Source organism: Streptomyces sp. NPDC101152 (assembly GCF_044768275.1).
Lineage (GTDB): Bacteria > Actinomycetota > Actinomycetes > Streptomycetales > Streptomycetaceae > Streptomyces.
This window is the reverse complement of sequence record NZ_JBIWPO010000005.1, coordinates 254,148-310,443: the sequence shown is the minus strand read 5'-3', so window position 1 is coordinate 310,443 and position 56,296 is coordinate 254,148. Positions and strand designations below refer to the sequence as shown.

The 56,296-nt window shown below is 71.6% G+C and carries 52 protein-coding genes and 1 riboswitch (1 of these 53 running past the window's edge); of the genes, 9 read left to right on the top strand and 43 right to left on the bottom strand.

The window, feature by feature from the left end:
• Positions 1-306: the 5' portion of a TetR/AcrR family transcriptional regulator gene (locus tag ACIRVK_RS09515; RefSeq protein ID WP_404244864.1), read on the bottom strand. It extends 390 nt beyond the left edge of the window; 306 of the gene's 696 nt are visible here — the first part of the coding sequence; it begins with the start codon at positions 304-306; the stop codon falls past the left edge of the window.
• A gap of 70 nt (positions 307-376) precedes the next feature.
• Positions 377-1,765, bottom strand: coding sequence for a peptidase C39 family protein (locus ACIRVK_RS09510; protein ID WP_404244863.1), 1,389 nt, complete (start codon positions 1,763-1,765; stop codon positions 377-379).
• A gap of 190 nt (positions 1,766-1,955) precedes the next feature.
• Here ACIRVK_RS09510 and ACIRVK_RS09505 point away from each other — a divergent pair, with 190 nt between their 5' ends.
• On the top strand, positions 1,956-2,576 hold the full coding sequence (locus ACIRVK_RS09505) for a uridine kinase (RefSeq protein ID WP_404244947.1): 621 nt from the start codon (positions 1,956-1,958) through the stop codon (positions 2,574-2,576).
• 430 nt (positions 2,577-3,006) lie between these two features.
• On the top strand, positions 3,007-4,866 hold the full coding sequence (locus ACIRVK_RS09500; protein ID WP_404244862.1) for an AAA family ATPase: 1,860 nt from the start codon (positions 3,007-3,009) through the stop codon (positions 4,864-4,866).
• A 35-nt stretch (positions 4,867-4,901) separates the two neighbouring features.
• Here ACIRVK_RS09500 and ACIRVK_RS09495 read toward each other — a convergent pair whose 3' ends face one another.
• The 9 genes from ACIRVK_RS09495 to ACIRVK_RS09455 all read right to left on the bottom strand — a co-directional run bounded on the left by ACIRVK_RS09495 (position 4,902) and on the right by ACIRVK_RS09455 (position 12,185).
• On the bottom strand, positions 4,902-5,975 hold the full coding sequence (locus ACIRVK_RS09495; protein WP_404244861.1) for a hemolysin family protein: 1,074 nt from the start codon (positions 5,973-5,975) through the stop codon (positions 4,902-4,904).
• Positions 5,972-7,297, bottom strand: a complete 1,326-nt coding sequence (locus ACIRVK_RS09490) for a hemolysin family protein (RefSeq protein WP_404244860.1) — start codon at positions 7,295-7,297, stop codon at positions 5,972-5,974. The genes ACIRVK_RS09495 and ACIRVK_RS09490 overlap by 4 nt, the downstream gene beginning before the upstream one ends.
• 177 nt (positions 7,298-7,474) lie before the next feature.
• A complete protein-coding gene (locus ACIRVK_RS09485) occupies positions 7,475-7,918 on the bottom strand; it encodes a PH domain-containing protein (RefSeq protein ID WP_404244859.1) in 444 nt (147 codons plus the stop codon).
• Positions 7,919-7,928: 10 nt separating this feature from the next.
• On the bottom strand, positions 7,929-8,777 hold the full coding sequence (gene hisG / locus ACIRVK_RS09480; RefSeq protein ID WP_404244858.1) for an ATP phosphoribosyltransferase: 849 nt from the start codon (positions 8,775-8,777) through the stop codon (positions 7,929-7,931).
• 45 nt (positions 8,778-8,822) lie between these two features.
• Positions 8,823-9,095 carry a phosphoribosyl-ATP diphosphatase gene (locus tag ACIRVK_RS09475; protein ID WP_031486114.1) on the bottom strand — a complete coding sequence of 91 codons (273 nt, stop codon included), beginning with the start codon at positions 9,093-9,095 and terminating at the stop codon, positions 8,823-8,825.
• A gap of 34 nt (positions 9,096-9,129) precedes the next feature.
• Positions 9,130-9,615: a 6,7-dimethyl-8-ribityllumazine synthase gene (gene ribH, locus ACIRVK_RS09470; protein ID WP_404244857.1), complete on the bottom strand. Its 486-nt coding sequence runs from the start codon at positions 9,613-9,615 to the stop codon at positions 9,130-9,132.
• 40 nt (positions 9,616-9,655) lie between these two features.
• Entirely contained in the window at positions 9,656-10,945 is a 1,290-nt protein-coding gene (locus tag ACIRVK_RS09465; protein ID WP_404244855.1) for a bifunctional 3,4-dihydroxy-2-butanone-4-phosphate synthase/GTP cyclohydrolase II, read from the bottom strand.
• Positions 10,942-11,583 carry a nicotinamide riboside transporter PnuC gene (gene pnuC / locus ACIRVK_RS09460; protein WP_404244853.1) on the bottom strand — a complete coding sequence of 214 codons (642 nt, stop codon included), beginning with the start codon at positions 11,581-11,583 and terminating at the stop codon, positions 10,942-10,944. Before pnuC ends, ACIRVK_RS09465 begins: the two co-directional genes overlap by 4 nt.
• Positions 11,580-12,185, bottom strand: coding sequence for a riboflavin synthase (locus ACIRVK_RS09455; RefSeq protein ID WP_404244852.1), 606 nt, complete (start codon positions 12,183-12,185; stop codon positions 11,580-11,582). The genes pnuC and ACIRVK_RS09455 overlap by 4 nt, the downstream gene beginning before the upstream one ends.
• Positions 12,186-12,328: 143 nt before the next feature.
• A riboswitch (FMN riboswitch) is annotated at positions 12,329-12,459 on the bottom strand.
• Positions 12,460-12,580: 121 nt separating this feature from the next.
• Between ACIRVK_RS09455 and ACIRVK_RS09450 the strand changes: the two genes are divergently transcribed.
• Positions 12,581-13,321 (top strand): SDR family oxidoreductase, encoded by a 741-nt coding sequence (locus ACIRVK_RS09450; RefSeq protein WP_404244851.1) that lies wholly within the window; start codon positions 12,581-12,583, stop codon positions 13,319-13,321.
• Positions 13,322-13,345: 24 nt separating this feature from the next.
• Here the strand turns inward: ACIRVK_RS09450 and ACIRVK_RS09445 are convergent, their stop codons facing one another.
• A complete protein-coding gene (locus tag ACIRVK_RS09445) occupies positions 13,346-14,578 on the bottom strand; it encodes an ROK family transcriptional regulator (RefSeq protein WP_404244850.1) in 1,233 nt (410 codons plus the stop codon).
• Between the two features lie 142 nt (positions 14,579-14,720).
• Between ACIRVK_RS09445 and ACIRVK_RS09440 the strand changes: the two genes are divergently transcribed.
• Positions 14,721-15,932 carry an MFS transporter gene (locus tag ACIRVK_RS09440; RefSeq protein ID WP_404244849.1) on the top strand — a complete coding sequence of 404 codons (1,212 nt, stop codon included), beginning with the start codon at positions 14,721-14,723 and terminating at the stop codon, positions 15,930-15,932.
• Between the two features lie 158 nt (positions 15,933-16,090).
• Here the strand turns inward: ACIRVK_RS09440 and ACIRVK_RS09435 are convergent, their stop codons facing one another.
• The gene (locus ACIRVK_RS09435; RefSeq protein ID WP_404244848.1) at positions 16,091-17,350 is read right to left on the bottom strand and encodes an alginate lyase family protein; all 1,260 of its coding nucleotides are present in this window, start codon (positions 17,348-17,350) and stop codon (positions 16,091-16,093) included.
• A 158-nt stretch (positions 17,351-17,508) separates the two neighbouring features.
• Entirely contained in the window at positions 17,509-18,615 is a 1,107-nt protein-coding gene (locus tag ACIRVK_RS09430) for a glycoside hydrolase family 6 protein (protein WP_404244945.1), read from the bottom strand.
• 168 nt (positions 18,616-18,783) lie between these two features.
• Between ACIRVK_RS09430 and ACIRVK_RS09425 the strand changes: the two genes are divergently transcribed.
• A complete protein-coding gene (locus tag ACIRVK_RS09425; RefSeq protein ID WP_404244847.1) occupies positions 18,784-19,470 on the top strand; it encodes a DUF5995 family protein in 687 nt (228 codons plus the stop codon).
• 31 nt (positions 19,471-19,501) lie between these two features.
• Here the strand turns inward: ACIRVK_RS09425 and ACIRVK_RS09420 are convergent, their stop codons facing one another.
• The 9 genes from ACIRVK_RS09420 to ACIRVK_RS09380 form a co-directional block, all read right to left on the bottom strand.
• Positions 19,502-21,205: a flavin monoamine oxidase family protein gene (locus ACIRVK_RS09420; RefSeq protein WP_404244846.1), complete on the bottom strand. Its 1,704-nt coding sequence runs from the start codon at positions 21,203-21,205 to the stop codon at positions 19,502-19,504.
• Positions 21,206-21,246: 41 nt separating this feature from the next.
• Positions 21,247-22,035, bottom strand: a complete 789-nt coding sequence (locus ACIRVK_RS09415) for a carbon-nitrogen hydrolase family protein (protein ID WP_404244845.1) — start codon at positions 22,033-22,035, stop codon at positions 21,247-21,249.
• A gap of 161 nt (positions 22,036-22,196) precedes the next feature.
• Positions 22,197-23,342, bottom strand: a complete 1,146-nt coding sequence (locus ACIRVK_RS09410) for an MFS transporter (RefSeq protein ID WP_404244943.1) — start codon at positions 23,340-23,342, stop codon at positions 22,197-22,199.
• Between the two features lie 84 nt (positions 23,343-23,426).
• A complete protein-coding gene (locus tag ACIRVK_RS09405) occupies positions 23,427-23,879 on the bottom strand; it encodes an Lrp/AsnC family transcriptional regulator (RefSeq protein WP_404244844.1) in 453 nt (150 codons plus the stop codon).
• Positions 23,880-23,889: 10 nt separating this feature from the next.
• On the bottom strand, positions 23,890-25,359 hold the full coding sequence (locus ACIRVK_RS09400; protein ID WP_404244843.1) for an amino acid permease: 1,470 nt from the start codon (positions 25,357-25,359) through the stop codon (positions 23,890-23,892).
• A 223-nt stretch (positions 25,360-25,582) separates the two neighbouring features.
• Positions 25,583-27,049, bottom strand: a complete 1,467-nt coding sequence (locus tag ACIRVK_RS09395; RefSeq protein WP_404244842.1) for a GuaB1 family IMP dehydrogenase-related protein — start codon at positions 27,047-27,049, stop codon at positions 25,583-25,585.
• 187 nt (positions 27,050-27,236) lie between these two features.
• Positions 27,237-27,884, bottom strand: a complete 648-nt coding sequence (locus tag ACIRVK_RS09390; protein ID WP_404244841.1) for a 3-oxoacid CoA-transferase subunit B — start codon at positions 27,882-27,884, stop codon at positions 27,237-27,239.
• On the bottom strand, positions 27,881-28,576 hold the full coding sequence (locus ACIRVK_RS09385) for a 3-oxoacid CoA-transferase subunit A (RefSeq protein ID WP_404244840.1): 696 nt from the start codon (positions 28,574-28,576) through the stop codon (positions 27,881-27,883). The genes ACIRVK_RS09390 and ACIRVK_RS09385 overlap by 4 nt, the downstream gene beginning before the upstream one ends.
• On the bottom strand, positions 28,573-29,778 hold the full coding sequence (locus tag ACIRVK_RS09380) for a thiolase family protein (protein ID WP_404244839.1): 1,206 nt from the start codon (positions 29,776-29,778) through the stop codon (positions 28,573-28,575). The genes ACIRVK_RS09385 and ACIRVK_RS09380 overlap by 4 nt, the downstream gene beginning before the upstream one ends.
• A 71-nt stretch (positions 29,779-29,849) precedes the next feature.
• Here ACIRVK_RS09380 and ACIRVK_RS09375 point away from each other — a divergent pair, with 71 nt between their 5' ends.
• Complete coding sequence (locus tag ACIRVK_RS09375) at positions 29,850-30,731, top strand: LysR substrate-binding domain-containing protein (protein WP_404244838.1); 882 nt, start codon at positions 29,850-29,852, stop codon at positions 30,729-30,731.
• Positions 30,732-30,794: 63 nt separating this feature from the next.
• Here the strand turns inward: ACIRVK_RS09375 and ACIRVK_RS09370 are convergent, their stop codons facing one another.
• The 4 genes from ACIRVK_RS09370 to rpe all read right to left on the bottom strand — a co-directional run bounded on the left by ACIRVK_RS09370 (position 30,795) and on the right by rpe (position 33,343).
• A complete protein-coding gene (locus tag ACIRVK_RS09370) occupies positions 30,795-31,103 on the bottom strand; it encodes a barstar family protein (protein ID WP_404244837.1) in 309 nt (102 codons plus the stop codon).
• Positions 31,100-31,483, bottom strand: a complete 384-nt coding sequence (locus ACIRVK_RS09365) for a ribonuclease domain-containing protein (protein WP_404244836.1) — start codon at positions 31,481-31,483, stop codon at positions 31,100-31,102. Before ACIRVK_RS09365 ends, ACIRVK_RS09370 begins: the two co-directional genes overlap by 4 nt.
• A 41-nt stretch (positions 31,484-31,524) precedes the next feature.
• Positions 31,525-32,568 (bottom strand): sugar-binding transcriptional regulator, encoded by a 1,044-nt coding sequence (locus ACIRVK_RS09360; RefSeq protein WP_404244835.1) that lies wholly within the window; start codon positions 32,566-32,568, stop codon positions 31,525-31,527.
• An 88-nt stretch (positions 32,569-32,656) separates the two neighbouring features.
• Positions 32,657-33,343, bottom strand: coding sequence for a ribulose-phosphate 3-epimerase (gene rpe / locus ACIRVK_RS09355; RefSeq protein ID WP_404244834.1), 687 nt, complete (start codon positions 33,341-33,343; stop codon positions 32,657-32,659).
• Between the two features lie 113 nt (positions 33,344-33,456).
• Between rpe and ACIRVK_RS09350 the strand changes: the two genes are divergently transcribed.
• On the top strand, positions 33,457-35,616 hold the full coding sequence (locus tag ACIRVK_RS09350) for an MMPL family transporter (protein WP_404244833.1): 2,160 nt from the start codon (positions 33,457-33,459) through the stop codon (positions 35,614-35,616).
• Here ACIRVK_RS09350 and ACIRVK_RS09345 read toward each other — a convergent pair.
• Entirely contained in the window at positions 35,597-37,006 is a 1,410-nt protein-coding gene (locus ACIRVK_RS09345; protein WP_404244832.1) for an RsmB/NOP family class I SAM-dependent RNA methyltransferase, read from the bottom strand. The two genes, ACIRVK_RS09350 and ACIRVK_RS09345, sit on opposite strands and share 20 nt — an antisense overlap.
• A gap of 55 nt (positions 37,007-37,061) precedes the next feature.
• Positions 37,062-37,994: a methionyl-tRNA formyltransferase gene (fmt, locus tag ACIRVK_RS09340; protein ID WP_404244831.1), complete on the bottom strand. Its 933-nt coding sequence runs from the start codon at positions 37,992-37,994 to the stop codon at positions 37,062-37,064.
• Positions 37,995-38,250: 256 nt separating this feature from the next.
• Here fmt and ACIRVK_RS09335 point away from each other — a divergent pair, with 256 nt between their 5' ends.
• Positions 38,251-38,793 (top strand): hypothetical protein, encoded by a 543-nt coding sequence (locus tag ACIRVK_RS09335; protein ID WP_404244830.1) that lies wholly within the window; start codon positions 38,251-38,253, stop codon positions 38,791-38,793.
• 82 nt (positions 38,794-38,875) lie between these two features.
• Here the strand turns inward: ACIRVK_RS09335 and ACIRVK_RS09330 are convergent, their stop codons facing one another.
• From ACIRVK_RS09330 to pyrR, 14 genes are all read right to left on the bottom strand, one after another.
• Entirely contained in the window at positions 38,876-41,026 is a 2,151-nt protein-coding gene (locus ACIRVK_RS09330) for a primosomal protein N' (protein ID WP_404244829.1), read from the bottom strand.
• A gap of 90 nt (positions 41,027-41,116) precedes the next feature.
• Complete coding sequence (gene metK / locus ACIRVK_RS09325) at positions 41,117-42,325, bottom strand: methionine adenosyltransferase (RefSeq protein WP_404244828.1); 1,209 nt, start codon at positions 42,323-42,325, stop codon at positions 41,117-41,119.
• 240 nt (positions 42,326-42,565) lie between these two features.
• A complete protein-coding gene (gene coaBC, locus ACIRVK_RS09320; RefSeq protein WP_404244827.1) occupies positions 42,566-43,768 on the bottom strand; it encodes a bifunctional phosphopantothenoylcysteine decarboxylase/phosphopantothenate--cysteine ligase CoaBC in 1,203 nt (400 codons plus the stop codon).
• 102 nt (positions 43,769-43,870) lie between these two features.
• Positions 43,871-44,143, bottom strand: coding sequence for a DNA-directed RNA polymerase subunit omega (gene rpoZ / locus ACIRVK_RS09315; protein ID WP_003988945.1), 273 nt, complete (start codon positions 44,141-44,143; stop codon positions 43,871-43,873).
• 65 nt (positions 44,144-44,208) lie between these two features.
• On the bottom strand, positions 44,209-44,802 hold the full coding sequence (gene gmk / locus ACIRVK_RS09310; RefSeq protein WP_404244826.1) for a guanylate kinase: 594 nt from the start codon (positions 44,800-44,802) through the stop codon (positions 44,209-44,211).
• Positions 44,803-44,861: 59 nt separating this feature from the next.
• Positions 44,862-45,185, bottom strand: coding sequence for an integration host factor (locus ACIRVK_RS09305; protein ID WP_003977346.1), 324 nt, complete (start codon positions 45,183-45,185; stop codon positions 44,862-44,864).
• 288 nt (positions 45,186-45,473) lie between these two features.
• The gene (gene pyrF, locus ACIRVK_RS09300) at positions 45,474-46,319 is read right to left on the bottom strand and encodes an orotidine-5'-phosphate decarboxylase (RefSeq protein WP_404244825.1); all 846 of its coding nucleotides are present in this window, start codon (positions 46,317-46,319) and stop codon (positions 45,474-45,476) included.
• Entirely contained in the window at positions 46,316-47,422 is a 1,107-nt protein-coding gene (locus ACIRVK_RS09295) for a quinone-dependent dihydroorotate dehydrogenase (RefSeq protein WP_404244824.1), read from the bottom strand. Before ACIRVK_RS09295 ends, pyrF begins: the two co-directional genes overlap by 4 nt.
• Before the next feature lie 52 nt (positions 47,423-47,474).
• Positions 47,475-50,783 carry a carbamoyl-phosphate synthase large subunit gene (gene carB, locus ACIRVK_RS09290; protein WP_404244823.1) on the bottom strand — a complete coding sequence of 1,103 codons (3,309 nt, stop codon included), beginning with the start codon at positions 50,781-50,783 and terminating at the stop codon, positions 47,475-47,477.
• Positions 50,776-51,918, bottom strand: coding sequence for a glutamine-hydrolyzing carbamoyl-phosphate synthase small subunit (carA, locus tag ACIRVK_RS09285; RefSeq protein ID WP_404244822.1), 1,143 nt, complete (start codon positions 51,916-51,918; stop codon positions 50,776-50,778). The genes carB and carA overlap by 8 nt, the downstream gene beginning before the upstream one ends.
• Positions 51,915-52,487: a hypothetical protein gene (locus tag ACIRVK_RS09280; RefSeq protein WP_404244821.1), complete on the bottom strand. Its 573-nt coding sequence runs from the start codon at positions 52,485-52,487 to the stop codon at positions 51,915-51,917. Before ACIRVK_RS09280 ends, carA begins: the two co-directional genes overlap by 4 nt.
• Positions 52,484-53,770: a dihydroorotase gene (locus ACIRVK_RS09275; RefSeq protein WP_404244820.1), complete on the bottom strand. Its 1,287-nt coding sequence runs from the start codon at positions 53,768-53,770 to the stop codon at positions 52,484-52,486. The genes ACIRVK_RS09280 and ACIRVK_RS09275 overlap by 4 nt, the downstream gene beginning before the upstream one ends.
• A gap of 5 nt (positions 53,771-53,775) precedes the next feature.
• The gene (locus ACIRVK_RS09270; protein WP_404244819.1) at positions 53,776-54,753 is read right to left on the bottom strand and encodes an aspartate carbamoyltransferase catalytic subunit; all 978 of its coding nucleotides are present in this window, start codon (positions 54,751-54,753) and stop codon (positions 53,776-53,778) included.
• A gap of 83 nt (positions 54,754-54,836) precedes the next feature.
• Positions 54,837-55,412, bottom strand: coding sequence for a bifunctional pyr operon transcriptional regulator/uracil phosphoribosyltransferase PyrR (gene pyrR / locus ACIRVK_RS09265; protein WP_404244818.1), 576 nt, complete (start codon positions 55,410-55,412; stop codon positions 54,837-54,839).
• 254 nt (positions 55,413-55,666) lie between these two features.
• On the opposite strand from pyrR, the gene bldD reads away from it, so the two are divergent.
• Entirely contained in the window at positions 55,667-56,170 is a 504-nt protein-coding gene (gene bldD, locus ACIRVK_RS09260) for a transcriptional regulator BldD (RefSeq protein WP_018570201.1), read from the top strand.
• Positions 56,171-56,296: the final 126 nt, after the last annotated feature.

Sequence of the window (56,296 nt, the reverse complement as noted above, 5' to 3'; positions counted from 1 at the left end):
CTCGAGGCCGCTCGCCGCGAAGTTGATCAGGTCGGCGACGGAGTCGTGGATGATCGCCAGGTAGTAGCCCCGCTTGGACTGGAAGTAGTAGTAGATCAGACCCTTGGCGACGTGCGCCTGCTTGGCGATGTCGTCCATCGACAGTGCGTCGTAGGACGTGTCGGCGAACAACTTCCGCCCGATGGCGATGAGTTCGGCGCGGCGCGCCACTGAGCGCTCGGTGCCGCGCGCCCGGGGACGGGCGGCATCGCTCGGTTCGCTGATCTTCAATTTCGACCCTGGTCTCGGGCGGGGGGGGCGGGACATCCGCAGTATGTCAGAACAACAACGGCCATTCGTTCGACTCTGATCGACGAGCGGGTGGTCGGCCGGCCGGTCAGCGCACGCCGACCGCCGCGAGCGCCGCGCGTCGGCGGGCACCGGGCCGCGCCGGGAAGTAGAGGTAGCAGACACCGCCGGTGCCGGAGACGACCTTGCCGGATGCGTTGTACCGCTTGGTGCGCAGCCAGATGTTCTCGAACTCGCGCCGCTGGTAGATCCGTCGCACCGCCTCGTCGTTCGGGGAGGCCGGGTCGTTGGCGATCACGTCACCGTCCGCCGTGAAGCCGATGACGGTCATCAGGTGCCCGGAGGTGCCGTAGCCCGCCCCCGTCAGTTCCTCCTTGAGGAAGGACTGGGACGTGATGGCCGGGATGCCGGCCGCGATCAGGGTCTCGAGGTCGGTGAGCGAACCGAGCCGGGTGACCACGCTCTGCAGGCCGTCGAAGGTGGCCGCGTAGGCGGCGTTGAAGGGCCAGTTGCCGCAGCCCTGGTACTGGTAGTCGTAGGTGAAGCGGGCCGCGTGGTCGACCTGCGGGTCGGCGTAGCTCGGGTCCACCCAGGCCAGTTGCTCAGGGGTGAGCCGGCCGCCCCAGTACTCGATGATCATCTGCGAGGAGGTGGGGCTGCACCAGGCCTCGCCGCCGTTGTCGTACTCGGGGTACTGGCCCTTGTGGATCTCCTGCGAGTAGCGCGGGACGATCAGCTCCCGGGCGAGGCCCGGGGTGGAGGCGGGGACGGTGAAGCGGTCCGGGATGTCGGAGCCCATGGCACCGAGCCGCCACACGGTGGGGGTCAGCTGCGTGCCGGGCCTGCGGTAGAGGGTGAGGCGCAGGCGGTACGACACCAGGCGCAGGCCGGTCGTCGCGTCGTCGATGGCGAAGGTGTCGGTCCAGACGGTGCTCTTGTGGTCCGTCTGGCCGTCGACCGAGGTCCGCTTGATGTCCTGGTCGCCGGCCGCCCAGCGGCCCATCACGTACCAGGGTGTCTCGGTGCCGTCGGAGTACGTGCCGTGGAGTTCGACCTGGAGCCAGGTGCCGGCCGGGGTGTGCGCGTTCCAGGAGGCGACCACCTCGGTGGCGGGGACGCGGAGCCGGTGGAGCGGCGAGGTCCAGGTCGCGTACTCCCAGGTCGCGGTGGTACCGGTGTGCGGGTCCTGGTAGTCGGTCGTGCCGGCGGGGGCGCCGATCACCACGCCGGGGCGCCGGCCGCCGACGGCACGGGTGCCCTGCTCTGCGCCGGCGCACCAGTCGGGGTACGAGGTCCAGGCGTGGTAGTCGACCATGGGGGTCCCCCCGCTCGAGCGAAGCCGAGAGTGGGGGAGGGCCGGCGCCTTCGCCGAGTCCGCGGCACGGGCCACGCCCATGGAGACCGAGGGGCCCACCACCGCCGCGGCGACCGCGACGGACAGGACCGTTCTGCGGGACGGCTGTTCGGCTCTGCTCATGGGTGGAGCTACCCCCAGGTGTCCGATTCCGAGTGGGTCCGGTTCACGCCAACTATGTCCGCAGGAGGGGCCCGCTGCCAGCACTTCGGGCCTGCCACGCCCAGGATTATTGGTCTGAACCACTGGCATGACCCGCTGAACCGTCAGTAGACTTCCACCGCCGCGCACCGCCGCCCCCGAGGAACAGGCCATTCACGAACTCGCCTCCCGGCTCCGCCGCCTCCCCCCGTCCTGCGGTCCGGTCCGCCTGGTCGGGGTCGACGGACACGCGGGCTCCGGCAAGTCCACGTTCGCCGCCCGGCTCGCGCACGCGCTCGGCGACGCGCCGGTGCTGCACCTCGACGACATCGCCAGCCACGACGAGCTGTTCGACTGGACCGGACGCCTGCTCACCCAGGTGATCGAGCCGTTCCGCCGGGGCGGCACCGCGCACTACAAGCCCTATGACTGGCGCACCCGCCGCTTCGGCTCGCCCCGGCCGCTGCCCCCCGCCCCCGTGGTGCTGGTCGAGGGGGTCGGCGCCGGCCGGCGCGCACTGCGCCCGCATCTGGCGTCCCTGCTGTGGATGGAGCTGCCGCGCGAGGACGCCTGGACGCGGGGACGGCGGCGGGACGGTGCGGAACAACGGGAGTTCTGGGCCGGATGGGTCCGCGCGGAACAGGCGCACTTCGCCGAGGACCCTTCACGTCCCTTCGCCGATGCCCTGGTACGGCAGTGTGCGACGGGGTACGAGGTGCTTCCGGGACCTGGGAAGACACTTGGACCGGACCAGTCCATCACGGAGGGTGACGGGCCATCGGCAGTGTGCTGATCTGGTGAAGACGCCCGTCGGAGAACTTCCCGGAGTGCCTCAACTCCGCTTGACCGGGGGGCCGTACAGGTCTTACGTTCTCAATGTGCGGCCGACGGAGGCCGTCCCGATGTCGCGAAGCCCCCGGTTGTTCCCCCGTGATCGGGGGCTTCGTTCTGCCCTCATCCCCCTCTTCCGGACGCCGTGTGCCGCCTTTCGCTCACCCACGGTCACCGTCCGATCCGGGTCCCATCTGCTCCCACCTCGTCAAACGTCCTGTGCGGCACCCTTCGGCGGGCGACACCGGCGCGGGTACCATGCCCTCGGTGCGACCTATGAGCGGCTGTGCGCGCACCGCAACTCCGGTCCGCGGCACGGCGGTTCGATCAAGGAGGCCACCGGGTGACCGCCCGGCGGCCAACCGACGGGGGCACGGTTTGTGGGGGACGTGATGGACTTCGGCACGCAGGGCCCCGAGGCCCCGGCCGACCTCGCCTGGCTGCGAGGCGTGGACGCCTACACCATGGGCGCCTATCCACAGGCGGAGGAGGAGTTCCGGGCCGCGGTGCGGATGGATCCCGGGATGGCCGACGGCTGGCTCGGGCTGCACGCGCTGCGCGTCGACACGACGACGGCGCTGCTGCGGATGTTCCGGCACCGGGACCGCTTCGGGGAGCAGCGCGCGCGGCACCGCCGCTCACTCAACTCCTGGTACTGGCTGGGCTGGTGGGTGCAGCCGGTGCTGGAGAGCCCACGTGACCTGCTGCTCGCGCACGCCTCGCACTGGCTGGACGGCCGGCATGTTCCCGAGCTGGACCGGGCGCTCGCGGGTCTGCCGCCCGTCGACGCCGACCACCAGGTCCGCTTCCTGCACGCCTGCCGCGCCTACCTGGTCAAGGACTGGGACCAGCTCGTCCGGCACACCGACCCGCTGATCGACGACCCGCTGCTGGGCATCGAGGCGGGCCTGTTCGGCGGGATGGCGCGGGTCCGCCTGGAGATGTACGGGCAGGCCGAACCCCTGCTCTCGGCGGCACTGATGCGCTGTCGCAGCGAGCAGCCGCAGCGCAAGGAGCTGCGGTACTGGCTGGCGCGGGCCCACGAGGGCACGGGCCGTTCGGCCGCCGCGCTGCCCCTGTACCGGTCGGTGCACCGCGTCGACCCCGCCTTCATGGACACCTCGGCCCGGCTCGCCGCGATAGCCGAGGGCGACGGCTACGACGACCCCGCCGACCTCGCGGCGATCACCCTGTCCGGGGTCCAGGACGGCCTGGACGGCCCGGACGCCCTCGATCCGCTCTTCGGCACGGAAGGGCGCGACCTCAGGCTTCCCGAGGCCGACCTCCCGCCGGTCGGTCCGCTGCCGTCGACGATCGACCCCCTGGTGCGCGAGAAGACCGCCGGCGGCTCACCGCTGCCCGCCGGGCCCACCGACCCGGCCCTGCTCGAGCAAGCGCTGGCCGAGCTCGAACGCATGGTGGGTCTGGAGCCGGTGAAGCGCCAGGTGAAGGCGTTGTCGGCCCAGTTGAACATGGCGCGGCTGCGCGCCGGGCAGGGTCTGCCGGTCCAGCCGCCCAAACGGCACTTCGTCTTCTCCGGCCCCTCCGGCACCGGCAAGACCACGGTCGCCCGCATCCTCGGTCGCGTGTTCTACGCCCTCGGGCTGCTCGGCGGCGACCATCTCGTGGAGGCGCAGCGGGCCGACCTGGTCGGCGAGTACCTGGGCCAGACGGCCGTGAAGGCCAACGAGCTGATCGACTCCGCGATCGGCGGCGTGCTGTTCGTCGACGAGGCCTACTCGCTCTCCAACTCCGGTTACGGCAAGGGGGACGCGTACGGCGACGAGGCCCTGCAGGTGCTGTTGAAGCGGGCCGAGGACAACCGGGACCACCTGGTCGTGATCCTGGCCGGCTATCCGGAGGGCATGGACCGTCTGCTGGCGGCCAACCCCGGCCTGTCGTCCCGCTTCACCACCCGCGTCGACTTCCCCTCCTACCGTCCCCTCGAACTCACCTCGATCGGCGAGGTGTTGGCCGCCGAGAACGGGGACGTGTGGGACGAGGAGGCCCTGGACGAGCTGCGGTCCATCGCCGGGCACGTGGTGGACCAGGGCTGGATCGACGAGCTGGGCAACGGACGGTTCCTGCGGACGCTGTACGAGAAGAGCTGCGCCTACCGGGACCTGCGGTTGTCGACGTACCCGGGGATGCTGTCGCGGGACGACTTGTCGACGTTGCGGTTGCCGGATCTGATGCAGGCCTACGGGGAGGTGCTGTCGGGGCGGGGGCCGCAGGACCCTTCGGGGATGTGAGCCCCGCGCCCCTTTCGGGGCGCGGGTGCTGTGCGTCAGCCGGGCAGTGCCGCTTCCTTCGGCTCCGCCAGCCGCGGCGCGGGCGGCACCTCGCGGTGCGCCGGGTCCGTGACCTCGCCCACCAGCAGTTCCAGTACGTCCTCCAGCGCGACCAGGCCCAGCACCTTGCCGGACCCGTCGGCCACCTGGGCCAGGTGCGTCGCGGCCCGGCGCATGACCGTGAGGGCGTCGTCCAGCGGGAGGTCGGCCCGGAGCGTCGTCATCGGGCGCCACAGCTGCTGCGGGACCGCCCGCTCGGAGTCCTCCAGGTCGAGTACGTCCTTGACGTGCAGGTAGCCCATGAAGGCGCCGTTGTCGGCGGCGACCGGGAAGCGGGAGTACCCGGTGCGGGCGGTGAGCTCGACGATGCGGCCCGGGGTGACCGACGGCGGGACCGTCACCAGCGACTCGCGCCCGAGCAGGACGTCGGTCACCGGTCGGGAGCCGAGCTCCAGGGCGTCCTCGAGGCGTTCCTGTTCCTCGGGGTCGAGCAGGCCCGCCTGGCCGGAGTCCTCCACCAGCCGGTTGAGCTGCTCGCTGGTGAAGACGGCCTCGACCTCGTCCTTCGGCTCGACCCGGAACAGCCGCAGGATGCCCTGCGCGCAGGCGCCGAGGGCGACCGTGATCGGCTTGCACACCCGGGCGAAGGCGACCAGGCCGGGGCTGAGCCAGAGGGCGGCCTTCTCCGGGGCGGCCATCGCCAGGTTCTTCGGGACCATCTCGCCGATGACGAGGTGGAAGAAGACCACGGCGGCGAGGGCGATGACGTACCCCAGCGGGTGGATCATGCCGTCGGGCAGGTGGATCCACGCGAAGACCGGTTCCAGCAGGTGCGCGACCGTCGGTTCGGCGACCGCGCCCAGGGTCAGCGAGCAGACCGTGATGCCGAACTGGGCCGCCGCCATCATCTGGGGCAGCCGCTCCAGGCCGTAGAGGACCTGGCGGGCGCGTGCCGTGCCGAGGGGTTCGATCTGGCTGCGACGGACGGAGACCAGGGCGAACTCGGCGCCGACGAAGAAGCCGTTGGTGAGCACGAGCAGGGCGGCGAACAGCAGTTGGAGCACGCTCATCGGGCGACCTCCACGACCGGCCCGGTCCGCACCAGGCGGACGCGCTCGGCGCGGTAGTGGCCGACCCGGCGTACCGTCAGCCGCCAGCCGGGCAGTTCGGCCTTGTCACCGGCGGCCGGGATGCGGCCGAGCAGGTCGGCGACGAGGCCCGCGACGGTCTCGTACGGTCCCTCGGGCACGTCGAGGCCTATGCGCTGCAGGATGTCGACGCGGCAGCTGCCGTCGGCGTCCCAGGCGGGCCTGCCGTCCTCCGGCGGGGCGGCCGCCAGTTCGGGCAGGTCCTGTCCGTCGTGCTCGTCGCGGACCTCGCCGACGATCTCCTCGACGATGTCCTCCAGGGTGACCACGCCGGCCGTGCCGCCGTACTCGTCGACGACGACCGCGATGGGCTGTTCGCTGCGCAGCTGGGCCAGCAGGGGCTGGACCGGCAGGGTCTCGGGGACGAGCAGCGCCGGTCGGGCGATGCGGACGACGGGGGTGCGCAGCCGGTCGTGGACGGGGACGGCCAGGGCGTCCTTGAGGTGGACCATGCCGACGACTTCGTCGATCTTCTCCCGGTAGACGGGGAAGCGGGACAGGCCGGTGGCGCGGGTCAGGTTGACCACGTCCTCGGCGGTCGCCGTCGACTGCAGCGCGCTGACCTTCACGCGCGGGGTCATCACGTGCTGCGCGGTCAGCTCGGCGAGCGACAGGGTCCGGACGAACAGGTCCGCGGTGTCCTGTTCGAGCGCGCCGGCCTGCGCGGAGTGCCGGGCCAGGGAGACCAGTTCGCCGGGGGTGCGGGCGGAGGCCAGCTCCTCGGCGGGCTCCACGCCCAGGGCGCGGACGAGGCGGTTGGCGACGGTGTTCAGCGCGGCGATGACCGGGCGGAACAGGCGCGCGAAGACGTGCTGCGGGCCGGCCACGAAACGGGCGACCTGCATGGGCTTGGAGACCGCCCAGTTCTTGGGCACGAGCTCGCCGATCACCATCTGCACGGCGGAGGCCAGCAGCATGCCGACGACGACCGCGACGCCGGAGACCGCGCCCTCGGGGATGCCGACGGCCGTGAAGGGGCCACGCAGCAGTACGGCGAGGGCCGGTTCGGCGAGCATGCCGACGACCAGGGAGGTGATGGTGATCCCGAGCTGGGTGCCGGAGAGCTGGAAGGACAGTTCCTTCAGCGACTCGGCGACCCTGCGGGCGCGTTTGTCGCCCTCGGCGGCGGCCTTCTCCGCGTCCGTGGCCTCGACCGTGACCAGCCCGAACTCGGCGGCCACGAAGAAGCCGTTGGCCAGGATCAGCAGGAGGGCGGCTGCGAGGAGCAGCAGGGGGGTGGTCATGATGCCGCCGCCTCGAAAGCTCGGGAGGGGGCGGCGCAGGTACTACAGGACGATCCGTCCATCGCTGGAGGGAGTCACTCCTCGGGTAGCAGGGGGCCTCTGAGGACCGTGGGGCACATCAGCGGCGAAGGCGCGACGAAAACGCCTCCGCCAACAGATTAATCAAGACATGGGTCTCTACGGCAGATCCCTCGTCGCGTGGGCCTCGGCGAGGGCCCGCAGGGTCCGCGCGTCGGCGATGGCGCGCTCCTTGGCGATACCGGGCTGGATGCCGAGCACGGGCAGGCTGGTGCCGTCGCTGAGGTCGAGGAACACCCAGGGGTCGCCGGGACGCAGGTTCACATGGAGGATCTCGGCCCACTCCAGGTGTCGCCGGCTGACGATGTTGACGACGGTGACGCCGGTCTCGTCGGCGACGACCTTCACCCGGGCGAGCGTCGCGAGGACTCCGAAGAGGACCGCCCCGGTGAAGACGAAACTGAGTCGCTCACCGGGGCTGAGCTGCTCCAGCAGCAGCGCGACGGTCGTGATCACCACGAAGATCGCGACACCGCCGGTGAGCAGCACGGCCCGGGTGCGGCCGGGCCGGAAGGTGACGGGGAGAGCGGACTGGTCGGACATCTCGGGGCTCTCAGAGACGGCAGGCGTGGATGGCCGTGGTCAGGATGGCCCGCGCGCCGATCGCGTACAGGTCGTCCATGATGCGCTGGGCGTCCTTGGTGGGGACCATGGCGCGTACGGCGACCCAGCCCTCGTTGTGCAGCGGGGAGATGGTCGGCGACTCCAGGCCCGGGGTGAGCGCGACGGCCTTCTCCAACTGCTCGACCCGGCAGTCGTAGTCCATCATCACGTACGTCCGGGCCACCAGGACGCCCTGCAGCCGGCGCAGGAACTGCTGCACCTTGGGCTCCTCGCCGTCCGCGCCGGTACGGCGGATGACGACGGCCTCGGACTTCATGATCGGCTCGCCGAAGACCTCCAGGCCCGCGTTGCGCAGGCTGGTGCCGGTCTCGACGACGTCGGCGATGACCTCCGCGACACCCAGTTCGATGGCGGTCTCGACGGCGCCGTCGAGGTGGACGACGGAGGCGTCGACGCCGTGCTCGGCGAGGTGACCCTCGACGATGCCCTCGTAGGAGGTGGCGACGGTGCGGCCCTTGAGGTCCTCGACGCCGTTCGCGGTGCCCGGCTTGGCGGCGAAGCGGAAGGTGGAGCGGGCGAAGCCGAGGGGCAGGATCTCCTCGGCCTCGGCGCCGGAGTCGACCAGCAGGTCGCGGCCGGTGATGCCGATGTCGAGCCGGCCGGAGGAGACGTAGATCGCGATGTCGCGGGGCCGGAGGTAGAAGAACTCGACGTCGTTCGTCGGATCGACGGTGCGCAGTTCCTTGGACTCGCGGCGCTGCCGGTAGCCGGCCTCATGCAGCATCTCCGCCGCAGGGCCTGAGAGGGAACCCTTGTTGGGGACGGCGATGCGCAGCATGAGGTCGGCTTCCTTCGCGTGGGTGTCGTACGGGAACGGTGCGGCTTACAGGTGGGCGTAGACGTCATCCAGGGAGATCCCGCGGGCGACCATCATCACCTGGACGTGGTACAGCAGCTGCGAGATCTCCTCGGCGGCCGCCTCCTTGCCCTCGTACTCGGCGGCCATCCAGACCTCTGCGGCCTCCTCGACGACCTTCTTGCCGATGGCATGGACGCCCTTGCCGACCAGTTCGGCGGTGCGGGAGGTGGCGGGATCGCCGTTGGCGGCCTTGTGCTGGAGCTCGGTGAAGAGCTCCTCGAACGTCTTCTTGGACATGGTGAGCGTCAGACTACGCCACAGGCGGGTTGGCTCAGTGCCACGGTTCAGATACTGAGCGGAGGGTGGCCGCGGTCGCCACTGCCGCCGTCACCGCCTCGTGTCCCTTGTCCTCGTTGGAGCCCTCGAGGCCCGCCCGGTCCAGGGCCTGTTCCTCGTTGTCGCACGTCAGCAGGCCGAAGCCGACGGGCACGCCGGTCTCGACGGAGACCTGGGTCAGGCCCTGGGTGACGCCCTGGCACACGTATTCGAAGTGGGGGGTGCCGCCGCGGATGACGACACCGAGGGCGACGATCGCGTCGTAGCCACGGCCCGCGAGGACCTTGGCGACGACGGGGAGTTCCCAGCTGCCGGGGACCCTGAGCAGGGTCGGCTCGTCGATGCCGAGGTCGCGCAGGGCGCGCAGGGCGCCGTCCACCAGTCCGTCCATCACCTTCTCGTGCCACTGCGCCGCGATGACGGCGACCCGCAGGTCACCCACATTGCGTACGGACAGCTCCGGTGCGCCCTTGCCGCTCACGTTCTCTCGTCTCCTGGATGTGCTGGGGTGCGGTTGCTGGTTACTGGTTGCTGCAGGTGGACACGGGGGCCGCGTCCAGCCAGGGCAGGTCGTGCCCCATCCGGTCCCGCTTGGTGCGCAGGTAGCTCAGGTTGTGCTCGCCCGCCTGTACGGGCATCGGCTCCCGGCCGGTGACCTTGAGCCCGTGGCGCACGAGCGCGTCGGTCTTGTCGGGGTTGTTGGTCATCAGGCGGACGCTCGTGACGCCGAGGTCCTCCAGGATCTGCGCCCCCGCGCCGTAGTCCCGCGCGTCGGCGGGCAGGCCGAGCTCCAGGTTGGCGTCGAGCGTGTCGCGGCCGCGCTCCTGGAGCTCGTACGCGCGCAGCTTGGACAGCAGGCCGATGCCGCGCCCCTCGTGGCCGCGCAGGTAGACGACCACTCCCCTGCCCTCGGCCTGGATGCGCTGCAGGGAGGCCTCCAGCTGGGGGCCGCAGTCGCAGCGCAGGGAGGAGAAGATGTCGCCGGTGAGGCATTCGGAGTGGACGCGGACCAGGACGTCCTCGCCGTCGCCGATCTCGCCGTGGACGAGGGCGACGTGCTCGACGCCGTCGACGGTGGAGCGGTAGCCGTAGGCCTTGAACTCGCCGTGCACGGTGGGCAGGTGGGTCTCGGCCTCGCGGCGGACGGTGGGTTCGGAGCCGCGGCGGTAGGCGATGAGGTCCTCGATGGAGATGATCGTCAGGCCGTGCTTGCGGGCGAAGGGGATCAGCTCGGGCAGGCGCAGCATGCGGCCGTCCTCGCCTGCGATCTCGACGATCGCGCCGGCCGGGCGCAGTCCGGCGAGGCGGGCGAGGTCGACGGCGGCCTCGGTGTGGCCGTTGCGGGTCAGGACGCCGCCGGACCTGGCGCGCAGCGGGAAGATGTGGCCGGGGCGCACGAAGTCGCCCGGCTGGGCGTCGCCGCTCGCCAGCAGTTGGAGGGTGGTCGCGCGGTCGGCGGCCGAGATGCCGGTGGTCACACCGTGAGCGCCGGAGGCGTCCACGGAGACGGTGAACGCGGTTTTCATCGACTCCGTGTTGTCGTCGACCATCTGCGGGAGGTGCAGCCGGTCCAGTTCCTCGCCCTCCATGGGGGCGCAGATCAGGCCGCGGCACTCGCTCATCATGAAGGCGACGATCTCGGGGGTGACCTTCTCGGCGGCGACGACGAGGTCGCCCTCGTTCTCGCGGTCCTCGTCATCGACGACCACGATCGGGCGGCCGGCGGCGATGTCGGCGATGGCCTGCTCGATCGGGTCGAGGGACCAGTCCTCGATGCCGTCCGTGCTGTAGAGAATCGGTGCCGCTGTCATGCCGGCGCTCCTTCCAGAACGGGCTGCGGGGCGTTGCGGGAGCGCAGCCACCAGTCGCGCATGCCCCACAGGACGAGTGCGCCGTAGATGACGTAGACGAAGCCGGAGAAGGCGTAGCCGTTGGCGAAGTTGAGGGGGACGCCGACCACGTCGACGAGGAGCCAGGCGATCCAGAACTCGACCATGCCGCGCGCCTGGGCGTACATGGCGACGACGGTGCCGACGAAGATGTACGCGTCCGGCCAGGGGTCCCAGGACAGGGACGGGTAGGCCTTGAAGAGCAGGGCCACGGCGACCGTGCCGACGGCCGCGGCGCCGAGCATCGCGCCGCGCTCGCGCCAGGTGGCGAACCGCGGGGTGATGTGGCCGTCGGTGGAGCGGTCCTTGGTGCGGTTCCACTGCCACCAGCCGTACAGGGCGACGGTCATGACGACGACCTGCTTGCCGGCGCTGCCGGCGAGATGGCCGTAGAAGGCGATGAACAGGACCAGGCCGGAGAGGAACTGCATCGGCCAGGTCGCCAGCGAGCGCCGCCAGCCCAGGGCGAGGGTGATCAGGCCGAGGATGTTGCCGATCATGTCCGACCAGATGATGTGCTGGCCGAGGAGGGTGAACGCCTCGGAGTTCAGCCAGTTCACTTGTCCGCCCCCTGGGTGCTCGCGAGCAGGCGCTCGACGTACTTGGCGACGACGTCCACCTCGAGGTTGACCGGGTCGCCGGGCTGCTTGATGCCGAGCGTGGTCAGCGCGAGCGTGGTCGGGATGAGGCTGATCGTGAAGTAGTCGGGCCCGGCGTCGACGACGGTGAGGCTGATGCCGTCGACGGTGATGGAGCCCTTCTCGACGACGTAGCGCGAAAGGTCCGCCGGCAGCGAGATCTTGATGATCTCCCAGTTCTCGGACGGCTTGCGCTCAAGGACCTGACCGGTGCCGTCGACGTGCCCCTGCACGATGTGCCCGCCGAGACGGGAGCCGACCGCGGTGGGGCGTTCCAGGTTGACGCGGGATCCCACGGTGAGGGCGCCGAGGCTGGAGCGGTCGAGGGTCTCCGCCATGACGTCGGCGGTGAACTCGTCGCCCTCGTGCTCGACGACGGTGAGGCAGACGCCGTTCACGGCGATGGAGTCCCCGTGCTTCGCGCCCTCGGTGACGACAGGGCCGCGCACGCGGAAGCGACAGGAGTCGCCGAGGTTCTCGACGGCGGTGATCCGACCCAGCTCTTCGACGATTCCGGTGAACACTTCCCGGGTCCTCCTGCCTCATTCGGGCACGGACTCCGGGGCTGTCGAAGACGACAGAAGCGAACGAGGACACCGGGAGCGTCGCCGGACAGACCCGTCCACACGGACGAGCGCTTACGGCGGCGCGCACGAATGCCCGCCCGCCGCGCACTGCCTCCCATCCGGACTTTAACCGTCGGTCCAGGAATTTCACCTGGTCAACCGGCCGCTGGAAGCGGACGGGTCGCGGACTGTAACCGCCGGTTCGGAATTTCACCGACCCCGGAGTGCGCTGCTTCTGGTACAGAGCCAGTGTGCCACGCCTGATCGACGCCCATACGGACGAACGGTGTGGGGTGGCTCACAGAGAGTGTCCCTGTACTTCTCAACGTCCGGCGTCGGAAGGGCTGAACAGCATGGCCACGATCCTGGTGACCGGTGGCACCGGAACCCTGGGCCGGCTCGTCACCGAGCGGCTGCGGGCGGACGGGCACGAGGTACGGGTGCTCAGCCGGCGCACCCCGCCCCACGCCGTAGACCTGCGGCAAGGCGGAGTTGGGCTGGACGCGGCGGTCGAGGGCGTGGACACGGTCGTGCACTGTGCGACCACCCAGACCGGCGGAGACGAGAAGGCGGCCGCGCACCTGATCGCGGCTGCCCGGCGGGCCGGGGTGCGGCATCTGGTCTACATCTCCATCGTCGGGGTCGACCGGGTGCCGTTCCCGTACTACCGGACCAAGCTGGCCGTCGAGAGGATGGTCGCGGAGTCGGGGCTCGGCTGGACGGTGCTGCGGGCGACCCAGTTCCACGATCTGCCGGTGATGGTGTTCCGGGCGCTGGCGAGGCTGCCCGTGGTCCTGCTTCCGGCGGGGGTACGGGACCAGCCGGTCGAGGTGGCCGAAGTCGCCGACCGACTGGCCGAGTTGGCGCGGGGGGCGCCTGCCGGGCGGGCCGCGGACATGGGCGGCCCCGAGATCCGCACCCTCGAGTCGCTGGCCCGCGCGTACCTGCGGGCGTCGGGGCGCAGGCGTGCGGTGCTGAACGTCCCGCTGTGGGGCAGGACGTACCGGGCCTTCCGCGGCGGCGGTCACCTGGCGCCGGAACGGGCCGTCGGAAAGGGGACGTTCGAGGAGTACCTGGAGAGGCAGCGGGGCTGACGGCCCACGTGTGCGGCCGGGTGCTCACCTCTGGGGGGGTGCGAACAGTTCGTCCTGGGCGCGGTCCCGTGCCGTGAGCAGCGCGCCGCGCAGTACGGCTCCGCCGCCCAGGAGGCTCGGCCGCACCTCGGTGGCCAACGGCGACATCCGCCGGACCCGCGCCTCCACCCGCCTGGCCAGTTCCCCGCCGCCGGCCTGCCCGACCTCGCCGCCGAGCACGACACACCCCGGGTCCAGAATCGCCACGACGGAGGCCGCGCCCACGGCCAGCCGGTCGGCGAGCGCGCCGAGGAACCGGTCGGGGGCGGATTCGGGCGCCTCGCCGTCGAGCACCGCAGCCACCGCTCCCCGCACCAGCGCCGCGACCGTCGGCCCGTCCGCGCCGGGCGCCGCGTCGGCCGGGGTTCTCCCCCCGACGCCCGACAGCCCGTGCTCCCGCGCCAGCCCGGCGATCGCCGCCGCCCCCGCCAGCGAGTGGAAGCCTCCCTCGCAGTCCGTCGCCGACGGCAGTGACGGCGTCCCCGGGACCGGCAGGAAGCCGATCTCGCCGGTGCCGCCGGAGGCCCCTCGGCGCAGTTCCCCGTCCAGGACCACCGCGGCGCCCGTGCCGTGCCCGAGCCAGAGCAGGACGAAGGTGTCGCGGTCCCGGGCGGCGCCGTCGCGCTGTTCGGCGAGAGCCGCGAGGTTGGTCTCGTTGTCGATGCTGACCCGGGCCTCCGGGAGCCGTTCCTGGAGCGCCGCGACCAGGCGGCGGTGCCACTCCGGCAGGCCGGTGGAGTCGCGCAGTTCGCCCGTTGCGGGGTCGATCAGTCCGGGCGCGCCGATCCCGACGGTGTGCAGCCGGTCCGCGCCGGCCTCCTTCGCCACCCGTTCCACCAGCGCGACCGCCTGCTCCACGGCCGGCCCCGTCCGGGTGTCGTCCCCGATCGGCACCGACGCCTCCGCGAGCACCCGACCCACCAGGTCGGACACGACCGCCCGGACGCCTTCGGTCCGCACGTCCAGGGCGGCGAGATGCGCGCGATCGGCGACGATGCCGTACAGCTTCGCGTTCGGCCCGCGCCGCAGTTCGCCCGCCTCGCCGACCACGGTGACGAGCCCGGACGCGGTGAGGCGCTCGACGAGGTCGGCGACCGTCGGCCGGGACAGGCCGGTCAGCTGCTTCAACTGCCCTGCCGTCAGCGCGCCCTCCCGCTGGAGCAGACGCAGGGCGAGCCGGTCGTTGATGGCCCGGGCGGTGCTCGGGGATGCGGGCATGCCGGGATCCTTCCAGATCGGCGGGGACGGGCGGCGTGAGGCCCCGGTACCCGTACGGCCAGTAATCCTCTATTTATCAGGCAGGGTTCCTGATAGTTTAGCGGCCGCGAGCGGGAGCGGAGCGGCAACGGGAGGGCCGAGAATGAGTGACGTGGCCGAGGACCGGCACGTGGTGAGGCGGGCCCGGTACGCCGTGGCCGCCGTGTTCACGGTGCACGGAGCCGTCACCGGTTCGTTCGCCACCCGGGTGCCCTGGGTCCGGGAGCACGCCCACCTCAGCACGGGTGAGTTGGGCTTCGCGCTGGCCTTCACGGCCTTCGGCGCCTCGTGCGCCATGCCGCTGGCCGGCCGGATCAGCCACCGCTTCGGCAGTCGTACGGCCCTGCGCGGGCTCCTCGCGATGTGGACACTGTCCCTGGTCCTGCCGTCACTGGCGCCCAACATGCCCACCCTGTGCCTGGCCATGTTCGTCTACGGCGCGAGCGCCGGCATGGCCGACGTCGCCATGAACGCGCTGGGAGTGGAGATCGAGCAGCGCCTCGACAAGTCGATCATGTCGGGGCTGCACGGCATGTGGAGCGCGGGCGCCCTGATCGGCTCGGCCGGCGGCACGCTCGCGGCGCACCTCGGCGCGGACGCCCGCGTCCACTTCGCGCTGGCGGCGCTGACCCTCACGACGCTCGGCCTGCTGGCCTGCACCTGGGTCCTCGACGTGCACCCGGCGCAGGACGAGGAGCCGCCGCCACGGTTCGCGCTGCCACCGAAGTCCGCCCTGTTGATCGGCGCGGTCGGCTTCTGCGCGGTGTTCGCGGAGGGCGCGAGCCTCGACTGGTCGGCGGTGTATCTGCGCGACCAACTGGACACCTCGGCGGGCCTCGCGGCCGCCTGCACCACCGGCTTCATGCTCACCATGGCGGTGGCCCGGCTGGTCGGGGACGCGGTGGTCAACCGCTTCGGCGCGGTCCGTACGGTCCGGGCGGGCGGCGTCTGCGCGGTCCTCGGCGGGCTGCTGATCGTCGTCGCCGGGGCTCCTGCCGTGGCGATGGGCGGGTTCGCACTGCTGGGTCTCGGCATCGCCGTGGTCGTGCCGCTGTGCTTCGCGGCGGCCGGGCACAGCGGCCCGAACCCGAGCCAGGCCATCGCGGGGGTGGCGACCATCACGTACACCTCGGGCCTGATCGCGCCGAGCCTGATCGGCGGGGTGGCACAGGCGTCGAGCCTGGTGGTGTCCTTCATGCTGGTGACCGTGCTGGCCTGCGGTCTCGGGGCCTTCGCGGGGGTCCTGCGGACCGGCGAGCGCAGCCGGCCGAAGATCAGTCCGCCGAGCGCAGCAGTTCCCGACCCGCGGCCCTGAAGGCGTCGCCGGCCGCGGTCCGGTCGCCCGGGGGACAGTGCGGGCGCGACCGGGGCTTCGGCGGTCACGGGTGGGGCTCCTGGGCGTCAGGGTGAAGCGGTGGGGGCGCTCCATCCTCAGCGGACGCCCAGGAGCCCCGGTCGGGAAGGCCGCCCTGGTCAGCCCGCTATGGAGTCCAGTTGCTCGGCCGCCGGGCGCAGCGCCCAGAGGTCACCGCCGGGGGGTGCCTCCAGCTTCGGGAGGGCCCGCTGGGCGGCCCGGTCGCCCGCGTCGGCCGCCGCGTGCACCACGTCGCTCGCCGCGTACCGGTGGAACTCGAGCTCCGGATACGACCACGCGGCGGCCCCGGTCGCGGCCGGCAGCAGGAAGTCCACGGCCCTGGACACCTCCTGCCCGGCCGGACCCTGGTAGGCCCACAGGTTCACGCCGACGTGCCGGCCGATCGCCGCGAGCCGGGTGTACGCGACCAGGTCGAAGGTCGAGTAGTGCCAGCTGCGGGTCCTGGCCAGTTCCTGCGGCTGGCCGCCGTCGGCGGCGATCTGCGCCGCGACGCGCTTGGCGCGCGCGTCGAGGACCGTTCTACGGGCCAGCGCCCGGTCGCCGGTCGCGTAGGCGAGGGCGGCGAGCTGCATGTCGTAGAAGGTGCCGTGGTTGTTGGCGGCGGCGCCCTCCTCCTTGCCGAAGTCGCTGTTCTCCAGCCAGCCGAGGAAGTCGGCGTTCCACTTGCCCATCGCCGTGCGGTCCTTGGCGCTCCAGCCCGGGGCGCCGGTGGCGAGGAGGGCCTGGGCGTCGAGGACGCTGGTGTACGACTGGGAGAAGTCGATGATGCCGATGGAGCGGCCGTCGTACTTGCACGGGATGAACTGGGCGTGGTTCAGGTTGGGGTTCATCCGGGTCGCCGGGTCCAGGAACCAGGTGCGCAGGACCTGCGCGGCCTTCTCGGCGTACACCCGCCTGCCGGTGTAGTACCAGGCCAGTGCGAGGTCGTACGTCGAGCTGAAGACCTTCCCGGCGTCCAGGCGGTCGGTGCCGCTGTCGACCTCGGGATTGCGCTGTCCGTCCCGCTGAACGTAGGGGCAGCCCCAGGGGTTGTCGGCGGTCGGTGTGGTGGTGGGCCACCAGTAGGGGGCCTGGCTGAGGTAGTCGTGGACGTCGCCGCCGGGGGCGGGCCTGGGTTTGTCGACGACCGTCCACGGCCCCTGGTTCAGCCAGGCGTCGGCGCGGGTCGTCAATATCCGCAGCTTTTGGCGGAGTCGGGGATCACCCCGGTGGAGGCGGACTTTCGTCTGCTGCAGTCGGGCGCCGTCGAGGACGGCGGTGTCGGGGACCTTGGGGCTCGCGTGCGCGGAGGGGACGAGGGCGGCTCCGATGGTCACCACCGCGGCGAGCCGCACGGCCGCGCGGGATCTTCCACTCATCTGGCACTCCGATCCATCGAACGGACGGTCAGAAATGTGAACGTGGTTCATGAGTAGGGTCGTGTGAGCCTAGAACCCCGAGGTATCCGTGACAATGGTCCGGACAGGACTTCATGTACAGAGAACACAGCTGTGCTGCTGGACGAGGGGACGTGCTCCTACGACGAGGCCAAGTCGTAGGCGTACGACGGGCTGAACGTCCCCGCCGCCCCCTTGCACCCGTCCGACTCCCCCGGCAGCTTCACCCACAGGTAGGCGTCGATGCGCGCCTCACCGGTGCCGAGCGTCGGGGTCCGGCCGATTCCGCGGCCGGCCGGGTCGCACCACTGCCCGTCGGCCGGAGCGCCGTTGCCGTTGCGGCTGGTGTCGATGACCGCGCCGAGGCCCGGGGGACCGCCGAGGTCGGTGAGGACCGCGCGGTCGTAGGCCGTCTCGTCGGACGTCGTCTGGAAGTTGGAGACGTTGCTGAAGATCCCGTCGGAGGAGTCGGCCGAGGCGGCACCCGCCTGCTTCAGCAGGGCCGCCTGCTCACCGGCCGGGTGCCAGCCGGAGTGCCCGGCGTCGTAGTACACCCGGGCCTTCGGGTCGGCGGACTTCAGGACGCGGCCGGCGCGGGCCAACGCGGCGAAACGGGCGGCCCTTTGGGCGTCGGACAGGCAGTCGGACAGGGCGATCGAGTCCGGCTCGAGGATGACGACGACCTCGCCGGAGCCGAGCCCCGCCGTGAAAGCGTCGATCCAGCCGTCGTACGCGGCGAGGTCCGGCGCCCCGCCCTGGGAGGCGCCCCCGCAGTCCCGGCCGGGGATCGCGTACGCCACCAGCACCGGCACCCGGCCCTGCGCCGCCGCCGGCGAGGTGACGGCGCGGACCTGGGAGGCGATGGTCGCGGTCGTGGGGTCGGAGAACCACACGGCGGCCGGCTCGTCGGCGATCCGGGACTCGATGAGCGAGGTGCGGGGGTCGCCGGGGTGAGCGTGGACCCAGTCGAGCACCTGGGAGCCGGGGAACCGGTAGAGACCGCCGGCGGGCGCGGTCGTGGTCTCCCGCTTCTTCTCCGTCCTGGTGGGCGAGGGAACAACGGTCCGCGGCGAACTCGGGGTGGGCGAAGCCGACTTGACGGCCGTCGGGGCCACGGCCGACCGCTCCAGCCGCGGAGCAGGGCTCACCCCCGGTTTCGCCGCCTCGGCGCCGCGTCCGTCGGCCAGGGCGGACATCATGCCGGTCGCGGCGCCGACGGCGACCACGACGGACGCGACGGCGACCATGACCCCTCGGCGGGCGGCCCGCCTGCGCTCGGCCCTGCGAGCGGCCAGCCGCCGGGCGCGCAAGCCTGACACCGTCCTGGTCCCCTCCCCCACGGCGCGTTCCCCCGTTCTGGGGAAGCGTCGGGCCCGCCGGCACTCCCGCCGGCCCGGGACTGGGACGCTTCCCCCATGGCGCAACTGGAACACTTCACCACATCCGTAGACACGGTCGTCTCCCGGATGCGCGCACTGGACGCGGAACTTCCCGAGCGGGACGGCGTCGCCGTCTTCAACCGCGTCTACCTCGCCGTCACGGAGTCGGTGGACCGGCAGATCGACGCCGGGCGGTTCGCGGACCGGCGGGCCGCGATCACGCTGGACGTTCGGTTCGCGGAGCGCTATCTCGCGGCCGTGGACGCGGTCACCGAGGACCGCCGTCCGCCGGCGTGCTGGCGTCCGCTGTTCCAGTTCCGCCGCCATCCCGAGGTACGCCCGATGCAGTTCGCGCTGGCGGGCATCAACGCGCACATCGGCCACGACCTGGCGCTCGCCGTGGTGGACAGCTGTCGTAGCCTGGGCTGCGAACCGGCCGACCTGGAGGACGAGTTCGAGCGGGTGGGCGACATCCTCGTCTCGCTGGAGGAGCGCGTCCGCGAGGACCTGATGCCGGGTCCCGACCTCCTGCAGATCGCCGACCCGCTCACCCATCTGCTCGGTTCCTGGAGTCTGGAGCGCGCCCGGGACGCCAGCTGGTCGGCGGCCCGGGCCCTGTGGGCACTGCGCGGACTCCCGGACCTGGCCGAGGAGTTCACCGATCGGCTGGACACCGCGGTCGGCTTCGCGAGCCGCATGCTGCTGACCCCGCTGCCGGACTGAGCTGCTCGTCGGCCGGTACAGGCAACTTGCCCTAGTCCTCGGGCAGTTCGACGGGTGCGATCTCGTCGTAGACGTCGCCGGGGCCCGGGTTGGCCGGGTCGGTCTCGCCGCCCAGGTGGTGCATGACGCCCCACACTGCGTTCAGCGCGGTCTGGATCGCGCCCTCGGCCCAGCCGGCCGTCCAGGAGATGTCGTCGCCGGCGAGGAAGATGCCCCGCTTGTCCTCGGGCAGCCGGTCCTGCACGAAGTGTGTGAACAGGCGCCGCTGGTAGCGGTAGTGGCCGGGCAGGTTGGCCTTGAACGCGCCCATGAAATAGGGCTCGTTCTCCCAGGAGACGGTCACCGGGTTGCCGATGATGTGCTTCCTGATGTCGACCTTCGGGTAGATCTCACGGAGCGACTTGAGCATGACCTCCATGCGCTCCTCGGCGGACAGCGGCAGCCACTTCAGACTGTCGTCGCACCAGGTGTACGACAGGCAGATCACCGCCGGCCGGTCAGGCCCGTCGTCCAGCAGATAGGTCCCGCGCGTCATGCGGTCGGTGAGGGTCATCGACATGACGTCCCGGCCGGTCTCCTCGTCCTTGTCCAGCCAGAACGGCCGGTCCACGGGCACGAAGAGCTTGCTGGACTCCATGTAGTGGGTGCGCTCGATGGCGGTCCAGTGGTCGATCGGGAACAGCGAGTCGTCGCAGGCGATCTTCGACAGCAGCATCCAGGACTGCGCGGTGAAGACCGCCGCCTTGTAGGTGCGGATGTCGCCGTTCGCGTCGGTCACGGTGATCCGGTTGCCCGCGGTGCGGTGCAGCCGGGTCACCGCCGGGCGGGGCTCGCCGTTCACGTGCAGGCTCGCCAGCGAGGTGCCGTACGGCCAGTGGACGAGCTTCTCGGGCCGGCGCTCCCACAGACGCAGCGGCAGTTGCTGGGAGCCGCCGACGATGCCGCGGTGGTGGTCGTCGGCCTCGGTGTAGACGACGCGCAGGATCTCCAGGATGGAGTTGGGGAAGTCGGTGTCCCAGCCGCCGGTGCCGAAGCCGACCTGGCCGAAGATCTCGCGGTGCCGGAAGGACTTGAAGGCCTCGGAGTCGCAGAGGAAGCCGTAGAAGGTCTGGTTGTCGAGCTTCTCGACGAGCCGGGACCAGATCTCCCGGATGCGCGGCACGTCCCGCTCGCGCAGGGCGCGGTTCATGTCGGTGAAGTCGGCGCCCTCCTCGAGGCACCGGTTCCAGGCCTCGGCCACGTCGCGGTAGACCTGCGGGAGGTCGTCGATCGTCTCCGCGTAGTGCGACTCGCCCTTGAGGTCGACGACGGTCGACGGGGTCGCCTCGGCGAGGGGGTTGGGGAAGGGCCGGGTCTCCAGTCCCACCAGGTCGATGTAGTGCTGCAGGGCCGTGGAGGACGGCGGGAAGCGCATCGCGCCCATCTCGGCGGTAAGACCCTCGGTGTCGGGGCCGTCGAAACCGACGGTCCGCAGCCGTCCGCCGATCCGGTCGGCCTCGTACACGACCGGCTTCAGGCCCATCTTCATCAGCTCGTAGGCGGCCACGATGCCGGACAGTCCGCCGCCGACGACCGCGACCTCGGTGCCGTGCTCGGTCGCCGGTATCTGGCCGAGGCCCGCGGGGTGGGCGAGGAAGTCGTCGTACGCGTAGGGGAAGTCCGGGCCGAACATGGTGATCGGCGGCAGCTGCTGCTCGTCCGCATGCTCGACGGCGTTGGGCACGGTGGACGTCATGGGGTACGGACTCCTTGCACAGACAGGGCGTTGGGGGTGTTTCAGACCAGGGACCCGTACAGACCGGGGCGGCGGTCCCTCAGGTACGGGTTAGCCTCGCGGGAGGCGGCGAGGAAGGCGGGGTCGACGTCGGCGACCACCAGTTCCTCGGCGCGGCCGGCGCGGGTGCGGGCGATGCCGTCGGGGCCGGCGAGGGCCGAGAGCCCGAAGAACTCGAACTCGCCCTCGTGGCCGACCCGGTTGACGTAGGCGACGTACATCTGGTTCTCCCAGGCGCGCACCGGCACCATGGCCTCGGCGACGAACTGGAAGGGGTGCATGTTCGCCGTCGGTACGAGAAGCAGGTCGGTGCCGGCCAGGGCGTGGGCGCGGGCGTTCTCGGGGAACTCGACGTCGTAGCAGATCATGAGGCCCACGGTCAGGCCGCCCAGCCGGGCCTGGACCAGCGACTGCTCACCCGGGGTGAAGTGCTCGCGCTCGGCGGGGCCGAAGAGGTGGGTCTTGCGGTAGTTGGCGAGACGTGTGCTGTCGGCGGAGATCAGCTGCGCGGAGTTGTGGACCCTCTCGCCGTCCCGCTCCGGGTAGCCGTAGACGAGTGCCAGGCCGTGCCGGGTGGCGATGTCGGCGACCGCGTCGGCGGACGCGCCGTCGGCCGGCTCGGCGAGGCGCGCGATGTCGTCTCCGATCGCGTACCCGGTCAGGAACATCTCCGGTGCGGCCAGCAGCGCGGCCCCGGCGGCGGCGGCTCGGCCCGCGGCCGCGTCGAGGACCTTGAGGTTCTCGGCGACGGATCCGGGGCGGCCGGAGCTCTGGAGCAGGGCGGTGCGCATGCGGGGTCCTCACCGGTACGGAAGCCTTCGGGGGTCACTAAGACGGTACGGTCGCTGGGCTGCGACCAGCAAGAAGAAGCCGTTGCGCGCCGATGGGCGGTTCGTTGCGTGCGACGGCCGTCCGACGGCGATTCGTTGCGCCACCGGTGCTGGTGGCCACGTCACCGGCGGTCGCGTGCGCGGAGGGTCAACAGCAGGGCCGTCAGCAGATACGGCAGCGCGGACAGGGTGAACGCGGTGGCGTGGTCGGTTCTCGTCACGATCGCCGCGTATCCGGCGTACACGGCGACCGTCAGCAGGTCGGTGCCGAGGCCGGCGACGGAGGTGAGGGTGGCCCGGCCGGTGTCCTCGATGCGCTGCTGGAGGCGGACGTCGGCGAGGACGGTCGCCAGCTGGAAGCCGCCGAAGGCGAGGGCCACCAGGCCGAGGGCGACCGGCGTGCCGGCCGCGGCGCCCGCGGCGAGGGCGGCGGCCGCTCCCCCGAGCAGCAGGGCGAGGCCCTTCGCGCCGAGCCGTTCGCAGCGTCCCGCGAACAGACTGCCGGCCGTCGCGGCCGCCCAGACCAGCAGGAGCAGGAAGGGGACGCGCGCCTCGGACACCCCGGTCTCGCGCACCAACAGGGGCGTGTACTCGTCCAGCGCTCCCCATACGGCGGTCACGGCCGGCACGAGCAGGACGGCTCCGCGCAGTGAGCGCTCACGCCGGATCTCCCCGAGCCCGGCCCTGAGGGCCACGACCCAGCCCTCGTCCTCGTCCTCGGCCGTCGCCCGGTGCTCCGGGAACCGGGTCGCCAGGACGGCGCTCGCCAGGCACGCGAGCACACTCGCCGCGCCCACGGCCACGAAGCCGCCCCAGGCGAGGACCGGCCCGGCGGGTCCCGTCGCCGACATGACCGCGACCAGCCCCGCCGCACGGGACCGGCCCATGGTCCGGGCGTAGCGCTCACTCTCGCCGAGCCGCTCCAACTCCTCGAAGACCAGCGCCTCCAGCGCGCCGGAGACCAGCGCTCCCCGCGCGCCCCACAGCACGAAACCGAGGGCGAAGGACCAGTACGACGGCACGAGCACCCACAGCGCGAAGCCGACGGCGGTGAGCAGGGGGCCGAGCACGAGCAGCAGGCGCCGGGAGACGGCGTCGGCCCAGGCGCCGGAGGGCACCTCGAGGACGACTCCGGTCACCGACCAGATGACGAAGAGCGAGGAGATCTGCCAGACGGACAGGCCGGTGTCGCTGAACAGCAGCGCGTACACCGGGTACAGCAGGACGAAGTCGTCCAGGAACGCGTAGCCGTACAGCGTGGCCGTGATCCGGCGGGCGCCGGTGGTGGAGGATCAATGTCGCCAGGTCATGTCACCGATGGTAGGCGGACTCCGGCGGGCCCGTCTCCCGGTTTACGTGGGTGAGCCGGAGGAGAAGCGGCGCAGCAGCGGGGACAGCACGAGCACGGACTTGGTGCGCTCGACGAAGGGCTCCCCGGCGATCCGCTCCAGCACGCGCTCGAAGTGGCGCATGTCGGAGGCGAAGACCTGCACCACGGCGTCCGCGTCACCGGTGACGGTGGAGGCGGCGACGACCTCCTGGTACCGCTCGAGGCCGCGCCGGATGGTCTCCGGCGAGGTGTTGTGCCGGCAGTAGATCTCGACGAACCCCTCGGTCTCCCAGCCGAGGGCCGACGGGTCCACCCGGACGGTGAAGCCGGTGATGGCGCCGGTGGCGCGCAGCCGGTCCACGCGCCGCTTCACGGCGGGCGCGGACAGGCCGACCAGGTGCCCGATGTCCGCGTAGGAGCGGCGGGCGTCCTCGGCGAGGGCGTGCACGATGCGTTCGTCGAGATCGTTCAGCACTGCGGGTCGTTCACTTCACTTCTGGCGCGGCGAGTCGGGAACGGCGGTGGCCGTACCCGAAGTAGACCACGAGCCCGACGGCCATCCAGGCACCGAAGACGACCCAGGTGACGGCGGACAGGCTGCCCATCATCCACACGCAGAACCCGAAGCCGAGCGCGGGCAGCACCGGCGAGAGCGGGACGCGGAAAGTGCGGTGCATCCGCGGGCGGGTCCGGCGCAGTACGACGACGGCTATGTTGACCAGCGCGAAGGCGAAGAGCGTGCCGATGCTGGTGGCGTCGGCGAGCTGGCCGAGGGGGATCGCGGCGGCGAGGACACCGCAGAACAGGGACACGATGACGGTGTTGGCGCGGGGTGTGCCGGTCCTCGGGTGCACCTTGGAGAACACCTTGGGCACCAGGCCGTCGCGGGACATCGCGAACAGGATGCGGGTCTGGCCGTACAGGACGGTCAGCACGACGCTCGCGATGGCGATGACCGCGCAGGCGGCGAGCAGGGTGCCCCAGAACGTCTGCCCGGTGACCTCCCGCATGATCTGGGCGAGTGCCGCCTCGGAGTCGTTGAACCGCCGCCACGGCTTGGCGCCGACGGCCACGGCGGCGACGAGGACGTACAGCGCGGTGACGATGACGAGCGAGAGCATGATGGCGCGGGGCAGGTCGCGCTGGGCGTTCTTCGCCTCCTCTCCGGCCGTGGAGGCGGCGTCGAAGCCGATGTAGGAGAAGAACAGCGTGGCGCCGGCGGCGCTCACCCCGGCCATGCCCAGCGGCATGAAGTGCGCGTAGTTCCCGGACCGGAAGCCCTGGACGCCGATGGCGCAGAACAGCACCAGCGCGGCGATCTTCACGCACACCATGACGGTGTTGGCGCGGGCGGACTCCCGGGCGCCGCCCAGCAGGAAGGCCATGGCGAGCAGGACGACGATCAGCGCGGGCAGGTTGAAGATGCCGCCCTGGCCGGGCGGGGCGGACAGCGCGTCGGGGATGGTGACCCCGATCGTCCCGTGGAGCAGTTCGTTGAGGTACTCGCCCCAGCCGACGGCGACGGCGGCGACGGACACGCCGTACTCCAGCACCAGGCACCAGCCGCAGATCCAGGCGATCAGTTCGCCCATCGTTGCGTATGCGTACGAGTACGAAGAGCCCGAGACCGGGATGGTGCCGGCCAGCTCGGCGTAGGAGAGGGCGGAGAAGAGGGCGGTCAGGCCCGCGATCACGAAGGACAGGGTCACGGCCGGACCGGCCTTGGGGACGGCCTCCCCCAGCACCACGAAGATGCCGGTGCCGAGGGTGGCACCGATGCTGATCATCGTCAGCTGCCACAGTCCCAGGGAGCGCCGCAGGCTCCCTCCCTCACCCTGGCCGCCCTCCGCGACCAGGCGTTCCACCGGTTTGCGCCGCATGAGACGCGCACCGAGGCCCGGGGACGGCGGGGCCGACGGGGTGCGCTTGAACGGGGGTGCGCCTTGGTCCAGCACGCGCTGACTCCTTCGTCGCTGCGGTTCGGCCGGCGGGCACCGGCGGCGTCCCCGTGCGAACGGGGACCCACCGAGCGGGGTCCCCGCCACGCCATGTACAGCGCATGACCCTACGGGCCGGGCCTTCGCGGGCGAAATGCAGCAACCTTGCGCACCCATGCACGTTCGTTGCGTTCATCGGGGGCGGATGACCGTTCGTTGCGCACCGCCCCGCTGCTGCAGGTCAGTTCCAACTGGCGTGCAGGGGCTTGCCCTCCGCGTAGCCGGCCGCGCTCTGGATGCCGACGACCGCCTTCTCGGCGAACTCCTCCAGGGAGCCGGCTCCGGCGTAGGTGCAGGAGGAGCGGACGCCCGCGATGATCGAGTCGACCAGGTCCTCGACGCCGGGGCGGGCCGGGTCGAGGAACATGCGGGAGGTGGAGATGCCCTCCTCGAACAGCGCCTTGCGGGCCCGGTCGTACGCCGACTCGTCCGAGGTGCGGTTGCGGACGGCACGGGCCGAGGCCATGCCGAACGACTCCTTGTAGAGGCGGCCGCCCGCGTCCTGCTGCAGGTCGCCCGGCGACTCGTAGGTGCCGGCGAACCAGGAGCCGATCATCACGTTGGACGCGCCGGCGGCCAGCGCCATCGCCACGTCACGCGGGTGCCGGACACCGCCGTCGGCCCAGACGTGCTTGCCGTACTTGCGCGCCTCGGCGGCGCACTCCAGGACGGCCGAGAACTGGGGGCGGCCCACACCGGTCATCATGCGGGTGGTGCACATGGCGCCCGGGCCCACACCGACCTTGATGATGTCGGCGCCCGCCTCGATCAGGTCCCGCACGCCTTCCGCGGCGACGATGTTGCCGGCCACGATCGGGACGCGCGGGTCGAGGGCCCGTACCACCTTGATCGCGCCGATCATCGACTCCTGGTGACCGTGCGCCGTGTCGATGACGAGGGTGTCCACGCCCGCGTCGAGCAGTTGCTTCGCCTTGCCCGCGACATCGCCGTTGATGCCGACCGCGGCGGCGATGCGCAGACGGCCGTCGGCGTCGACGGCGGGGGTGTACAGGGTGGCGCGCAGGGCGCCCTTGCGGGTGAGGATGCCGGCGAGCCTGCCGTCCTCGTCGACGGCGGGGGCGTAGCGCCGGTTGGCCGCGTCGAGGCGGTTGAAGGCCTCACGCGGGTCGATGGCGGCGTCGAGCAGCAGCAGGTCCTTGGACATGACGACCTCGAGCTGCGTGAAGCGGTCCACGCCTGTGAGGTCCTGGTCGGTGACCACGCCGACCGGCCGGTGCCCCTCGTCGACGACGACCCCGGCGTTGTGCGCCCGCTTCGGCAGCAGGGCCAGCGCGTCGGCGACGGTCTGGTGGGGGCTGAGCACGATCGGGGTGTCGAGGACGAGGTGCCGGCTCTTGACCCAGGAGACGACGTCGGTGACGACCTCGATCGGGATGTCCTGCGGAATGACCACCAGGCCGCCGCGCCGGGCCATGGTCTCGGCCATCCGCCGCCCCGCGACGGCGGTCATGTTGGCGACGACCAGCGGGATCGTGGTACCCGTGCCGTCGGGGGAGGTGAGGTCCACACCCTGCCGCGAGCCGACCGCGCTGCGGCTCGGGACCATGAAGACGTCGTCGTACGTCAGGTCGTAGGGAACCGGGGATGACGCTACATACCGACCTGTGCTGGCCTCAAGGAAACGCATGGACCCACATTTTCACGCGAAAAGGCGCAGGTCACTGCCACGAAGACACAGCAGAGCGCCCTCGCGATCGGGTGATCCTCCAAAGGGGGAGGAGCTGCGAGGGCTGCCGTGCCGGGCAGGAGCCTGCCTTACGACAAAACGTTACCGGAGGACAGGGGTGACGGGCACGGCCGCCACCCGACGGCGTTCAGTCCGACGTGATCCCCAGCCGCTGCGCCAGTTCCTCCGCGCTCACGCCGTACGTCTCGCGGATCCGTATGCCCTCGGGGCCGACGTCGAAGACGCCGTGATCCGTGTAGACGCGGCTGACGCAGCCGAGGCCGGTGAGCGGGTAGGTGCACCGCGGCACGAGCTTGGGCTCACCGGAGCGGGTGAAGAGGGTCATCATCACGTAGACGTCCTTGGCGCCGATGGCGAGGTCCATGGCGCCGCCGACGGCGGGGATGTCGTCGTCCTTGCCGGTGTGCCAGTTGGCGAGGTCGCCGTTGAAGGCGACCTGGTAGGCGCCGAGGACGCAGACGTCGAGGTGCCCGCCGCGCATCATGGCGAAGGAGTCGGCGTGGTGGAAGTACGCCGCGCCCGGCAGCTCGGTCACCGGGACCTTGCCCGCGTTGGTGAGGTCGGGGTCGATCGCGTCGCCCTCGGCCTTCGGGCCCATGTTGAGCATGCCGTTCTCGGTGTGCAGCACCACCCCGGAGCCGTCCGGCAGATGGTCGGCGATCTTGGTGGGCTGCCCGATGCCGAGGTTGACGAAGGCACCGGCCGGGATGTCCCGGGCGATGACGGCGGCCAACTGGTCCATGGACAGACGCTGATCGGTGGGCGTGGTGGTCATCGTGCCCCCTGGACGGTGTACTGACGGGCCTCGACCTGGACGACCCGGTCGACGTAGATGGACGGGGTGACGACGGCCTCGGGGTCCAGTTGCCCGGGCTCGACGACCTGGCCGACCTGGACGATGGTCGTGGTCGCGGCCGTGGCCATGACCGGTCCGAAGTTGCGGGCCGTCTTGCGGTAGACCAGGTTTCCCAGGGTGTCCGCGGTGTGCGCGGCGATCAGCGCGTAGTCGCCCTTGATGGGGTACTCCAGCAGGTACGTGCGGCCGTCGATCTCCCGGACCTCCTTGCCCTCGGCCAGCGGGGTGCCGACGGCGGTCGGGCAGTAGAAGGCGCCGATGCCCGCGCCGGCCGCGCGCATCCGCTCGGCGAGGTTGCCCTGCGGGACCACCTCGAGTTCGATCTTCCCGGCGCGGTAGAGGCCGTCGAAGACCCAGGAGTCGGACTGGCGCGGGAAGGAGCACAGCACCTTGCGCACCCGGCCCGCGGCCAGCAGCGCGGCCAGCCCGACATCGCCGTTGCCGGCGTTGTTGGACACGATCGTCAGGTCCTTCGCACCCTGCCGGATGAGCGCGTCGATCAGGTCGAACGGCATTCCGGCCAGGCCGAACCCGCCGACGAGGACGGTGGAGCCGTCCTCGATCCCGGCGACCGCCGCGTCGGCGCTCTCCACGATCTCCGCCCGGCTCATCGGGCCGTCTCCGTGGCATCGCAGTTCTCGAGGACGACGGCCAGGCCCTGGCCGACCCCGATGCAGATCGCGGCGACGCCGTAGCGCTGCCGCGTCTCGCGCAGCACCTTGGCCAGCGTGGCGAGGATGCGGCCGCCCGAGGCGCCCAGCGGGTGGCCGATCGCGATGGCGCCGCCCTTCTGGTTGACGATGGCGGGGTCGATCTTCCACGCGTCGACGCAGGCGAGCGACTGCACGGCGAAGGCCTCGTTGAGCTCCACCGCGCCCACCTGGTCCCAGCCGATCCCGGCCCGGGCCAGCGCGCGGTTGGCGGCCTCGACCGGGGCGTAGCCGAAGGCCTGCGGCTCCAGCGCCATGACACCGCGCCCGGCGATGCGGGCGATCGGCTCCGTCCCGATGGTGGACGCGGCCCGCTCGCTGCCCAGCAGGACCGCGGAGGCGCCGTCGTTGAGCGGGCTGGCGTTGCCCGCGGTGATCGTGCCGCCCTGCTCGGGTGTGCGGAAGACCGGCTTGAGCCCCGCCAGCACCTCCGGGGTGGATCCGGCCCGGATGCCCTCGTCGCGGGTCAGGTCCACACCCTCGACCGGTACCACCAGGTCGTCGTAGAAGCCGGACTCCCAGGCGGCGTGGGCGAGCTGGTGGGAGCGGGCGGCGAACTCGTCCTGGCGCTCGCGGGAGATCCCGAAGCGTTCCCGGAGCTGCTCGTTGGACTCGCCGAGGCTGACCGTCCACTCCTTCGGCATGCGTGAGTTGACCAGCCGCCAGCCGAGCGTGGTCGAGACGGCGGTGACGTCACCGGCCGGGAAGGGCTTCGCCGACTTGGGCAGCACCCACGGCGCGCGCGTCATCGACTCCACGCCGCCGGTCAGCACCACCTCCGCGTCGCCGGACTCGATGGTCCGGCTGGCCGTCATCGCCGCGTCGAGGCTCGATCCGCACAGCCGGTTGACCGTGGTGCCGGGCACGCTCACCGGAAGCCTGGCGAGCAGCGCGGCCATGCGGCCGACGTTGCGGTTGTCCTCGCCGGCGCCGTTGGCGTTGCCCCACACCACGTCGCCGATCGCGGCGGGGTCGAGGCCCGGCACCCGGGCCAGCGTCGAGGTGATCGCGGTGGCGGCGAGGTCGTCGGGGCGTACTCCGGCCAGCGCGCCGTTGAAGCGGCCGAACGGCGTCCGGGTCGCGGCATAGATGAAAGCGCTCATGGCTGCGAGGCTAGTCACGGGCGGCGATATTCTGAAGTACGCATATCAGAGCCGATTGATAGGCAAGACATATGGATCTGCGTCATCTCCGGTACTTCGTCGCGGTGGCCGAGGAGCGGCACTTCGGCCGCGCCGCCGAGCGGCTCCACATGGCGCAGCCGCCGCTCTCCCAGCAGATCCGCCAGCTGGAGGCCGAGCTCGGCGTCGAGCTGCTGCACCGCACCACGCGGCGCGTCGACCTGACCGAGGCCGGCCGGGCCTACCTGGAGCGGGCGCGCGGGATCCTCGCCGACGTCGACGGGGCCGCCCAGCACGCGCGGCTCGTCGCGGCCGGCTCGGTGGGCCACCTCGCGCTCGGATGCGTGGGCTCGGCGACGTACAGCCTCCTGCCCGCGCTCTCGCGCCGGCTCACGGAGGAGCTGCCCGGCGTGGACTTCTCCTTCCGCGGGGAGATGCTCGCGCCCGACCAGGTCGAGGCGCTGCGCACCGGCGCGATCGACGTCGCGCTGCTGCGTCCGCCGGCGGCCGACCTCTCCCTCACCGTGCACACGCTGCGCCTGGACCGGCTCGTCGTGGCCGTACCGGTCGAGCACCCCCTCGCCCGACGGAAACGGCTGCGCGTCGCGGACCTCGCCGGCGCCGACCTGATCGTGCACTCGGCGGACCGCCGGTCGGTGATGTACGACGTCGTGCTGGGCCTGCTGCGCGACGCCGGCGTGGAGCCGCACATCCGGCACGAGGTCGGCGAGACGTCGACGCTGGTCACGCTGGTGGCGGGCGGTCTTGGCGTGGCCGTCGTACCGGAACCGGTGACCGCGCTGACGCTCGACGGTGTCACCTACCGCCCCCTGGTCGGGGCCGACGCACGCGTGGAATTGGCCGTCGCCCACCGCGCCGACCGAGCGGAACCGCACCTGATGCGCACGGTAGGGATCATCAGGGCGACGTTCTGAGGCAGCGATGGGGTGGCCGTCCACCGACGGGCATGTTCATTGGACGAACAGGTGAGCCCGGCGTCAGCTCCCGAGGGCGAGTGCCACCGTGAGCGCCGGTGTCCGGTCGGCGGCCTCGGCGAAGATCTCCTGGGCGGTCTCCCACTCCTCCGGGCGGGCCTCGGCGTACGGCCGCCATCCCCGTACGACGATCAGCAGCCCCCGCTCGACCGCTTCCTCGGGCCAGACGGTGTGGTCGGAGAGGCTGTCGGCGAGGGCGTCCCAGTTGCGCCCGAACCAGTCGGGCAGCTTCAGGGCGGCGGCGCAGCGGTCCATCAGGCCCGCCTTGTCCGTGACCCCGTCCAGGTCCAGCGTGACCGTCAGCTGTGTCATCTCCGTACCGCCCTGAACGACTTGTAGTGATCGTCGGTGTAGTAGATCTCGCCGCCCTGCCCGGTGATGATGCGCCGGGCCCCGCGGTCGCGCGAGCCCGGCGTCGGCACCGTGTACTCGTGGTAGTAGCCGCGCTGGTGCTTGGGCAGCAGCCCCTCGAAGTTGCCGAAGACGACACCGTCACGGGCGTACGGGAACGGGCCGCCCTTGTCGATGAGGGCGAGCGTCTGCCGTGCCTCGGCGGGGAGTTGGGACACGCGGACGGTGGCCGGGCCGTCCGTCGAGGACGGGTGCGCGGCGCTCGTGCCGGTCGAGGAGCAGGCCGTCAGCAGCGCGACGAGCAGGCAGACCAGCACACGGGGGCCGAACCGGAGCAACATGCGTCCGATGCTGCCACGGTTCACCCTCCGCCGACCGTCCGTCAGGGCCCGTCCGGGTCGGCCCGGTTGAGCGCCGGGCGCGGTGTCGGGCCGGCCGTCATCAGGACGTCCGCCGCCGAGGTGTCCGTCACCAGGCTGGTGACCAGCCCGGAGCGCAGCACCGCGTCGATGGCGGCCGCCTTGCGCGCCCCACCCGCGATCGCGACGACCTCGGGGATACGGCGCAGCTGGTCCGTCTTGACCGTGATGCACCGCTCCCCCAGGTCCCGTCCGACCCGGCGCCCCTCGGCGTCGAAGAGGTGTGCGGACATCTCGGCGGCCACGCCCAGGGAGGCGTAGTGCGCGCGCTCCTCGTCGCTGAGCATGTCGTGCACCGTGGAGATGCCCGGCTCCCAGGAGCCGATGGAGACGCAGGCGACGGTGACCTTGTCGAAGTACTCGAAGGCCCGGGCGATCCCGGTCTGGTTGCGCAGCGCGGCCGCGGTGGCCGCGTCGGGAAGCAGCATCGGAGCGTAGATCGGGTGGGCGTCCCCGCCGGAGACCTGGGCGGCCCGGCGCACGGCCTCCACGGAGCCGCGCTCGGCGGTCCCGGCGTCGTACACGCCCGTCAGCTGCACCACGGTGCACGGCGGCAGCCGGTCGAGGGCCGCAGCCATGTGGATGGTGGAGCGGCCCCAGGCGAGACCCAGCACGTCGCCCTCGTTGACGAGCTCGCCGAGCAGGTCGGCGGCCACCTCGCCGAGGTTCTCCGGGTCGGGTGACTCCTCGGCCTCGGCCGGGGACTCGACCACGACGGCGTGCCTGAGGCCGTAGCGGGCGCGCAGCGCGTCGGAGCGCTCGGCGTCCAGCTCGGCCGGGACGCGGATCTCGATGCGCACGAGATCCCGTTCGAGGGCCGTCTCCAGCACCCGGGCCACCTTGAAGCGGCTGACGCCGAACTCCTCCGCGATCTGGATCTTGGACTTGCCCTCGAGGTAGAAGCGACGGGCCATGGCCGCCGCCTGCACCAGCTCAGCGGGTCCCATCCGCACTGCTGACCGGCCCGCCGACATACCCGACACGGCGATCTCCTCACTGCTGTTCACACTCTGGACTCGCCGTTCATCCTTGCAGATTCGGCGTACTTGATCCGCCCCGATGGGCGCCGTTCACGTCTGTTCACCGACCTGTGGCTCAGTGGTCGCATGCCCAGGACGCCTTGGCGGCCGCTCCGCCCGCCTGGTCGCGCAGGGCACGGACCGCCGCGGCCGGGTCCTCGGCGCCGTACACCGCCGAGCCGGCGACGAAGACGTCCGCGCCGGCCTCCGCGCAGCGCTCGATGGTGTCGGCGGAGACCCCGCCGTCGACCTGGAGCCACAGGTCGAGGCCGTGCTTGCTGATCAACTCGCGCGTACGGCGGATCTTCGGGAGCATGATGTCCAGGAACGCCTGCCCGCCGAAGCCCGGCTCCACCGTCATGATCAGCAGCATGTCGAGCTCGGGGAGCAGGTCCTCGTACGGCTCGATGGGCGTCGCGGGCCGCAGCGCCATGGAGGCACGGGCGCCCTTGGCCCGGATCTCGCGGGCCAGCCGCACCGGAGCGGCGGCCGCCTCGACGTGGAAGGTGACGGAGGAGGCCCCCGCCTCCACGTACTGGGGCGCCCACCGATCGGGGGCCTCGATCATCAGATGGCAGTCCAGCGGGGTGTCCGTCGCACGGGCCAGGGACTCTACGACCGGCACACCGAGCGTGAGGTTCGGGACGAAATGGTTGTCCATGACGTCTACGTGGAGCCAGTCGGCTCCCTCGACCGCCTTCGCCTCGTCCGCGAGGCGGGCGAAGTCGGCGGACAGGATGCTGGGGTTGATCTGCACGGCCATGACCCAAGCCTGCCATGTCCGGGCACGTTTGTTCGCGCCGGTCCAGGTCTGAGCAGTTCATCGTATGGTGTGCGCGAGCGCACCGAGCCCCGCCCACGCGCCCGGGAGTCGTCATGAGGCAGCCGGAGATCTGGAAACGGAGCGCCATCCGATTCGTGTGCGGGCGGCGCTCGAAGTGGCTGATCGTGGTCCTGTGGCTGGTGGTCCTGGTGGTCGCCGCGCCGTTCGGCTCGAAGCTGAGCAGCGCCCAGGACAACGACGCCCAGTCCTGGCTGCCGGGCTCCGCCGAGTCCACCCAGGTCCTGGCCGCCTCCAAGCACTTCCGGCCGGAGCAGATCCCCGCCGTCGTCGTCTACGCCCGCGCGAGCGGGCTGACGGTCCAGGACCGGCGGCAGATCGCCCAGGACGCCGTGCAGCTCAGGACGCTGCACGCGCACGGCGTCCGGGGCGCGGAGACCCGAGGCCCGGTCTTCGACCGTGCGGTGGCGCCGAGCGCCGCCCAGATCTACGTGCCGATCACCATGGACGCGCGGGGCTGGCAGCGCATCGCGCCCGCCGTGGACTCGATCCGGGAACAGGTGGGCAGGGGCGGCGGCGGGCTCGCCGTGCACATCACCGGGCCGGGCGGCACGTCGGCGGACTTCTCGAAGGCCTTCGCGGGCATCGACTCGACGCTGTTGTTCTCGGCGATGGCCATCGTGGTCGTGATCCTGCTGTTCACCTACCGCAGTCCGACCCTGCTGTTCGTGCCGCTGCTAGGGGTGGTGGTCGCCCTGTTCACGGCGCAGGCCCTGATCTACCTGCTCGCCACGCACGCGGGCCTGACGGTCAACGGCCAGAGCGCCGGCATCCTGACGGTCCTCGTCTTCGGCGCGGGCACGGACTACGCACTGCTGCTGGTGGCCCGCTACCGGGAGGAGCTACGGCGCCACACGGACCGCCACGAGGCGATGGAGCGGGCCATGCACCGCGCCGGCCCGGCGGTCCTCGCGTCCGGCGCGACCGTGGTCCTGAGCATGCTGGTGCTGCTGGTCGCGGAGATGAACTCGACCCGGGGCCTCGGCCCGGTGGCGGGCATCGGCGTCCTGGTCGCGCTGCTGGCCATGCTCACCCTCTTCCCCGCGCTGCTGCTGGTCTTCGGCCGCTGGATCTTCTGGCCCGCGATCCCGCACCACGGCTCCGCCGATCCGACCGAGCACGGCGTCTGGGCCCGGACGGGCCGCCGTATCGCCCACCGTCCCCGCATGGTCTGGGGCATCACCGCCGCGGTGCTGGTCGCCCTGTCCATGGGCCTGTTCCAGCTGCGCGCGGCGGGCATCGCGAACGCGGACGCCTTCACCAGCACACCGGACTCGATCGTCGGCCAGCAGGTGTCGGCCCGGTACTTCCCGGCGGGCACCGGCGATCCGCTGGTGATCGTCACCGACAGGGCGCAGGCCGTCCAGGTGGGCCGTGCCGTCGCAGCGGACCGCGGGGTCGCGCCGCAGAGCATCGGCGTACCGCCCGGCACCGCGCCCGAGCACAACGGGCAGGTGCTGTTCGAGGCGACCATGCGCGCCCCCTCCGACAGCGACGCGGCCAAGGCGACCGTGCAGCGGGTACGGGACGCGGTGCACGCCGTGCCCGGCGCGCACGCCCGGGTCGGCGGCGGTACGGCCGCCCTGCTGGACATGGAGACCGCCCAGACCCACGACAACTACCTGGTCATCCCGCTGGTCCTGACGGTCGTCCTGCTGGTGCTCGGCGTCCTGCTGCGGGCGCTGGTGGCTCCGCTCCTGCTGATCGGGACCGTGTGCCTGTCGCTGGCGACCGCCCTGGGCATCAGCGCCCTCGCCTTCCGTCACGTCTTCGACTACGCCGGCGAGGACGTGTCCTTCCCCCTGTTCGTCTTCGTGTTCCTGGTGGCCCTCGGCATCGACTACAACATCTTCCTGACCACCCGCATCCGCGAGGAGGCCCTGCGCCAGGGCACCCGTCCCGGCGTGGTGACGGGCCTGGCGGCGACCGGCGCGGTGATCACCTCGGCGGGCCTGGTCCTCGCGGGCACCTTCGCCGCGCTGGGCACCCTGCCGATGGTGGGCTTCGCGGAGATCGGCTTCGCGGTGGCCCTGGGCGTCCTGCTGGACACGTTCGTGGTCCGGTCCGTGCTGGTCACCGCGCTCTTCCTGGACATCGGAAAGAAGGTGTGGTGGCCGCACCGCCTGGCCCACGAGGACGGGGAGGCGCTCGCGCGCGAGGCGGCCGGCGCGAGGGTCAGCCAGTCCTCCGAATGACCGCCAGGTACATGGCGTCGGTCCCGTGCAGATGCGGCCACAGCTGGACGTCGGGACCCTCGCCGAGGTCCGGCACACCCGGCAACAGGGGCCGGGCGTCGAGGAGTTCGGTCTGCGGGAACTGCTTGAGCAGGTCGTCCACCACGGCCCGGGTCTCGGCGAGGTGCGGAGAGCAGGTGGCGTAGCCGACGACTCCTCCGACCCGGACGCCCTCCAGGGCGCTCTTCAACAGGCCCCGCTGGAGCGGCGCGAACCCGTCCAGGTCCTCGGGGCGGCGCCGCCAGCGCGCCTCGGGCCGCCGGCGCAGCGCGCCGAGCCCGGTGCAGGGCACGTCCACCAGGACCCGGTCGAAGGAGCCGGGCCGCCACGGCGGGCGGGTGCCGTCGGCGGCGATGACCTGGTAGGGACCGGGGTTGCCATGCAGCGCCTTGGCCACCAGACCGGCCCGGTGCGGCTGCTTCTCGGAGGCGAGCAGGACGGCACCGCGTTCGGCGGCGAGCGCGCCGAGCAGCGCGGCCTTGCCGCCGGGTCCGGCGCACCCGTCGAGCCACTTCTCGTCCGGCCCGTCGAGGTGCGCGTTGGCCAGGGCGATGGCGACGAGCTGGCTGCCCTCGTCCTGCACGCCGGCCCGCCCCTCCCGCACGGCCTCGATGGCCCCGGGCTCGCCGCCCTCGGCCAGCCGCACGGCGTACGGCGACCAGCGCCCCGCGACGGCCGCCTCCTCGCCGAGCAGTTCCTCGGTGGTGGCGCGACCGGGACGCGCCACGAGCGTCACCTCGGGCCGTTCGTTGTCGGCGGCCAGCAACGCCTCGATGCCGGCCCGCCCGCCGCCGAGCGAGTCCCACAGCGCGGAGACGACCCAGCGCGGGTGCGAGTGCACGACGGCGAGATGGTCCTCGGGATCGTCGTCGTAAGGCGGCGCGACCTTTGCCAGCCACCCGTCGAGATCGTCCTGTGCGACCTTGCGGAGCACGGCGTTGACGAACTTGGCCCGCCCGTCACCGAGGACGACCCGGGCGAGCTCCACGGAGGCGGACACCGCCGCGTGACTGGGGATGCGCGTCCCGAGCAACTGGTGCACACCGAGGCTCAGCACGTCGAGCACCGGCGGGTCGACCTCGCGCAACGGCCGGTCGACACAGGCGGCGACGATCGCGTCGTACGTCCCCTGCCGACGCAGCGTCCCGTACACCAGCTCGGTCGCCAGCGCCGCGTCCCGCCCGTCGAAGTCGCCCTTCTCCCGCGCCTTCCTGAGCAGCGGCGGCAGGACTAGGTTGGCGTAGGCGTCCCGTTCGTCCACGGCCCTCAGCGCCTCGAAGGCGAGGATGCGGACGGGGTCCTTCTTGGGCCGGCGGTAGGGCTTGCCGGGTCGACGTTGCTGGTCGCTCACGAAAAAGGTGCTCCGGATGTGGGATCAGGGGATACGCCCCAAGCGTACGTTCTCCCTACTGACCGAGACTCTCCCCGTCGGAGATCCGCACCCCGCGCGCCCAGTCGGCCGCCCGCATCGGCTTCTTGCCCTGGGCCTGCACCCACAGCAGCTCCACGGCGTACGAACCGGTGCCGACGTGGACGCTGTTCTTGCCGACGGCGAGCTGCCCCGGAGTGAGGTCGGTGCGGTCGGGGACGGGCGTGGCCTGGATGAGCTTCAAGCGTTCACCGCGGAAGGTGGTCCAGGCGCCGGGGGCGGGGGTGCAGCCGCGCACGACCCGGTCGACCCTCAGCGCCGGTGCGGCCCAGTCGATCCGCGCGTCCTCGACGGTGATCTTCGGCGCGAGGCTGATGCCCTCGGCGGGCTGCGGTAGCGCCTTCAGGGTGCCGTCCTCGATGCCGTCCATGGTCGCGGCGAGCAGCCCGGCGCCTGCGAAGGCGAGGCGGGTGAGCAGGTCGCCGCTGGTGTCGGTGGACCGGATCTCCTCGGTGACGGTGCCGTAGACGGGCCCGGAGTCGAGCCCTTCCTCGATGAGGAAGGTCGACGCCCCGGTGATCTCGTCCCCCGCCATGATCGAGTGCTGCACCGGAGCTGCCCCGCGCCAGGCCGGCAGCAGCGAGAAGTGCAGGTTGACCCAGCCATGGACCGGGACGTCGAGGGCGACGCGCGGCAGCAGCGCCCCGTAGGCGACGACCGGGCAGCAGTCGGGCGCGATCTCCCGCAGGCGCTCCAGGAACTCCGGGTCCCGCGGCTTGACCGGCTTCAGCACCTCGATGCCGGCCTCCTCCGCCCGCTGCGCCACGGGGGACGCGACCAGTCGGCGCCCGCGCCCCGCCGGCGCGTCCGGCCGCGTGACGACGGCGGCCACCTCGTGCCGCCCGGAGGCGATCAGAGCGTCCAGAGCGGGTACGGCGACCTCGGGGGTCCCGGCGAAGACGAGCTTCATGGGTGGGTGCGGGCCTCTCGGGCGGGGACGGTTGCGGGCGACGCACAAGTCTATGACCACCATGGGAAAGCCGCCGCCGGGGTCGCGCCGTCCGGCGTCAGCGCCGCACACCCTCCTTCACGGGGCGCACGCTTATGCCCACACGCCCCCCGTGCGTGACCAGCGGACCGAATACGCGTTGGTCAAGAAAGAGTTGACCCCAAGGGCCGCATTCGTGCTGCCCGATCCTTTTCACGCCGGTTCGAGAGGCTTGTTCATGGCCGACCACGCAACCCACGACGCCCAGGCTCGGGCCAGCCTGCACTTGCTGGTGCGGGACATCGAGCGGGTCCGCCGGCAGGTGGACGCACTGCGCACGCTCACCGCCCAGTTGGGCAACGTCTACCGCCCGCGCCGCTCCGGCCCGTCCACGGGCTTCGTCGTCTACGGACGCGCCCCCGCCCCGACGGTCCGTCTCGCGCAGGAACTCCGGGACAGTGTCGAGACCCTGGTCACGGCCGCGGTCGACTTCGACCGTTCCCTCGGCTTCTCCTGGGACGCGGTGGGTTCCGCGCTGGGCGTCACCAAGCAGGCGGTCCACCGCCGTTACGGCGCCCGCCGCAACGCGGCCCAGGCGGCGGCCGAGGCCGAGCGCACGAGCGAGCCGTCGGGCACCCGGACGGTCAACGTCACCACCGGGCTCCCCACGGTGCCGACGGTCCCCGCGGCCCGCTCGATGCCGACCCAGCCGACGGCGGGCAGCCCCGTCCTGCGCGACGAGGTCAGGCCGACGGCCTTCCCCGGCCCGCGCAACGGCTGAGCCACCCTTCTCCCCTGCCCTCCCGGCACGTACCCGGGAGGGCAGACGCATGTCGAACAACCGCCGGTCCGTGGGCCGGAGATCACCCGATGTCCGGCGGATCGATCCGCACCCGGACGACCGCCTCCCCCGCCCCCCGGGCCATCCGTGCCGCCTGCGCTGCCTTCAACGCCGAGGCCAAGGCTGCGCCGCTCCCCGGCGGCACCCGTACCAGTGCCCGCTCCCAGTGCTCCCCGGGCGGCGGCGCCCCCGTCCGCCGGGGTCGCCCGGCCTGCGTCGCCGGCACCGGAACCGGCCCCAGCACCTCGGCGTCCCGCGGCAGAGCGACCGTGCGCAGGAACTCGGCGACCGCCTGCGGCTCCCCGGACACCGCGGCCATCCGGGACACCGGCGGAAAGCCCAGCTCGGCGCGCTCGGCCAGCTCCCGTACCGCGTGCCCCACCGGGTCCCACCGCACCAGCGCCTGCACGGGCCGCAGGGTCGGCTCGGCGACGGCGACGACCGTGCCCCCGGCGCCCTGCGGCCGGACCAGCGCGGCGGCCGCGATCCAGCGCCGCAGCGCGTCCTCGCCGGCCCGCAGATCGGGCCGCCCGAGCATGGCCCAGCCGTCCAGGAGCAGCGCCGCCGCGTACCCGCCCTCGGCGACGGGTTCGGCCCCCGGGGTGCTCACGACGAGCGCGGGCGCACCCGGCACCGTGTCCAGCACATGCTCACGTCCCGAGGTCCGCACCGGTACGGCCGGAAACGCGCGCCCCAGCTCCTCGGCGGTACGCCGGGCCCCCACGACCTGGGCCCGGAGCCGGAAGCCACCGCACTCCGGGCAGTGCCAGCCGCTCTCCTCGCGCCCGCACCAGCCGCACCGCAACGCTCCGCCGTCCTGCCCCTCCAGTGGCCCCGAGCAGTGCCGGCAGCGCGCGGGCGCCCGGCAGTTGGCGCAGGCCATCCGCGGCACGTACCCGCGCCGGGGCACCTGCACGAGCACCGGTCCGTGGCGCAGTCCGTCCCTGACGACCTGCCAGGCGAGGGTCGGCAGCCGGGCGGCCCGGGCGGCCTCGTCGCGTGCGAGATCGCCGTCCCCCACCGTCCGCACGAGCGGCGCGAGGGCCCGCACCTGCTCCCGCGGCGCGACCAGCGGCCGGGCCCAGCCGCTCCCGACGAGCTGCGCGGCCTCCACGGTGCAGCTCCAACCGCCCAGGAGGAAAGCGCACTTGTCCTGTGCCGCCCGCAGCAGCAGTACCTCCCGGGCATGCGGCTGCGGCGCGTGCTGCTCACTGTGGCTGTCGTCCCCGTCGTCCCAGATGACGACGAGCCCCAGGTCCGAAACGGGCGCGAACATGGCGGCTCGGGTCCCGACGACGGCCCGTACGGCCCCGCGCCGCACGGCCAGCCACTCCCGGTACCGCTTCTCGGGCCCCGCGTCGGCGGTGAGCACGGCGTGCCGCCCCTCCCCCAGCAGGGACGTCAGCGCCGCGTCGACCCGGGCGACCGCCCGCCCGTCCGGCACGACGACCAGCGCGCCCCGCCCGGAGGCCAGCGTGGCGGCCACCGCGCGCGCGATCTCCTCGCCCCACCCGGGCCCGGGCAGAGCGTTCCACACGGCACGCGGCCCACCCCCCGACGCCAGCGCCTCGAGAAACGCGGCCCCCTGCTCGTACCGCGCCCAGGAACCCGCCTCCGGACGCTGCGGCGGCGGCAGCGGCTTCGGCGAAGGCCGCTGCTCGGCCCGCGCGCTGCGCGGCGGAACGGCGAGCTGCAGCACATCGGCGAGGCTCCCGGCGTACCGGTCGGCGACGGACCGGGCCAGCCCCAGCAGTTCCTCGCTCAGCACCCGCTCCGGCGACACGACCTGGGCGAGTGCGGCCAGCGGCCCGGAGTAGTCGGACTCGGCCAGTCGCTCGACGAGGAACCCGTCGATCAGCCCGCCTCCCTCGCGCCGCCCCTCCCGCACCCGGTGCCGCCCGGCCCCGAACCGCACCCGCACCCGCACCCCCGGCTGCGCGTCCGCGTCCAGTTCCTGGGGCACGGCGTAGTCGAAGTACCGGTCGAGGTGCAGCACCCCCTTGTCGACGAGTACCCGGGCGACCGGCAGCTCCTTGGCCAGCGCGGCCCCCCGCCAGGTGCGCGGCTTGGCCCGGGGCACGTCCGCCTTGCGCACGCTCTCCCGAATGAGCGCAAGCTGCTCGGCCGAAGCGCCTTCCGCCCCGCCGCCCGACCGCCCGTTCTCGCTGCTCACCCTTGCATTCTTACCAAACGGCACTGACACCGGGACATGGCGAGGCCCGGCCCCCCGAAGGGAACCGGGCCTCGCCGGGTGCCGTAGGTCCTACAGGCCCGCGGCCTTGCGCAGGGCGTCGACGCGGTCCGTCTTCTCCCAGGTGAAGTCGGGGAGTTCACGGCCGAAGTGGCCGTAGGCGGCGGTCTGGGCGTAGATCGGGCGCAGCAGGTCGAGGTCGCGGATGATGGCGGCCGGGCGGAGGTCGAAGACCTCGTCGATCGCCTTCTCGATCTTCTCGTGGTCGATCTTCGCGGTGCCGAAGGTCTCGACGAACAGGCCGACCGGCTCGGCCTTGCCGATCGCGTACGCGACCTGCACCTCGCAGCGGGAGGCGAGGCCCGCGGCGACGACGTTCTTCGCCACCCAGCGCATCGCGTACGCGGCGGAGCGGTCCACCTTGGACGGGTCCTTGCCGGAGAAGGCGCCGCCGCCGTGGCGGGCGAAACCGCCGTAGGTGTCGATGATGATCTTGCGGCCGGTCAGGCCGGCGTCGCCCATCGGGCCGCCGATCTCGAAACGACCGGTCGGGTTGACCAGGAGACGGTAGTTCTCCGTGTCGAGCTTGATGCCCTCGTCCAGGAGCGCCTTGAGCTCCGGTTCCACGACGAACTCGCGGACGTCGGGGGCGAGCAGGGAGTCCAGGTCGATGTCGCTCGCGTGCTGCGAGGAGACGACGACCGTGTCGAGGCGGACGGCCTTGTCGCCGTCGTACTCGATGGTGACCTGCGTCTTGCCGTCCGGGCGCAGGTAGGGGATGGTGCCGTTCTTGCGGACCTCGGACAGGCGCTTGGCCAGCCGGTGCGCCAGGAAGATCGGCAGCGGCATCAGGGTGGGCGTCTCGTCGGACGCGTAGCCGAACATCAGGCCCTGGTCGCCGGCGCCCTGGCGGTCCAGCTCGTCCTCGTCGCCCTCGACCCGGGACTCGTAGGCCGTGTCGACGCCCTGCGCGATGTCCGGGGACTGCGCGCCGATCGACACCGAGACGCCGCAGGAGGCGCCGTCGAAGCCCTTCTTGGAGGAGTCGTAGCCGATCTCGAGGATCTTGCCGCGGACGAGGGTCGCGATGTCCGCGTAGGTCTTGGTGGTGACCTCTCCGGCCACGTGCACCAGGCCGGTGGTGATCAGCGTCTCGACGGCGACCCGGGACGTCGGGTCCTCCTTGAGCAGCGCGTCGAGAATGGTGTCGCTGATCTGGTCAGCGATCTTGTCGGGGTGACCCTCGGTCACGGACTCCGAGGTGAACAGGCGACGGGACACAACGCTCCCTGGGGTTGCAGCGGCTGCTGGCTGATCATGGGCGGACGGGCTCGGGGGCTGCGCCCGGCACCGTCCGAGAACAGTTTATCGGTCGCGTTCGGTCGACCGCCCCCCTGTCTCGTCACTCGGGAGGGCTGTGACCTGCGGCACGCGCATTCTGCCCAATGACCTGCCGCCTTGGCCAGGGCCGCCACACCTCTGTGGCAGAGGTTTGAGGGGACTGAGAAACGAATGAAACATTCAGCCCAGCCGTTCCACCACCAGATCCCACACCCTTTCGGCCAGATGGTCCTTCGGGCCGTGCGGTACGGGGGTCTCGCTGCCGTCGGCGCCCAGCACCACCGCCTCGTTCTCCTCGGAGCCGAAGGTCCTGCGCTCCCCGACCTCGTTCACCACCAGCAGGTCGCAGCCCTTGCGCCGCAGTTTGGCGCGGCCGTTGGCGAGGACGTCGTCGGTCTCGGCGGCGAAGCCGACGATCAGCTGTCCGGAGCGGGCGCGATCGGTGGAGATCTCCGCGAGGATGTCCGGATTCCGCACCAGCACGATGGGGTCGGGGTTCTGGTCGTCCTTCTTCTTGATCTTCCCGGCCGCGTAGCTCGCCGGCCGGAAGTCGGCGACGGCGGCCGCCATGACGACGGCGTCGGCCTCCGACGCCGCCTTGAGCACCGCCTCGCGGAGCTGCACGGCCGTGCCCACCTGGACGACGTCGACGCCCGCCGGGTCGGGCAGACCGGTGTTGGCGGCGATCAGGGTGACGCGGGCGCCCCGCGCGGCGGCGGTGCGGGCGAGGGCGTAGCCCTGCTTGCCGGAGGAGCGGTTGCCGAGGAAGCGGACCGGGTCGAGGGGCTCGCGGGTGCCGCCGGCGCTGACGACGACGTGCCGGCCGACGAGGTCGGGCCGCGTCACGCCCCGGGCGAGGACGCGACGGCAGACCTCGAAGATCTCGGCGGGGTCGGGCAGCCGGCCCTTGCCGGTGTCGACGCCGGTGAGACGGCCGACCGCGGGCTCGACGACGACGGCGCCGCGGGCGCGCAGCGTCGCCACGTTCTCCTGGGTGGCCGGGTGCTCCCACATCTCGGTGTGCATCGCGGGCGCGAAGACGACCGGACAGCGGGCCGTGAGGAGCGTGTTGGTCAGCAGGTCGTCGGCGAGGCCGTGAGCGGCCTTGGCCAGCAGGTCCGCGGTCGCCGGGGCGACGACGACCAGGTCGGCGTGCTGCCCGATCCGGACGTGCGGCACCTCGTGGACGTCGTCCCAGACCTCGGTGGAGACGGGGTTGCCGGAGAGCGCGGACCAGGTGGCGGCGCCGACGAAGTGCAGCGCGGAGGCCGTCGGCACCACGCGGACGTCGTGGCCCGACTCGGTCAGTCTGCGCAGCAGCTCGCAGGCCTTGTACGCGGCGATGCCGCCGCTGACCCCCAGCACGACCTTCGGCTTGTCCACCGTCTCTCCCCGGCTCGGCAACGTAGACGCGTCCATCACACACCACAGGCCCGACAGTCGCGCTGTCGGGCCTGTGGATAAGTCAACCGCGGTACGAAAGTACTACTGCGCGGGGCCCTCGACGGCCTCGGACGTCAGCAGACCCGCGTTGATCTCGCGCAGGGCGATCGAGAGCGGCTTCTCGTGCACGTGGGTGTCGACGAGCGGACCGACGTACTCGAGGAGGCCCTCGCCGAGCTGCGAGTAGTACGCGTTGATCTGGCGGGCACGCTTGGCCGCGTAGATCACGAGGCTGTACTTCGAGTCGGTGGCCTCGAGGAGCTCGTCGATCGGCGGGTTGATGATGCCCTCGGGCGCGGAGATGGAAGAGGACACGCTCTACCTTCCGATGGATGGGAAAGATGCAGTGCGGACGATCGGACCTGAACGATCAGGTGCGATCACAGCACATCCATCAAGGCTAGCAGCTCGCGCGCCACGTCCTCGACGGAGGTGTTGACCAAGGTCATGTCGAACTCCGGCTCGGCGGCCAGTTCGACCTTCGCCGCGTCGAGGCGACGCTCGATCACCTCGGGCGGCTCGGTGCCACGTCCCGTGAGCCTGCGCACGAGCTCCTCCCAGGAGGGGGGAGCCAGGAACACCAGCTGGGCGTCCGCCATGGACTCGCGGACCTGCCGGGCGCCCTGGAGGTCGATCTCCAGCAGGACGGGCACACCCGACTCCAGGTGCTCCAGCACGGCCGTGCGCGGCGTGCCGTAGCGGTTGCCGGCGAACTCGGCCCATTCCAGCAGCTCACCGTTGGCGATCAGCTTGTCCATCTCCTCGTCGGTGACGAAGAAGTAGTGGACCCCGTGCTTCTCGCCGGGGCGAGGCCTGCGGGTCGTCGCCGACACCGAGAGCCAGACCTCGGGGTGTTCCTTGCGCATATGGGCGACGACCGTGCTCTTGCCGACCCCGGAGGGGCCGGAGAGCACGGTCAGCCGCGGACGTACGTCCGGGGGCTCGGGGGTCGTCCCCCGGAATGTTGCAGCCATGCAGCGATTATTCCAGCAATCCCGGAGTTCCCGGGACTCCTGGTCCGGAGGTCCCGGACTCAGGAACCGGTGCTGCCGAACTCACGCTCCAGGGAAGCGATCTGGTTGGAACCGAGGCCGCGAACCCGGCGGCTCTCGGAGATGCCGAGTCGCTCCATGATCTGCTTGGCGCGGACCTTGCCCACGCCCGGCAGCGACTCGAGCAGCGCGGAGACCTTCATCTTGCCGATGACGTCGTTCTCCTGGCCCTGCTTGATGACCTCGTGCAGGGAGGCGCCGGAGTGCTTGAGTCGATTCTTGACCTCGGCCCGCTCCCGGCGAGCCGCGGCGGCCTTTTCGAGCGCGGCTGCGCGCTGTTCAGGGGTAAGGGGCGGAAGAGCCACGCCTACGTCACCTCGGATGTCGAACTGTCGGATACGGACCGGTGAGGAACCTAGTCGCCCCACACCTGGGGAGCCGCGAGCAACACGCTTGCCCGTGGACTCTCGTCGGAGACTAGCGGCCAACTCCGCCAGAGTCAGCGAGAACAGCGGAAAAGTCCTGGTCAGCCTCCGTCAGGCCGGACATTTAGGACATAATGCCCCGGATTTGAGGATGTATTCAGACTCAAGCGGGCCTGGAACCGCTCGTCGGAGGACTCGGCCGAGCGGTTCGAGCACCCCTGACGGTGGTCAGGAGGCCGTCACAGCGGCACGGATCTCGTCCGCGAATCGGTCCGAGGCGGCCCGCAACGCGCCGATGTCCGGTCCGTGCCGCAGCACACCCCGGCTGACGTTCGGCACCACGTTGCGGATCGCGGCCCCGAAGACCTCCGGGAGATCGGCCGGTGTGGCCCCCTGGGCGCCGACTCCTGGCGCCAGGAGGGGACCGTTGATCTCCAGGTCGTACGAGGACAGGTCGCCCAGCGTGGCGCCGACCACCGCGCCGAAGGACCCCAGAGGCTCCTCCCCCGTGTTCTCGGCGGCGAGGTGGCCCAGCATGGTCGCTCCCACGTTCCGGCCGTCCGCGCGGACCGCGTGCTGCACCTCGCCCCCCTCGGGGTTGGAGGTGAGGGCGAGCACGAACAGCCCCGAGCCGCTCTCGCGGGCCAGCGCGATCGCCGGCGAGAGCGAGCCGTAGCCCAGGTACGGCGACACCGTGAGCGCGTCCGAGAACAGCGGGGAGTCCTTGTGCAGGAAGGTCTCGGCGTACGCGGCCATGGTGGAGCCGATGTCGCCGCGCTTGGCGTCCATGAGGACGAGCGCGCCGGCCGCCCTGGCCTCCTCCAGCGTCCTCTCCAGGACCGCGACGCCCCGCGAGCCGAACCGCTCGAAGAACGCGCTCTGCGGCTTGAAGAGGGCGATCCGGTCGGACAGCGCCTCGACCACCGTGCGGCTGAACCGCTCCAGGCCCGCCACGTCGTCGTTGAGGCCCCACTCGGTGAGCAGGGAGGCGTGCGGGTCGATGCCGACGCACAGCGGCCCGCGCTCGTCCATGGAGCGGCGCAGCCGGGCACCGAAGGGCTCGTGGGAGGTCATACCGTCTTCCTCACGTCGGCGCCGACCGCGTCGGCGAGGGTGGCGTACGGGCTGGTGCGCAGACGGGCGGCAAGCCCCTTGTGGACGGCGCGGCCCCAGAAGGGCCCCTCGTAGACGAACGCGCTGTAGCCCTGCACGAGGGTGGCGCCGGCGAGGATGCGCAGCCAGGCGTCCTCGGCGTTCTCGACGCCGCCGACGCCCACGAGCGTGATGCGGTCGCCCACGCGCGCGTAGAGGCGCCGCAGGACCTCCAGGGAGCGGGCCTTCAGAGGGGCGCCGGACAGGCCGCCGGTCTCCTTCACGAGGGAGGGTTCGGATGTCAGCCCGAGGCCCTCGCGCGCGATGGTGGTGTTCGTGGCGATGATCCCGTCCAGGCCGAGTTCGACGGCGAGGTCGGCGACGGCGTCGACGTCCTCGTCCGCCAGGTCCGGGGCGATCTTCACCAGGAGCGGCACACTGCGGCTCGGCACCACCCGGTCGGCGGCCTCGCGGACGGCGCTCAGCAGGGGGCGCAGTGCCTCGGTGGCCTGCAGGTCGCGCAGGCCGGGCGTGTTCGGCGACGACACGTTCACGACCAGGTAGTCGGCGTACGGCGCCAGCCGCTCGGCCGACTTCACGTAGTCGCCGACCGCCTCCGTCTCCGGGACGACCTTGGTCTTGCCGATGTTGACGCCCACGACGGTCCTGAAGACCGGCTCACGGGCCGCCAGCCGGGCCGCCACGGCCAGCGAGCCCTCGTTGTTGAAGCCCATGCGGTTGATGAGCGCCCGGTCCTTCACGAGCCGGAACAGCCGCTTCCTGGGGTTGCCGGGCTGGGCCTCCCCCGTGACCGTGCCGATCTCGACGTGGTCGAAACCGAGCATCGACATGCCGTCGATCGCGACGGCGTTCTTGTCGAAGCCAGCGGCCAGCCCGAAGGGGCCGTGCATGCGCAGCCCGAAGGCCTCCGTGCGCAGCTCCTTGTAGCGGGGCGCGAGGGCGGCGGCCAGGAAGGTGCGCAGGACGGGCACGCGGACGGCGAGGCGGATCCAGCGGAAGGCCAGGTGGTGCGCCTGCTCCGGGTCCATGCGCTTGAATACCAGGTTGAAGAAGATCTTGTACATGGTGTCCTCATGACGAGGGGGACACCGTTTCCGGTGTCCCCCTCGTCGGCTGCTAGTCGCGGGCCGCGGTCAGGTGTTCCGCGTGTTCCTGGAGCGAACGGACGCCCACGTCACCGTGGTTGAGGGCGTCGATGCCCTGGACGGCGGCGGCGAGTGCCTGGACCGTCGTCAGGCAGGGGACGGACCGCGCCACGGCCGCCGTACGGATCTCGTAGCCGTCGAGGCGGCCGCCGGTGCCGTAGGGGGTGTTGACGATGAGGTCGACCTCGCCGTCGTGGATGAGCTGGACGATGGTCTTCTCGCCGTTGGGGCCGGTGCCCTCGAACTGCTTGCGCACCACCGTGGCCTTGATGCCGTTGCGCTTGAGGACCTCGGCCGTGCCGGAGGTGGCCAGCAGCTCGAAGCCGTGCGCCACCAGCTCACGCGCCGGGAAGATCATCGAGCGCTTGTCGCGGTTGGCGACCGAGATGAACGCGCGGCCCTTGGTGGGCAGCGGTCCGTAGGCGCCGGCCTGCGACTTGGCGTAGGCCGTGCCGAAGACGGAGTCGATGCCCATGACCTCGCCGGTGGAGCGCATCTCCGGGCCGAGGACCGTGTCGACGCCGCGGCCCTGGATGTCCCGGAAGCGGGACCAGGGCATAACGGCCTCCTTGACGGAGATCGGCGCGTCCAGCGGGAGTTCGCCGCCGTCCCCGTTGGCGGGCAGCAGGCCCTCCGCGCGCAGTTCGGCGACGGTCGCGCCCAGGGAGATGCGGGCGGCGGCCTTCGCGAGCGGCACCGCGGTCGCCTTCGAGGTGAAGGGGACGGTGCGGGACGCGCGCGGGTTGGCCTCCAGGACGTAGAGGATGTCGCCGGCCAGCGCGAACTGGATGTTGATCAGTCCGCGCACGCCCACCCCGCGGGCGATGGCCTCGGTGGAGGCGCGCAGCCGCTTGATGTCGAAGCCGCCCAGGGTGATCGGGGGCAGTGCGCACGCCGAGTCGCCGGAGTGGATGCCGGCCTCCTCGATGTGCTCCATGACGCCACCGAGGTAGAGCTCGGTGCCGTCGTAGAGGGCGTCGACGTCGATCTCGATCGCGTCGTCGAGGAAGCGGTCGACCAGGACCGGCCGGGAGGGGCTGATCTCGGTCGACTCGGCGATGTAGGACGCGAGGCGGGTCTCGTCGTAGACGATCTCCATGCCGCGCCCGCCCAGGACGTAGGACGGCCGCACGAGCACGGGGTAGCCGATCTCGTCGGCGATGGCCTTGGCCTCGGCGAAGGTGGTGGCGGTGCCGTGCTTGGGGGCCGGCAGCCCCGCCTCGGCGAGCACGCGCCCGAAGGCGCCTCGGTCCTCGGCGGCGTGGATCGCCTCCGGGGAGGTGCCGACGATCGGCACGCCGTTGTCCTTGAGGGCCTGCGCCAGGCCCAGCGGGGTCTGGCCGCCCAGCTGGACGACGACACCGGCCACCGGACCGGCCTGCTGCTCGGCGTGGACGATCTCCAGCACGTCCTCGAGCGTCAGCGGCTCGAAGTAGAGGCGGTCGGAGGTGTCGTAGTCCGTGGAGACGGTCTCCGGGTTGCAATTGACCATCACCGTCTCGTACCCGGCGTCGCTGAGCGCGAAGGAGGCGTGGACGCAGGAGTAGTCGAACTCGATGCCCTGGCCGATGCGGTTGGGGCCGGAGCCGAGGATGATGACGGCCGGCTTCTCGCGCGGGGCGACCTCGCTCTCCTCGTCGTAGGAGGAGTAGAAGTACGGTGTCTTCGCGGCGAACTCGGCGGCGCAGGTGTCGACCGTCTTGTACACCGGGCGGATGCCCAGCGCGTGCCGCACCTCGCGCACCACGTCCTCGCGCAGGCCCCGGATCTCGCCGATCTGCTGGTCGGAGAAGCCGTGCCGCTTGGCCTCGGCCAGCAGGTCGGGCGTGAGTTCCACCGCGCCGGCCAGCTCGTCGGCGATCTCCTTGATCAGGAAGAGCTGGTCGACGAACCAGGGGTCGATCTTCGTGTACGCGAAGACCTCCTCGGGCGTGGCGCCCGCGCGGATGGCCTGCATGACGGTGTTGATCCGGCCGTCGGTCGGGCGGACGGCCTCCTGAAGCAGCGTCGCCTTCTCGCCCGGCTCGCCGACGAAGGTGAACTGGCTGCCCTTCTTCTCCAGCGAGCGCAGGGCCTTCTGGAACGCCTCGGTGAAGTTCCGGCCGATCGCCATCGCCTCACCGACCGACTTCATGGTGGTGGTCAGCGTGGAGTCGGCCTGCGGGAACTTCTCGAAGGCGAACCGCGGGGCCTTGACGACCACGTAGTCGAGCGTCGGCTCGAAGGACGCCGGGGTCTCCTGGGTGATGTCGTTCGGGATCTCGTCGAGGGTGTAGCCGACGGCCAGCTTGGCGGCGATCTTGGCGATCGGGAAGCCGGTCGCCTTCGAGGCCAGCGCCGAGGACCGCGACACGCGCGGGTTCATCTCGATGACGATGACCCGGCCGTCCTCGGGGTTCACCGCGAACTGGATGTTGCAGCCGCCGGTGTCGACCCCGACCTCGCGGATGATCGCGATGCCGACGTCGCGCAGGATCTGGTACTCGCGGTCGGTCAGCGTCATCGCGGGCGCCACGGTGATCGAGTCGCCGGTGTGCACGCCCATCGGGTCGAAGTTCTCGATGGAGCAGACGACCACGACGTTGTCGTGCTTGTCCCGCATCAGCTCCAGCTCGTACTCCTTCCAGCCGAGAATGGACTCCTCCAGGAGCACCTCGGTGGTCGGCGACAGCGTCAGGCCCTGCCCGGCGATGCGGCGCAGCTCCTCCTCGTCGTGGGCGAAGCCGGAGCCGGCGCCGCCCATGGTGAACGAGGGGCGGACGACGACGGGGTAGCCGCCGAGGGTGTCGACGCCCGCGAGGACGTCGTCCATGGAGTGGCAGATCACCGACCGCGCGGACTCACCGTGCCCGATCTTGCGGCGGACCTCCTCCACGACCTCCTTGAACAGGTCGCGGTCCTCGCCCTTGTGGATGGCCTGCACGTTGGCGCCGATCAGCTCGACGCCGTACTTGTCCAGGACGCCGTTCTCGTGCAGCGAGATCGCCGTGTTCAGGGCCGTCTGGCCGCCCAGGGTGGGCAGCAGCGCGTCGGGTCGCTCCTTGGCGATGATCTTCTCGACGAACTCCGGGGTGATCGGTTCGACGTAGGTGGCGTCGGCGATCTCCGGGTCGGTCATGATCGTCGCCGGGTTGGAGTTCACCAGGATGACCCGCAGGCCCTCGGCCTTGAGCACGCGGCACGCCTGGGTGCCGGAGTAGTCGAACTCGGCGGCCTGGCCGATGACGATCGGGCCGGAGCCGATGACCAGGACGGACTGGATATCGGTGCGCTTAGGCACGCTGGCCCTCCATCAGAGATACGAAGCGGTCGAACAGGTAGGCGGCGTCGTGCGGGCCGGCGGCCGCTTCGGGGTGGTACTGGACGCTGAAGGCAGGCTGGTCGAGCAGCTGGAGGCCCTCGACCACGTCGTCGTTCAGGCAGACGTGGGAGACCTCGGCCCGCCCGAACTTCGTGTCGCTGACCTTGTCGAGCGGCGCGTCCACGGCGAAGCCGTGGTTGTGCGCGGTGATCTCGACCTTGCCGGTCGTGCGGTCCTGCACGGGCTGGTTGATGCCGCGGTGGCCGTACTTCAGCTTGTAGGTGCCGAAGCCGAGGGCGCGGCCCAGGATCTGGTTGCCGAAGCAGATGCCGAACAGCGGCGTCTTGCGCTCCAGGACAGCGGTCATCAGCTCGACCGGACCGTCGGCGGTGGCCGGGTCGCCGGGGCCGTTCGAGAAGAACACCCCGTCCGGGTTGACGGCGTACACGTCGTCCGCCGTGGCCGTCGCGGGCAGTACGTGCACCTCGATGCCGCGCTCGGCCATCCGGTACGGGGTCATGCCCTTGATGCCGAGGTCGATGGCGGCGACGGTGAACTTCTTCTCGCCGACCGCCGGGACGACGTACGGCTCCTGGGTGGCGACCTCCTCGTACAGCGAGGCGCCCTTCATGTGCGGCTGGGCCTGCACGCGAGCGAGGAGCTCGTCCTCGGCGGTGATGGCGTCACCGGAGAAGATGCCGGCGCGCATCGAGCCGCGCTCGCGGAGGTGGCGGGTCAGGGCGCGGGTGTCGATGCCGCTGATGCCGACGATTCCCTGCGCGACCAGTTCGTCGTCCAGGGAGCGCTTGGCGCGCCAGTTGGACGGCACGCGCGCGGGGTCGCGGACGACGTAGCCGGAGACCCAGATCCGCTTGGACTCGTCGTCCTCGTCGTTCCAGCCGGTGTTGCCGATCTGCGGGGCGGTCGCGACGACGATCTGGCGGTCGTACGACGGGTCCGTGAGCGTCTCCTGGTAGCCGGTCATGCCGGTCGAGAAGACCGCCTCGCCGAAGGTCACCCCCACGGCCCCGTAGGCACGGCCGCGGAAGGTCCGGCCGTCCTCCAGGACAAGTACGGCGGGAACCCGGGCGGCTCCCCTGGTGGAGGTTGTCATCGTGCGCCTTCCGTCTTGTTGGTCATCTGGTTCAGGGTGTCGACCCACTCGGTGTGCTCGGCCGCGTGGTCCGAGCGGAACCCGGAGTCGATCAGCCGGTCGCCGTGCGCCCACGTCACCACGAGCAGCCCGCCCTCGGTCAGCACCTTGCCGGCGATGCCCTTGTCGAGCCGGGCCTCGCGCAGCTGTGCGACCGGCACGAAGAAGTCGGTCGCTCCGGGGCGTACGACGTCCAGTCCCGCGTCCGTCAGGGTGAGCTCGGCCCGGCTGCGGGTGCCCAGGCCGTGCGCCACGATGCGGTCGAGCCACTGACCGGCGGTGGTGGAGCCGTGGTAGCGGCCGGTCATGGTCAGTCTCGCCTCGCCCGGCTCCCGCGGCGCGGTGGGCAGCTCCGGGAGGTCGCTCTGGAGGGTGCCGCGCCACTTCCAGCCCTCGCGCATCAGCCAGTAGACGAGCGCGACGAAGAGGGCGAGGCCCACGAGCCAGCCGATGCGGGCGGCCCAGTCGGTGACCGCGGCCGACTTCTTCTCGGCGGCGAGTGAGGCGGCGAGCAGGGTTACTGGTGTCACGTGAGCTTCCCGTCGACGAGCGTGGCCTTGCCCCTCAGCCACGTGTGCGTCACACGGCCCGGCAGCTCACGCCCCTCGTACGGGGTGTTCCGGCTGCGCGAGGCGAAGCCCGCGGGGTCCACCGACCCACGGTATGCGGTGTCGACGAGCGTGAGGTTGGCGGGCTCACCAGCCGAGACGGGACGCCCGTGCCCCTTCGCCCGCCCGATCTCGGCGGGCTTGAAGGACATGCGCGCGGCGACCCCGGCCCAGTCAAGGAGGCCCGTGTCGACCATGGTCTCCTGCACCACTGACAACGCGGTCTCCAGGCCCACCATCCCCATGGCGGCGGCGGCCCACTCGCAGTCCTTGTCCTCGTGCGGGTGCGGGGCGTGGTCGGTGGCGACGATGTCGATCGTGCCGTCGGCGAGCGCCTCACGCAGGGCCCGTACATCGCGCTCGGTGCGCAGCGGCGGGTTGACCTTGTAGACGGGGTTGTAGGTGCGCACCAGCTCGTCGGTGAGCAGCAGGTGGTGCGGGGTGACCTCGGCGGTGACGTCGATGCCGCGGGACTTGGCCCAGCGGACGATCTCGACGGAGCCGGCGGTCGACAGGTGGCAGATGTGGACGCGGGAGCCGACGTGCTCGGCGAGCAGGACATCCCGGGCGATGATCGACTCTTCGGCCACCGCGGGCCAGCCCCCGAGTCCCAGCTCGGCGGAGACGATCCCCTCGTTCATCTGGGCGCCCTCGGTCAGCCGCGGCTCCTGCGCGTGCTGGGCGACGACCCCGCCGAAGGCCTTCACGTACTCCAGCGCCCGGCGCATGATCACGGCGTCGTCGACGCACTTGCCGTCGTCCGAGAAGACGGTCACCCCGGCGGCGGACTCGTGCATGGCGCCCAGTTCGGCGAGCTTCTTGCCCTCCAGGCCGACGGTGACGGCGCCGATGGGCTGCACGTCGCAGTAACCGTGCTCCTGGCCGAGCCGGTAGACCTGCTCGACCACACCGGCGGTGTCGGCGACGGGGAAGGTGTTGGCCATGGCGAAGACGGCCGTGTAGCCGCCGCTCGCGGCCGCGCGCGTACCGGTCAGGACGGTCTCGGAGTCCTCGCGGCCCGGCTCGCGCAGGTGCGTGTGCAGGTCCACGAGCCCGGGCAGCAGCACCTTGCCGTCGGCCTCGACGACCTCGGCGCCCTCGGCGGACAGCCCGCTGCCGACCGCCTCGATGACGGCGCCGTCGATCAGGACGTCCTGCGCCTCGCCGCCGAGCACCTTCGCGCCACGGATCAGGATCTTGCTCATCTGTCTTACTTCTCCTCGATACGGGCGTGGGTGACGGCGGGCTCGGCACCACCGAGCAGCAGGTAGAGGACAGCCATCCGGATGGACACTCCGTTTGCGACCTGCTCGACGACGGTGCAGCGGTCGGAGTCGGCGACCTCGGCGGTGATCTCCATGCCGCGGACCATCGGGCCGGGGTGCATCACGATGGCGTGCTCCGGCATCTTGGCCATGCGCTCGCCGTCGAGGCCGTAGCGCCGCGAGTACTCGCGCTCGGTCGGGAAGAAGGCCGCGTTCATGCGCTCGCGCTGGACCCGCAGCATCATCACCGCGTCGGACTTGGTGAGCGTTGAGTCGAGGTCGTAGGACACCTCGCAGGGCCAGGTCTCGACGCCGACCGGCACCAGGGTGGGCGGGGCGACCAGAGTGACCTCGGCACCGAGGGTGTGCAGCAGGTCGACGTTGGAGCGGGCGACCCGGCTGTGCAGGACGTCGCCGACGATGGTGATGCGCCGGCCGGACAGGTCCTGCCCGAGACCGGCGTCCCGGCCGACGAGCCGGCGGCGCATGGTGAACGCGTCCAGCAGGGCCTGGGTGGGGTGTTGATGGGTGCCGTCGCCGGCGTTGATGACGGCGGCGTCGATCCAGCCGGAGTTCGCCAGGCGGTAGGGGGCGCCGGAGGCGCCGTGCCGGATGACCACGGCGTCGACGCCCATGGCCTCCAGGGTCTGCGCGGTGTCCTTCAGGGACTCGCCCTTGGAGACGCTCGAGCCCTTGGCGGAGAAGTTGATGACGTCGGCCGAGAGGCGCTTCTCGGCGGCTTCGAAGGAGATACGCGTGCGCGTGGAGTCCTCGAAGAAGAGGTTGACGATCGTGCGGCCGCGCAGGGTCGGCAGTTTCTTGATCGGCCGGTCGGCGACCCGGGCCATCTCCTCGGCGGTGTCGAGGATCAGGACGGCGTCGTCGCGGGTGAGGTCGGCGGCCGAGATGAGATGACGCTGCATCTGTCAGGCTCCGTAAGGCAGTTCAGTCGGGAGATTCCGGGCGAGCCGGGGCGCACCGATGACCGGTGTGCCCTCTCGGCCCGCTACTGGGTCGGCTTCGCGCCGAGCAGCACGGTGTCGCGACCGTCCTCCTCGGCGAGCTGGACCTTGACCGTCTCCCGCAGCGACGTGGGGAGGTTCTTGCCGACGTAGTCGGCGCGGATGGGCAGTTCGCGGTGACCGCGGTCGACCAGGACCGCCAACTGCACCGCGCGCGGGCGTCCGACGTCGTTCAGGGCGTCCAGGGCGGCTCTGACGGTGCGGCCGGAGAAGAGCACGTCGTCGACGAGGACGACCAGCCTGCCGTCGATGCCGTCACCGGGGATCTCGGTGCGGGCCAGCGCACGCGGCGGGTGCATGCGCAGGTCGTCGCGGTACATGGTGATGTCGAGCGAACCGACCGGGATCTTGCGGTCGGTGATCTCCTCGAGCTTGGCCGCGAGCCGCTGGGCGAGGAAGACGCCTCGGGTCGGAATGCCGAGGAGCACCACGTCGTCGGCGCCCTTGGCGCGCTCGACGAGCTCGTGGGCGATGCGGGTCAGCACCCGCGCGATGTCGGGGCCCTCGAGCACGGGCCGGGCATCGGACGCCGGAATCCCGGACGTGTCCTGCGTGTCCATACGAAACGGACCTCCTTCTCCGCCTCACGGGACGGACCTTAAAGGACGTCGGATTTGCGCCATCCACGGTAGCAGGCCCCCACGACGCGCCTGATCACCCCCCTGGCGTAATCGGCCACCGCCACCACGGAAGAGTCGGTGTGGACCATTCGGCTTGACGCAGAAGAATCACGCTGCGTAACCTCACAGTGAGTTACCAGACGCGCGGCCGCGGAACCTCCGCAGCCGCGTCGACACAGTGTCCGGGGAGCTATATGTCCAGCGAATACGCCAAACAGCTCGGGGCCAAGCTCCGGGCCATCCGCACCCAGCAGGGCCTTTCCCTCCACGGTGTCGAGGAGAAGAGCCAGGGACGCTGGAAGGCGGTCGTGGTCGGTTCGTACGAGCGCGGTGACCGCGCGGTGACCGTGCAGCGCCTTGCCGAGCTGGCGGATTTCTATGGCGTTCCCGTCCAGGAGCTGCTGCCGGGCACCACGCCGGGCGGTGCGGCCGAGCCCCCGCCGAAGCTGGTCCTCGACCTGGAGCGGCTGGCCACCGTGCCGGCCGAGAAGGCGGGCCCCCTGCAGCGCTACGCGGCCACGATCCAGTCGCAGCGCGGTGACTACAACGGCAAGGTGCTGTCGATCCGCCAGGACGACCTGCGCACACTCGCCGTCATCTACGACCAGTCGCCCTCGGTCCTCACCGAGCAGCTGATCAGCTGGGGCGTGCTGGACGCGGACGCGCGTCGCGCGGTGGCCTCCCACGAAGAGGCCTGAGCCGTACGGCTCCTCAGCAGAAACGTGGCGCCGGGGGGGGGGGGGGGGGGTGGTGTTTGGGGCGCCCCCCCCGGCGGGGGGGGGGGCGGGGGCGGGCCGCGGGGCGGCCCCCCACGCGCGCCGGGG

Bases quoted from the DNA above. Each gene is read 5' to 3' on its own strand.
- ACIRVK_RS09510 (WP_404244863.1), bottom strand. From the start codon at position 1,765: ATGAGCAGAGCCGAACAGCCGTCCCGCAGAACGGTCCTGTCCGTCGCG.
- ACIRVK_RS09500 (WP_404244862.1), top strand. From the start codon at position 3,007: ATGGACTTCGGCACGCAGGGCCCCGAGGCCCCGGCCGACCTCGCCTGG.
- ACIRVK_RS09495 (WP_404244861.1), bottom strand. From the start codon at position 5,975: ATGAGCGTGCTCCAACTGCTGTTCGCCGCCCTGCTCGTGCTCACCAAC.
- ACIRVK_RS09490 (WP_404244860.1), bottom strand. From the start codon at position 7,297: ATGACCACCCCCCTGCTGCTCCTCGCAGCCGCCCTCCTGCTGATCCTG.
- ACIRVK_RS09485 (WP_404244859.1), bottom strand. From the start codon at position 7,918: ATGTCCGACCAGTCCGCTCTCCCCGTCACCTTCCGGCCCGGCCGCACC.
- hisG (WP_404244858.1), bottom strand. From the start codon at position 8,777: ATGCTGCGCATCGCCGTCCCCAACAAGGGTTCCCTCTCAGGCCCTGCG.
- ACIRVK_RS09475 (WP_031486114.1), bottom strand. From the start codon at position 9,095: ATGTCCAAGAAGACGTTCGAGGAGCTCTTCACCGAGCTCCAGCACAAG.
- ACIRVK_RS09465 (WP_404244855.1), bottom strand. From the start codon at position 10,945: ATGACAGCGGCACCGATTCTCTACAGCACGGACGGCATCGAGGACTGG.
- ACIRVK_RS09450 (WP_404244851.1), top strand. From the start codon at position 12,581: ATGGCCACGATCCTGGTGACCGGTGGCACCGGAACCCTGGGCCGGCTC.
- ACIRVK_RS09445 (WP_404244850.1), bottom strand. From the start codon at position 14,578: ATGCCCGCATCCCCGAGCACCGCCCGGGCCATCAACGACCGGCTCGCC.
- ACIRVK_RS09440 (WP_404244849.1), top strand. From the start codon at position 14,721: ATGAGTGACGTGGCCGAGGACCGGCACGTGGTGAGGCGGGCCCGGTAC.
- ACIRVK_RS09435 (WP_404244848.1), bottom strand. From the start codon at position 17,350: ATGAGTGGAAGATCCCGCGCGGCCGTGCGGCTCGCCGCGGTGGTGACC.
- ACIRVK_RS09430 (WP_404244945.1), bottom strand. From the start codon at position 18,615: ATGGTCGCCGTCGCGTCCGTCGTGGTCGCCGTCGGCGCCGCGACCGGC.
- ACIRVK_RS09425 (WP_404244847.1), top strand. From the start codon at position 18,784: ATGGCGCAACTGGAACACTTCACCACATCCGTAGACACGGTCGTCTCC.
- ACIRVK_RS09420 (WP_404244846.1), bottom strand. From the start codon at position 21,205: ATGACGTCCACCGTGCCCAACGCCGTCGAGCATGCGGACGAGCAGCAG.
- ACIRVK_RS09415 (WP_404244845.1), bottom strand. From the start codon at position 22,035: ATGCGCACCGCCCTGCTCCAGAGCTCCGGCCGCCCCGGATCCGTCGCC.
- ACIRVK_RS09395 (WP_404244842.1), bottom strand. From the start codon at position 27,049: ATGCGTTTCCTTGAGGCCAGCACAGGTCGGTATGTAGCGTCATCCCCG.
- ACIRVK_RS09390 (WP_404244841.1), bottom strand. From the start codon at position 27,884: ATGACCACCACGCCCACCGATCAGCGTCTGTCCATGGACCAGTTGGCC.
- ACIRVK_RS09385 (WP_404244840.1), bottom strand. From the start codon at position 28,576: ATGAGCCGGGCGGAGATCGTGGAGAGCGCCGACGCGGCGGTCGCCGGG.
- ACIRVK_RS09380 (WP_404244839.1), bottom strand. From the start codon at position 29,778: ATGAGCGCTTTCATCTATGCCGCGACCCGGACGCCGTTCGGCCGCTTC.
- ACIRVK_RS09375 (WP_404244838.1), top strand. From the start codon at position 29,850: ATGGATCTGCGTCATCTCCGGTACTTCGTCGCGGTGGCCGAGGAGCGG.
- ACIRVK_RS09370 (WP_404244837.1), bottom strand. From the start codon at position 31,103: ATGACACAGCTGACGGTCACGCTGGACCTGGACGGGGTCACGGACAAG.
- ACIRVK_RS09365 (WP_404244836.1), bottom strand. From the start codon at position 31,483: ATGTTGCTCCGGTTCGGCCCCCGTGTGCTGGTCTGCCTGCTCGTCGCG.
- rpe (WP_404244834.1), bottom strand. From the start codon at position 33,343: ATGGCCGTGCAGATCAACCCCAGCATCCTGTCCGCCGACTTCGCCCGC.
- ACIRVK_RS09350 (WP_404244833.1), top strand. From the start codon at position 33,457: ATGAGGCAGCCGGAGATCTGGAAACGGAGCGCCATCCGATTCGTGTGC.
- fmt (WP_404244831.1), bottom strand. From the start codon at position 37,994: ATGAAGCTCGTCTTCGCCGGGACCCCCGAGGTCGCCGTACCCGCTCTG.
- ACIRVK_RS09335 (WP_404244830.1), top strand. From the start codon at position 38,251: ATGGCCGACCACGCAACCCACGACGCCCAGGCTCGGGCCAGCCTGCAC.
- gmk (WP_404244826.1), bottom strand. From the start codon at position 44,802: ATGGCTGCAACATTCCGGGGGACGACCCCCGAGCCCCCGGACGTACGT.
- pyrF (WP_404244825.1), bottom strand. From the start codon at position 46,319: ATGACCTCCCACGAGCCCTTCGGTGCCCGGCTGCGCCGCTCCATGGAC.
- ACIRVK_RS09295 (WP_404244824.1), bottom strand. From the start codon at position 47,422: ATGTACAAGATCTTCTTCAACCTGGTATTCAAGCGCATGGACCCGGAG.
- carA (WP_404244822.1), bottom strand. From the start codon at position 51,918: ATGACAACCTCCACCAGGGGAGCCGCCCGGGTTCCCGCCGTACTTGTC.
- ACIRVK_RS09275 (WP_404244820.1), bottom strand. From the start codon at position 53,770: ATGAGCAAGATCCTGATCCGTGGCGCGAAGGTGCTCGGCGGCGAGGCG.
- ACIRVK_RS09270 (WP_404244819.1), bottom strand. From the start codon at position 54,753: ATGCAGCGTCATCTCATCTCGGCCGCCGACCTCACCCGCGACGACGCC.
- pyrR (WP_404244818.1), bottom strand. From the start codon at position 55,412: ATGGACACGCAGGACACGTCCGGGATTCCGGCGTCCGATGCCCGGCCC.
- bldD (WP_018570201.1), top strand. From the start codon at position 55,667: ATGTCCAGCGAATACGCCAAACAGCTCGGGGCCAAGCTCCGGGCCATC.